Source organism: Nitrosomonas marina (assembly GCF_900110145.1).
Taxonomy (GTDB): Bacteria; Pseudomonadota; Gammaproteobacteria; order Burkholderiales; family Nitrosomonadaceae; genus Nitrosomonas; species Nitrosomonas marina.
The window spans coordinates 57,672-115,342 of the sequence record NZ_FOCP01000005.1; the positions used below are offsets into that span (position 1 = coordinate 57,672).

At 46.2% G+C, this 57,671-nt stretch carries 49 protein-coding genes, 1 other RNA gene, 1 pseudogene and 1 riboswitch (2 of these 52 cut by a window edge); of the genes and pseudogenes, 23 read left to right on the forward strand and 28 right to left on the reverse strand.

What is annotated here, in order from left to right; translation table 11 throughout:
* Positions 1-5,034, forward strand: the 3' portion of a protein-coding gene (locus BMX44_RS04875) for a FimL-related protein (protein ID WP_177167673.1). It extends 96 nt beyond the left edge of the window; 5,034 of the gene's 5,130 nt are visible here — the last part of the coding sequence; the start codon falls outside the window, past its left edge; the stop codon is at positions 5,032-5,034.
* 8 nt (positions 5,035-5,042) lie between these two features.
* On the opposite strand, the gene mutL is transcribed toward BMX44_RS04875, so the two are convergent.
* Positions 5,043-6,848 carry a DNA mismatch repair endonuclease MutL gene (gene mutL, locus BMX44_RS04880; RefSeq protein ID WP_090628815.1) on the reverse strand — a complete coding sequence of 602 codons (1,806 nt, stop codon included), beginning with the start codon at positions 6,846-6,848 and terminating at the stop codon, positions 5,043-5,045.
* A 79-nt stretch (positions 6,849-6,927) separates the two neighbouring features.
* On the opposite strand from mutL, the gene rpiA reads away from it, so the two are divergent.
* Together rpiA and phoU are read left to right on the forward strand one after the other, a co-directional pair.
* Positions 6,928-7,590 carry a ribose-5-phosphate isomerase RpiA gene (gene rpiA, locus BMX44_RS04885; RefSeq protein WP_090628819.1) on the forward strand — a complete coding sequence of 221 codons (663 nt, stop codon included), beginning with the start codon at positions 6,928-6,930 and terminating at the stop codon, positions 7,588-7,590.
* 51 nt (positions 7,591-7,641) lie between these two features.
* Positions 7,642-8,346: a phosphate signaling complex protein PhoU gene (phoU, locus tag BMX44_RS04890; protein ID WP_090628821.1), complete on the forward strand. Its 705-nt coding sequence runs from the start codon at positions 7,642-7,644 to the stop codon at positions 8,344-8,346.
* Positions 8,347-8,375: 29 nt separating this feature from the next.
* Here the strand turns inward: phoU and BMX44_RS04895 are convergent, their stop codons facing one another.
* The 6 genes from BMX44_RS04895 to BMX44_RS04920 all read right to left on the reverse strand — a co-directional run bounded on the left by BMX44_RS04895 (position 8,376) and on the right by BMX44_RS04920 (position 14,879).
* Positions 8,376-8,807: a type IV pilin protein gene (locus BMX44_RS04895; RefSeq protein WP_090628824.1), complete on the reverse strand. Its 432-nt coding sequence runs from the start codon at positions 8,805-8,807 to the stop codon at positions 8,376-8,378.
* Between the two features lie 140 nt (positions 8,808-8,947).
* Positions 8,948-12,469: a pilus assembly protein gene (locus BMX44_RS04900; RefSeq protein ID WP_245738837.1), complete on the reverse strand. Its 3,522-nt coding sequence runs from the start codon at positions 12,467-12,469 to the stop codon at positions 8,948-8,950.
* Between the two features lie 52 nt (positions 12,470-12,521).
* The gene (locus BMX44_RS04905; protein ID WP_090628827.1) at positions 12,522-13,112 is read right to left on the reverse strand and encodes a pilus assembly PilX family protein; all 591 of its coding nucleotides are present in this window, start codon (positions 13,110-13,112) and stop codon (positions 12,522-12,524) included.
* Positions 13,109-13,867, reverse strand: coding sequence for a PilW family protein (locus tag BMX44_RS04910; protein WP_090628829.1), 759 nt, complete (start codon positions 13,865-13,867; stop codon positions 13,109-13,111). Before BMX44_RS04910 ends, BMX44_RS04905 begins: the two co-directional genes overlap by 4 nt.
* On the reverse strand, positions 13,864-14,361 hold the full coding sequence (pilV, locus tag BMX44_RS04915; RefSeq protein WP_090628832.1) for a type IV pilus modification protein PilV: 498 nt from the start codon (positions 14,359-14,361) through the stop codon (positions 13,864-13,866). Before pilV ends, BMX44_RS04910 begins: the two co-directional genes overlap by 4 nt.
* A complete protein-coding gene (locus BMX44_RS04920; RefSeq protein WP_090628836.1) occupies positions 14,355-14,879 on the reverse strand; it encodes a GspH/FimT family pseudopilin in 525 nt (174 codons plus the stop codon). Before BMX44_RS04920 ends, pilV begins: the two co-directional genes overlap by 7 nt.
* Positions 14,880-15,077: 198 nt before the next feature.
* Between BMX44_RS04920 and thiO the strand changes: the two genes are divergently transcribed.
* Complete coding sequence (thiO, locus tag BMX44_RS04925) at positions 15,078-16,172, forward strand: glycine oxidase ThiO (RefSeq protein ID WP_090629130.1); 1,095 nt, start codon at positions 15,078-15,080, stop codon at positions 16,170-16,172.
* A 168-nt stretch (positions 16,173-16,340) separates the two neighbouring features.
* On the opposite strand, the gene BMX44_RS04930 is transcribed toward thiO, so the two are convergent.
* Positions 16,341-17,480 (reverse strand): Do family serine endopeptidase, encoded by a 1,140-nt coding sequence (locus BMX44_RS04930; RefSeq protein WP_090628839.1) that lies wholly within the window; start codon positions 17,478-17,480, stop codon positions 16,341-16,343.
* Between the two features lie 79 nt (positions 17,481-17,559).
* Here BMX44_RS04930 and BMX44_RS04935 point away from each other — a divergent pair, with 79 nt between their 5' ends.
* Positions 17,560-18,306 (forward strand): Nif3-like dinuclear metal center hexameric protein, encoded by a 747-nt coding sequence (locus BMX44_RS04935; RefSeq protein ID WP_090628842.1) that lies wholly within the window; start codon positions 17,560-17,562, stop codon positions 18,304-18,306.
* Positions 18,307-18,514: 208 nt separating this feature from the next.
* Positions 18,515-19,714, forward strand: a complete 1,200-nt coding sequence (mltA, locus tag BMX44_RS04940; protein ID WP_090628845.1) for a murein transglycosylase A — start codon at positions 18,515-18,517, stop codon at positions 19,712-19,714.
* 6 nt (positions 19,715-19,720) lie between these two features.
* Here the strand turns inward: mltA and BMX44_RS04945 are convergent, their stop codons facing one another.
* Positions 19,721-21,064, reverse strand: coding sequence for a hypothetical protein (locus tag BMX44_RS04945; protein ID WP_143056887.1), 1,344 nt, complete (start codon positions 21,062-21,064; stop codon positions 19,721-19,723).
* A 335-nt stretch (positions 21,065-21,399) separates the two neighbouring features.
* Here BMX44_RS04945 and BMX44_RS04950 point away from each other — a divergent pair, with 335 nt between their 5' ends.
* From BMX44_RS04950 to BMX44_RS04970, 5 genes are all read left to right on the forward strand, one after another.
* Positions 21,400-21,834, forward strand: coding sequence for a hypothetical protein (locus BMX44_RS04950; RefSeq protein WP_090628851.1), 435 nt, complete (start codon positions 21,400-21,402; stop codon positions 21,832-21,834).
* A gap of 111 nt (positions 21,835-21,945) precedes the next feature.
* Positions 21,946-22,236 carry a PepSY domain-containing protein gene (locus BMX44_RS04955; RefSeq protein ID WP_090628855.1) on the forward strand — a complete coding sequence of 97 codons (291 nt, stop codon included), beginning with the start codon at positions 21,946-21,948 and terminating at the stop codon, positions 22,234-22,236.
* A gap of 42 nt (positions 22,237-22,278) precedes the next feature.
* The gene (locus BMX44_RS04960) at positions 22,279-22,965 is read left to right on the forward strand and encodes a response regulator transcription factor (RefSeq protein WP_090628857.1); all 687 of its coding nucleotides are present in this window, start codon (positions 22,279-22,281) and stop codon (positions 22,963-22,965) included.
* Positions 22,962-24,296, forward strand: coding sequence for an ATP-binding protein (locus BMX44_RS04965; RefSeq protein WP_090628860.1), 1,335 nt, complete (start codon positions 22,962-22,964; stop codon positions 24,294-24,296). The genes BMX44_RS04960 and BMX44_RS04965 overlap by 4 nt, the downstream gene beginning before the upstream one ends.
* A gap of 180 nt (positions 24,297-24,476) precedes the next feature.
* Positions 24,477-27,905, forward strand: a complete 3,429-nt coding sequence (locus BMX44_RS04970) for a mechanosensitive ion channel domain-containing protein (protein WP_177167674.1) — start codon at positions 24,477-24,479, stop codon at positions 27,903-27,905.
* Positions 27,906-27,981: 76 nt separating this feature from the next.
* On the opposite strand, the gene asnB is transcribed toward BMX44_RS04970, so the two are convergent.
* The 4 genes from asnB to BMX44_RS04990 all read right to left on the reverse strand — a co-directional run bounded on the left by asnB (position 27,982) and on the right by BMX44_RS04990 (position 32,966).
* Positions 27,982-29,943, reverse strand: coding sequence for an asparagine synthase (glutamine-hydrolyzing) (gene asnB, locus BMX44_RS04975; protein ID WP_090628866.1), 1,962 nt, complete (start codon positions 29,941-29,943; stop codon positions 27,982-27,984).
* 54 nt (positions 29,944-29,997) lie between these two features.
* Positions 29,998-31,089: an aspartate/ornithine carbamoyltransferase family protein gene (locus tag BMX44_RS04980; protein WP_090628869.1), complete on the reverse strand. Its 1,092-nt coding sequence runs from the start codon at positions 31,087-31,089 to the stop codon at positions 29,998-30,000.
* Between the two features lie 112 nt (positions 31,090-31,201).
* On the reverse strand, positions 31,202-32,629 hold the full coding sequence (locus BMX44_RS04985) for a sodium:solute symporter family protein (RefSeq protein WP_090628872.1): 1,428 nt from the start codon (positions 32,627-32,629) through the stop codon (positions 31,202-31,204).
* Positions 32,619-32,966, reverse strand: a complete 348-nt coding sequence (locus BMX44_RS04990) for a hypothetical protein (protein ID WP_143056889.1) — start codon at positions 32,964-32,966, stop codon at positions 32,619-32,621. The genes BMX44_RS04985 and BMX44_RS04990 overlap by 11 nt, the downstream gene beginning before the upstream one ends.
* A gap of 540 nt (positions 32,967-33,506) precedes the next feature.
* Between BMX44_RS04990 and BMX44_RS04995 the strand changes: the two genes are divergently transcribed.
* Positions 33,507-34,517 (forward strand): isoaspartyl peptidase/L-asparaginase family protein, encoded by a 1,011-nt coding sequence (locus tag BMX44_RS04995; RefSeq protein ID WP_090628877.1) that lies wholly within the window; start codon positions 33,507-33,509, stop codon positions 34,515-34,517.
* On the opposite strand, the gene BMX44_RS05000 is transcribed toward BMX44_RS04995, so the two are convergent.
* The 4 genes from BMX44_RS05000 to BMX44_RS05015 all read right to left on the reverse strand — a co-directional run bounded on the left by BMX44_RS05000 (position 34,509) and on the right by BMX44_RS05015 (position 38,033).
* On the reverse strand, positions 34,509-35,219 hold the full coding sequence (locus BMX44_RS05000; RefSeq protein ID WP_090628880.1) for a glutathione S-transferase family protein: 711 nt from the start codon (positions 35,217-35,219) through the stop codon (positions 34,509-34,511). The two genes, BMX44_RS04995 and BMX44_RS05000, sit on opposite strands and share 9 nt — an antisense overlap.
* A gap of 256 nt (positions 35,220-35,475) precedes the next feature.
* Positions 35,476-35,774: RNase P RNA component class A (rnpB, locus tag BMX44_RS05005), an RNA gene on the reverse strand.
* A gap of 158 nt (positions 35,775-35,932) precedes the next feature.
* Positions 35,933-37,243 (reverse strand): TolC family outer membrane protein, encoded by a 1,311-nt coding sequence (locus BMX44_RS05010; protein ID WP_090628883.1) that lies wholly within the window; start codon positions 37,241-37,243, stop codon positions 35,933-35,935.
* A gap of 112 nt (positions 37,244-37,355) precedes the next feature.
* Positions 37,356-38,033 (reverse strand): protein-L-isoaspartate O-methyltransferase family protein, encoded by a 678-nt coding sequence (locus BMX44_RS05015; RefSeq protein ID WP_090628886.1) that lies wholly within the window; start codon positions 38,031-38,033, stop codon positions 37,356-37,358.
* A gap of 60 nt (positions 38,034-38,093) precedes the next feature.
* A riboswitch (TPP riboswitch) is annotated at positions 38,094-38,199 on the forward strand.
* Between the two features lie 32 nt (positions 38,200-38,231).
* On the opposite strand from BMX44_RS05015, the gene thiC reads away from it, so the two are divergent.
* The gene (gene thiC, locus BMX44_RS05020) at positions 38,232-40,127 is read left to right on the forward strand and encodes a phosphomethylpyrimidine synthase ThiC (protein WP_090628889.1); all 1,896 of its coding nucleotides are present in this window, start codon (positions 38,232-38,234) and stop codon (positions 40,125-40,127) included.
* A gap of 16 nt (positions 40,128-40,143) precedes the next feature.
* A complete protein-coding gene (locus BMX44_RS05025; protein WP_090628892.1) occupies positions 40,144-40,971 on the forward strand; it encodes an undecaprenyl-diphosphate phosphatase in 828 nt (275 codons plus the stop codon).
* A gap of 142 nt (positions 40,972-41,113) precedes the next feature.
* Here BMX44_RS05025 and BMX44_RS16495 read toward each other — a convergent pair whose 3' ends face one another.
* Positions 41,114-41,476 carry a DnaJ-like cysteine-rich domain-containing protein gene (locus tag BMX44_RS16495; RefSeq protein ID WP_143056890.1) on the reverse strand — a complete coding sequence of 121 codons (363 nt, stop codon included), beginning with the start codon at positions 41,474-41,476 and terminating at the stop codon, positions 41,114-41,116.
* Between the two features lie 183 nt (positions 41,477-41,659).
* On the opposite strand from BMX44_RS16495, the gene BMX44_RS05030 reads away from it, so the two are divergent.
* From BMX44_RS05030 to BMX44_RS05050, 5 genes are read left to right on the forward strand one after another with little or no spacing between them, the layout of a single operon-like run.
* A complete protein-coding gene (locus BMX44_RS05030) occupies positions 41,660-42,067 on the forward strand; it encodes a transposase (RefSeq protein WP_090628894.1) in 408 nt (135 codons plus the stop codon).
* 53 nt (positions 42,068-42,120) lie between these two features.
* Positions 42,121-42,351, forward strand: coding sequence for a transposase (locus BMX44_RS05035; RefSeq protein ID WP_090628897.1), 231 nt, complete (start codon positions 42,121-42,123; stop codon positions 42,349-42,351).
* A gap of 21 nt (positions 42,352-42,372) precedes the next feature.
* A complete protein-coding gene (locus BMX44_RS05040; protein WP_090628899.1) occupies positions 42,373-42,669 on the forward strand; it encodes a transposase in 297 nt (98 codons plus the stop codon).
* Between the two features lie 24 nt (positions 42,670-42,693).
* Positions 42,694-42,891 (forward strand): hypothetical protein, encoded by a 198-nt coding sequence (locus BMX44_RS05045; RefSeq protein WP_090628902.1) that lies wholly within the window; start codon positions 42,694-42,696, stop codon positions 42,889-42,891.
* A gap of 33 nt (positions 42,892-42,924) precedes the next feature.
* Positions 42,925-43,944, forward strand: coding sequence for a PEP-CTERM sorting domain-containing protein (locus BMX44_RS05050; protein ID WP_090628904.1), 1,020 nt, complete (start codon positions 42,925-42,927; stop codon positions 43,942-43,944).
* Positions 43,945-44,322: 378 nt separating this feature from the next.
* Here the strand turns inward: BMX44_RS05050 and BMX44_RS17530 are convergent.
* Positions 44,323-44,469: pseudogene (locus BMX44_RS17530) on the reverse strand (IS3 family transposase); the annotation flags it as partial.
* 216 nt (positions 44,470-44,685) lie between these two features.
* Positions 44,686-44,967 carry a transposase gene (locus BMX44_RS05065; RefSeq protein ID WP_177167675.1) on the reverse strand — a complete coding sequence of 94 codons (282 nt, stop codon included), beginning with the start codon at positions 44,965-44,967 and terminating at the stop codon, positions 44,686-44,688.
* A gap of 437 nt (positions 44,968-45,404) precedes the next feature.
* Between BMX44_RS05065 and BMX44_RS05070 the strand changes: the two genes are divergently transcribed.
* Positions 45,405-46,073 carry a PEP-CTERM sorting domain-containing protein gene (locus BMX44_RS05070; protein ID WP_090628917.1) on the forward strand — a complete coding sequence of 223 codons (669 nt, stop codon included), beginning with the start codon at positions 45,405-45,407 and terminating at the stop codon, positions 46,071-46,073.
* A 262-nt stretch (positions 46,074-46,335) separates the two neighbouring features.
* Here BMX44_RS05070 and BMX44_RS05075 read toward each other — a convergent pair whose 3' ends face one another.
* Entirely contained in the window at positions 46,336-48,681 is a 2,346-nt protein-coding gene (locus tag BMX44_RS05075; RefSeq protein ID WP_090628920.1) for an SLC13 family permease, read from the reverse strand.
* A 132-nt stretch (positions 48,682-48,813) separates the two neighbouring features.
* Positions 48,814-49,614: a DNRLRE domain-containing protein gene (locus BMX44_RS05080; RefSeq protein ID WP_090628923.1), complete on the reverse strand. Its 801-nt coding sequence runs from the start codon at positions 49,612-49,614 to the stop codon at positions 48,814-48,816.
* 422 nt (positions 49,615-50,036) lie between these two features.
* On the opposite strand from BMX44_RS05080, the gene BMX44_RS05085 reads away from it, so the two are divergent.
* The 3 genes from BMX44_RS05085 (at position 50,037) to BMX44_RS05095 (ending at position 52,548) form a co-directional block, all read left to right on the forward strand.
* Positions 50,037-50,531, forward strand: a complete 495-nt coding sequence (locus BMX44_RS05085) for a YbhB/YbcL family Raf kinase inhibitor-like protein (protein ID WP_090628925.1) — start codon at positions 50,037-50,039, stop codon at positions 50,529-50,531.
* Positions 50,476-51,462: a diacylglycerol/lipid kinase family protein gene (locus BMX44_RS05090; RefSeq protein ID WP_090628929.1), complete on the forward strand. Its 987-nt coding sequence runs from the start codon at positions 50,476-50,478 to the stop codon at positions 51,460-51,462. The genes BMX44_RS05085 and BMX44_RS05090 overlap by 56 nt, the downstream gene beginning before the upstream one ends.
* Before the next feature lie 249 nt (positions 51,463-51,711).
* Positions 51,712-52,548, forward strand: a complete 837-nt coding sequence (locus BMX44_RS05095; RefSeq protein ID WP_090628932.1) for a metallophosphoesterase family protein — start codon at positions 51,712-51,714, stop codon at positions 52,546-52,548.
* Positions 52,549-52,698: 150 nt separating this feature from the next.
* On the opposite strand, the gene BMX44_RS05100 is transcribed toward BMX44_RS05095, so the two are convergent.
* The 6 genes from BMX44_RS05100 to BMX44_RS05125 form a co-directional block, all read right to left on the reverse strand.
* Complete coding sequence (locus tag BMX44_RS05100; protein WP_090628935.1) at positions 52,699-53,199, reverse strand: hypothetical protein; 501 nt, start codon at positions 53,197-53,199, stop codon at positions 52,699-52,701.
* A 276-nt stretch (positions 53,200-53,475) separates the two neighbouring features.
* On the reverse strand, positions 53,476-54,015 hold the full coding sequence (locus BMX44_RS05105; RefSeq protein ID WP_177167676.1) for a histidine phosphatase family protein: 540 nt from the start codon (positions 54,013-54,015) through the stop codon (positions 53,476-53,478).
* Positions 54,016-54,084: 69 nt separating this feature from the next.
* Complete coding sequence (gene sucD, locus BMX44_RS05110; protein WP_090628941.1) at positions 54,085-54,972, reverse strand: succinate--CoA ligase subunit alpha; 888 nt, start codon at positions 54,970-54,972, stop codon at positions 54,085-54,087.
* 9 nt (positions 54,973-54,981) lie between these two features.
* Positions 54,982-56,163, reverse strand: coding sequence for a malate--CoA ligase subunit beta (locus tag BMX44_RS05115; protein ID WP_090628943.1), 1,182 nt, complete (start codon positions 56,161-56,163; stop codon positions 54,982-54,984).
* 137 nt (positions 56,164-56,300) lie between these two features.
* A complete protein-coding gene (locus BMX44_RS05120) occupies positions 56,301-57,248 on the reverse strand; it encodes an HpcH/HpaI aldolase/citrate lyase family protein (RefSeq protein WP_090629132.1) in 948 nt (315 codons plus the stop codon).
* A gap of 257 nt (positions 57,249-57,505) precedes the next feature.
* Positions 57,506-57,671: the 3' end of an ADP-ribosylglycohydrolase family protein gene (locus BMX44_RS05125; protein WP_090628947.1), read on the reverse strand. It continues 803 nt past the right edge of the window; 166 of the gene's 969 nt are visible here — the last part of the coding sequence; the start codon falls outside the window, past its right edge; its stop codon occupies positions 57,506-57,508.

The window sequence follows — 57,671 nt, forward strand, 5'->3', positions numbered from 1 at the left end:
CGGAATCCGGGGGACGCGGAACTGATTGAAACTTGCCGCACCTACATTAATCAGCTGGACAGCCTGTTTCAGGTACTCGAGCTAAAGAGCATAACTGTCATTACCGGTAAAATCGAGCTACTACTTGACGAATTGATGACGCAGCAAAGTGATGCCGTTCTGACATGCACTGACGCAATCAATCGGGCTATCAATGCGATTCTTGATTATCTGAACCATCTGATCGATGGCTCGACAGGATACCCGTTGCGACTTTTTCCAGCTTATCGGGATTTAATGTATCTCACTGGAAATCAGCAGGTATCAGAGCTGGATTTATTTTTCCCTTTTCTGAGATCAGACCCGCCCTTAAAATCTATCGTTAATGAAAGCAATTCCCAGCAACTTAAATTACTGGCCAAACGCGCCCGTACGGAATACCAAATGGGGCTGGTACAGTGGCTAAAAAACCCTTCGGCGACTGAAAATCTTGAAAAAATGCATCACGCGCTTACAGAAGTAGAGCAACTACCCGGGCCTGCAGAACAGCGTATCTTCTGGTGGGTAGCAGCCGGTTTTCTGGAAGGCCTTTTATCTCAGGAGTCAGACATCGAACTATCGAGCCGGAAGCTATGCGGTAATATTGAAAAAATACTGCGCCATAGAGCAGACGGCTCCTATCAAGATACGTCCCAACTGATACGTGAATTACTTTACCACCTGGCCAGATACCAACCCTTGCAGGCAAGCGAACAAGTTGAAGCAATACGCAGAGCTTTTTCGCTGCCATCAATCACAGCTTACGAGGCGATTGAACCAGACCGCCTGGCTTTACAACATGACAGTTTGTGTAAAACCAGGGAAACGCTCAAGCAAACCAATGAAGACTGGCAGGCATTTTGCTCTGGCAAGCAGATCGATTTAACGTCATTCCTGGAAAATATTGCACACGTACGCGAACTGTCGAGGCACCTTCAGTACCTGCCGATACAAAAGCTGACCGAAGCCATAGACCATGCCGCGCGCACTTTGCAGAATAAGCAGTTGTATTCAACGACTACAAATGAGCAAGCTACGATGGAAATCTCAACCGCGCTCCTGCATCTTGAAAGTATCCTTGAAAACTTTAATGTGCTGCCAAACGATCTGTCGGCACAGATTGAGTCAATCTCTGCTCGTCTGAAAACCGCGACCGCCGGTGATGAGCCCGAGGCCGGACTGTCTGCCGCTTCCTCAAGTGAAACCCTGAATCCGGCCCAAAAAAGACAATTACAGGAACAAACCGTGCAGGAAGTGCTCGCCAATCTACAACAGATCGAAAAGGAAGTGGAACAGTTTTTTTTATCACCCACAGAACGCGAAGCATTACCGACTGTTTTAACCCTATTTAATCAGACTGCTGGCGTACTCGACATGCTGGAATTGAAGCGTGCTCATCATTTATTGAATCTGTGCCTCAACCAGACAAAAAGAATGCTGGCTGACGATTATGTAATGACGCGCCATGACCAGAACCTGCTGGTCGATGGATTAAGCAGTTTAAGTTTCTTTCTGGAAGCATACAAGAACAATCCCGAAGCGAACCATAGAGTTATTGATTCTGCCATTGCGGTTTTTGAAAATACTGCTCGTCAGAAGTCTGACACATCATTTATTGCTGATGAATCAACTAACGAACCCGAACCTGAAGAAACTGATATCGAGGAAATAGAGGTAGCCGAACACGCACACCCCGAACCTGAAAGCAAAACTGATTCCGGCGTGGATCCTGAATTACTGGATATCTTTCTTGAAGAGGCGGATGAAATTCTGGCCGAAATCGCCGAAAGTACCCGCAATTGCCAATCGGACAAATCGGACCTGAAGTCACTTGCCACCATCCGCCGTGGCTTTCATACCATGAAAGGCAGCGGTCGAATGGTCAAACTGGATTTCCTGAGCGATGCGGCCTGGACGTTGGAAAAAACGTTGAATTACTGGCTCAATGAAAAAAAACAGATTACAGACGATTTGATTCATTTGATACAAATTGCGCATCAATCATTCACCCATTGGTGTAACAGCCTTAAAACGACAGGCAAAGCGGAGATTCAATCAGATCAACTGCAGGAACTGATCAGTCGCCTGAGCACTGACGAAGAAAAAACACACCGCCTCGAACAGGATTCTGCAGACAACTCTTTAATGGGTGACGACGTGACACAGGATACAGTTACTATTGGCGGCATTTCGATTCCTGCTGATCTTTTTGAAGTATTTACCATTGAATCGAAACAGCACCTGACGACTCTTGAAAGAGAATTGAAAATACTGCTGAACACCCATCCGGCAGCAATCAATCAACCGTTTTTACTGGCTATACATACCCTGGGAAGCACTTCACGCGCTATAAAGCTGGATTTTGTAGCCGACCTTTGCGGAACATTCGAGAACTGGCTGACACGGTTGATGGAAGCAGGTGCGCATGTGCAGGAATCCGATACGCATTTGATACAAAACTGTATTCAACAAATCAGCGAACTGCTCAAAAAAGTCCTGCAACAACAGTTTCCGAATGATGCTGATCTGCAGCTTGCGCAGTTTTTAATACATGAAATTGCAAACCACCAGACAAGAAGCAGCGAAGCTACCGCAGTAAATTGTTCCGGACCTGTCAATTTGAATGAATACAGGCTCAAAAAAGCACCGCCCGCAAACTATGCTGAAACGGAATCAAACCGGCATGTCGATGCACCCCAGGAAATTGCTGAAAATATACATGATGATGTCAGTACAGAATTGATGCAGACTTTTCTGGAGGAAGCAAAAGACATCATTCCTCAAATCAGTACAAAACTGCGCGCGTGGCGCATTTTGCCGCAGGATGAGGGAATTCGTATCAGTCTTCTCAGATTACTGCACACATTGAAAGGAAGTGCGCATATGATAGGCGCACTGCAGCTTGGCGAATTGATTCATGCAACAGAAGAAGAAGTGGAGCAGGCATTCAACAGCCCGGTTGTCTCAGGTCATGCTATCGAAACTGTTGAATATCAATTCGACCAGATCTGTGAAACTATTGAACGTTTGCAATCAAAGGGAAAGGCCGAACAGACACCAGAGATCACCAACACGGCAACAGTTGCTGATACCGGTGCTGAATCACCGAAGGTAAATGAGATATCGGCGCCGGAAATTTCTTCCACCAAGGAGCACTTAATTTCATCTGAAACAAAATATGAAGATGCATACCAACCCATCAATGTTTTGCGTGTAAAGGCCGAGGTAATAGATCGTTTGGTAAATGATTCCGGGGAAGCCAGCATTTTTCGCAGTAAAATCGAAACGCAGCTAAATCATTTCAAGCAATCGCTTCAGGATCTGACTGAAAGTATAGATCGTTTGCATGGACAGCTTCGTGAAATCGAAATTCAGGCAGAGACACAAATGGCTTCACGAACCGTGCATCAACACAACAACGATCAGTCCTTTGATCCGCTTGAACTTGATCGCTTCACACGTCTACAAGAGCTGACCCGGCTCATGGCTGAAAGTATCGATGACGTCATGACTGTGCAGAAAAATCTCAAAACCGCACATGTTGCTGCAGTTGAGGCAGTGGCACAGCAGGCAGACGTCAACCATCAGCTGCAACAGGAATTGATACGTATACGCACTGTGCCATTTGGGCGTATTTCGGAACGTTACTATCGCGTTCTCAGAAAAGCAGCAAGTGATCTTGGCAAAAAGGCCTGCTTGCAAATCCGGGGCGAAGCAACCGAGATTGACCGCAGTGTTTTAGAAAAAATCAGTGCATCTCTTGAACATATTTTGCGTAATGCGGTTGCACACGGTATTGAGAAAAGCGACCAGCGCATTTTATCCGGCAAACCAGAAACCGGACAGATTGTGATGAATCTACAACAGAGCAACAACGAAATCGTCATTACGATTCGCGACGATGGTTGTGGACTCGATCTGGAAAATATCCGTAAAGCAGCGATTAAGCAAGGTCTGATTAACGAAAATGAATTACTGGAAGATGATCAGATTGCGGCGTTAATTTTTGCCCCGGGACTGACAACACAGGATCATGCAACGGACAATGCCGGTCGCGGTGTGGGAATGGATATCGTCCAAAATGATATTTCCGAACTGGGCGGTCATATCTCGGTCAGCTCAGAAAAAAACAGAGAAACTGTATTTCATATCCAGTTGCCATTAATGCTTGCGGTAACACAAGCAATAATTGTTTCATCGGGTAATCAGGTATACGCAATACCGGAAACGGTAGTTGAGCAGGTACAGGAAATAAGTGCCGATGCAATGCAGAAAGCATACCAGGATAGACAGATACATTATGATGGAAATATTTATCCATTTTCCTACTTTTCATTTTATCTGGGTTACCTGGACAATAAACCCGAAACAAAAAAATATAATCACGTCCTGTTACTGCGCAGCGGTGATTTGCGGCTTGCCATTCATATTGATACCTTAATTGGCAACCGGGAAGTCATTGTTAAAAAGGCCGGCTCCCAGATTTTACATGCACCGGGAGTAGAAGGCGTCACTGTAACCGGCGAAGGCAAGCCTGCGCTGATTCTAAATCCACTTAAATTGCTGAACCGTGAAGACGTACAGCTGATTTTACAAACGCCTGCTTCTGAAATTATTGGCCGCGCAGCTGATAAGAGCAAGTCTGCGGCAACTGTCCTGGTTGTCGATGACTCACTGACAGTGCGTAAAGTAACCAGCCGACTTCTCGAACGAGAAGGCTACAATGTTTTAACCGCCAAGCATGGCCTTGAAGCCATTGAAACGATTACACAAATGAAGCCAGACATTATTCTGGTTGATCTTGAAATGCCTAAAATGAACGGTTTCGAATTCATCGAAAGAATGCGTGAAAATGCCGATACCGCACAGATACCTATTATTGTCATTACATCACGGACTGCTGACAAACACCGTAAAATGGCGCTAGATCTGGGTGCCAATGAATTCCTGGGGAAACCATATAAGGATGGCGAGCTGTTAAGTCACATCCTGCAATATGTACCGAATAATTCATGAACGGTTCTTTACTTTCCACGCATAAACAATTTATCCAGACCTGCCATGCTGATTTCGTACCAGGTCGGCCTGCCGTGATTGCATTGATCGGCACGATCCGTTGCTTCCATTTCACGCAATAATGCATTCATTTCTGCAATAGTCAGCGTTCTGTTAGCTCGTATCGCAGTATGACAAGACATTGTAGCCAGGATTTCGTTACGTCCAGCCGCTAACACCCGATCACTTCCGTATTCTCTTATTTCACGCAATATATCCTGGGTCAATTTCACAATATCGGCCTGTTGCAGGATCGCTGGTACCGATCGTACAGCCAGCGTTGTAGGACCAAGAATAGCAAGCTCAAACCCTATCTGCTCAAATAGCATCAGATTTTCTTCGGCGAAAACAACATCGCTTCGATCTGCATGAAATGTCACAGGAATCAAAAGTGCCTGCGTGGACCACGATTGACTATCCATTGCCGCCTTCAATTTTTCATACAAAATCCGTTCGTGCGCTGCGTGCATGTCGACAACAACCAAACCATTATTATTCTGTGCAAGAATATACACGCCATGCAACTGACCCAGCGCAAAACCAAGCGGTGGAAAGTCAGGCATATTTTCCGCTAATGCGTTATCTGCTATCAGTACATCAGATCTACGATTTGCTTGCGCTCCTGTGTCAGTAGCTGCCATAGTATTCGGATACGCATCCTCAATATCAAACAACGACTGATATAACTCTGTCGGCTGCTCGACGCCATATTTTTTCGGTGGGCGACCAGGATAATGCGGGATTGATTCAGAACCCGCGTTCGTAACCAGTTCCGGATGCATCTCTTTTGAAGGTCTGGCCAGTGATTTATGAACGGCATGAAAAATAAATTGATGCAATGCGCGTGGATCGCGAAATTTTATTTCGGATTTCGCCGGATGAACGTTGACATCCACTTCTGACGGATTCATTTCCAGAAACAGAACGAAGGCAGGATAACGATCCAAATGGAGCACATCTCTGTAAGCCTCCCTGATCGCATGAGCAATCAGTCTGTCACGAATGAATCTATGATTCACAAAGAAGTATTGTGTGTCACGTGATGCACGTGAGTACGCAGGCAAAGCAACAACACCGTGCAACCTTATATCGGCGGCCTGCTCATTGATACAAGCAACCGATTGGATAAAATCTTCGCCCAGCACAGCTTCGATTCGCTGCGATATATCAGTAATCGAGTAATGGTGTCGCAGTTTTCCATTATGCTCCAGAGTAAATTCAACATCAGGCTGCACCAAAGCCATCCGTTTCAGTACATCCTCACAATGCGTATACTCAGTTGTGTCTGTTTTCAGAAATTTTCTTCTTGCCGGAATGTTCGCATAGAAATCATGCGCTTCCACAACCGTGCCTTTGCTTAGTGCCGCTGGTCTCGGTTGTGTAACCGATCCGCAGCTGGCCTGTACCTGCCACGCATGATTTTGATCGTCTGTCTGACTGGTCAATATTAAATTTGAAATGGCCGATATACTGGCAAGCGCTTCACCGCGGAATCCTAAACTTGTAATCTTGTGCAGATCGTCCAGAGAACTGATTTTGCTTGTACTATGTCGTGTCAGGGCAGAGATCAGCTCATCTTTGGCAATGCCCGCACCATTATCAGTAATACGCATCTGCTTTATACCGCCCTGCAAAAGCTGTATATCAACACGGGTTGCACTGGCGTCTATACTATTTTCTAAAATTTCCTTGAGGGCCGAAGCTGGACGCTCGACGACCTCGCCAGCAGCAATCTGGTTTATCAACAGTTCAGGTAAGGGTTTTATAGCTGCCATAAAATTGTACAATTGCAAAACATAAACATTATAATGATCTAGATGATTTATTTTAATTTCAGTTGATGATAATAAACAAATGACTCAGGATGAACAGAAACGTGCCGTAGCGGCAGCTGCTATTGAACATATTTCAATCGGCAGTATCATTGGCGTAGGAACAGGATCAACAGCAAATTATTTTATTGACGAACTGGCAAAAGTAAAGCACAAAATAGACGGGGCTGTAGCCAGCTCCGATGCAACGGCAAAACGGCTCCAGTCGCATGGTATAGAAGTGATTGATCTGAATAATGTAGATGATCTTCCTGTATATATCGATGGCGCGGATGAAATAACCCCTCATCTTCATATGATCAAAGGAGGTGGCGGTGCACTTACACGCGAAAAAATTGTCTCAGCTGTGGCAAGAAAATTTGTATGCATTACGGACCAATCCAAGCTTGTCGATGTTCTGGGTAATTTCCCGCTTCCCATCGAAGTCATTCCGATGGCACGCAGCTATGTTGCCCGGGAGATTCTGTCATTGGGGGGGCAGCCGGCGCTTCGGCAGGGTTTTATTACGGATAACGGCAATGTCATTCTTGATATACACGGTTTGCAGATTTTAAATCCTGTTGAAATGGAATCCACCCTCAATCAAATAACTGGTATTGTAACGAATGGTCTTTTTGCCCGTCGTGCAGCAGATATTTTATTGCTTGGCACTGATGAAGGTGTTAAAACCATGCATACTGAGTAACCTACTGTAACAATTGCCTTTTTTGTTCAAACTCAACAAAGGTGTTCCACAATGAATAAAGAACATATTTCCAAACAATTTGATGCTGATCTTGAAGAAGCACGAACGCGTGTTTTACAAATGGGCGGTTTTGTAGAGGAACAAATTGAGCGCGCTATTGAGGCACTGACCACAGGCAACGAAGAACTGATTGATCAGGTTATCGAATATGATCACCGCGTCAATGCGATGGAGGTATCCATTGATGAGATCTGCAGCCAGATTATAGTTCGCAGGCAACCAACTGCGGTCGATTTACGAATGATTGTCATGATCATCAAAACCATCACCGATCTTGAACGCATCGGTGATGAAGCACAAAAAATAGCGCGCATGGCACGATTGATATACTCCAATGATCGTTTGCAGATACCGCGCTTTACGGAAATCAAGCATGTCGCCAGCATCGCCATGGATATGGTAAAAAAGGCCCTCGATTCTTTTGCGCGACTGGACCCGAATTCTGCCTCAAAAATTGTGCGGCAGGATGAGTTTGTAGACGAAGAATTTCGCTCTATTATGCGTCAGTTGATTACTTTCATGATGGAGGATCCTCGCAAGATATCCACCTCAATCGAAATATTATTTATAGCAAAGGCGATTGAGCGCATTGGTGATCATGCAAAAAACATGTCCGAATATGTAGTATACATGGTGAAAGGTAAGGACGTTCGCCATGTTTCAGTGGAAGAAATGGAAAAAGAAATACGTAAATAAAAACTCATTTAAGTGGACAGAACAGTCTCTCATCGATTCCAGCAAGTAGCAACATCTGCGCCCGCACCTTGTAGTCCGGTATTTGTCAATGTTAGTGTTCCACAGAAATCACCGGCCATCGAACCGACAGGTACAGCTTGTAATGTAAACGTATTGTTTGCAACAGCTTGAATTGAAACCTGATATTGCATATTCCCCGTTCTGGGAGACTGTGCTAAAGGTATGACAACCGCATTTCCGGCAAGATCCTGGTCGTAGCGATTGTTTTCAGTATAAAACTGTTCCATGAACTGAGCGTTCTCATAAAGAACTGCTTTTGCCACGCCACGATTCGTATCCCTGACATAATTCTGATAGGAAGGCAGGGCAACGGCCGCAATTATGCCAATAATTGCTACGGCTACAAGTAACTCAAGCAATGTAAAACCATATGAACCACTTTTTTTTCTATTGAATTTCATTTCTACCATCCTTTTGTTACTTTGTTGATACGAAATCTGGCAACCGCTACATATTGACAGCAAACTACCCAATTAAATACCACTCACTCTTGTTGAAACAATGAACGATATTTTTACGTACACACATATCTTTTACAAGATTATTGAATCAGTTCGCGCCAGGTAATTCTGCCGCGAAGCCCCGCCAATCCTTTCGTTGCAGGAGTCTTGATTAATGTACCATCAGCCCTCGAAGAAACCAATACGTCCTCAAGTGCCCCCCGGATTCTTGTTACACCTCCTACAGAAAAACCAATCTCAACCCCTGCTGACAATCCATCATCAAAACCTATACGATTATTTCTATTAATATCGAATGCAGGAAATGACAGCATTCCGCCTGTTAAAAAATCAACTGTATTTACAAATCCCCTGCCACCAAAATCACAGGGAGAAGCTGAGGGGATTATCGTAGTAAAGGTAAACAGACCATCTTCAAGCGCGGGAATACCAGTCAATCGCTCGCCACTGATTGGTAAATCAAAATACCACCCTTTTACTGATGCAGAATAATCTACAGGATGTTGTGAGGCAATCCGCACGGAGGCATCTGTGATTACTTGCTGCACCAGGTCGCCAACTGTTATTGTTGCAGAAGTGTTGTGATCCCAGACACCATAGATACTCTGTGTATCGGTGTTAGTCGTATCACCTGTTTCCAGATATTTGCCTGTCCCAAACAGCACTAATTGGCCTCCATCAGGATGCAAGCTGATAACCGGAGGCGCAATCACCGGTTTTTGTGTACCTGATACAAACAGAGGCAGACCGCCAATCGCAACATTCCAGCTTGAGGCTGAAGCCGAACTTACATCAAATTTCCATAAATTACCCTTGATATCACCTGCGTAAACTACATCAATCAAACCGTTTCCATCCGAGTCAAATGGAATCGGTGTCGAGAGACCGTTATTTGGCCCTGTATCAGCGACAAGCTTGATATAGTCAGTACCTACAGTCCAATTACCATCCTCGCCGCCCGATATAAACAGTATGTACAAAACGGCCTTGCCATTGTCGCTATTGTAACCATTGCCGACGATAACTGCCCACTTGCCGTTTTCCATTTTTGCAATCTGTTTGGCCTGGCCGGTAAATGCATTCACTGGCGGATAGTTATAGCTATAGCCCACATCCGCATCATCTGCATCCGAAAATTCCCATAAAAGCAGGCTTGCCGCGTTGGCCGTTGTAAATGCTGGGGCAGAGCCTGAAACTCCTGACGGATTGGTAACATCAAGTGCAAAATAACCTTTACCGCCGCCATTCAGAGCACCGACCAATACACTTTTCCAGCTTGGTGATGAACCTGTATATGCGTCGCCAACCATCGGGGAACCATCGACAAAATAACGATGATTGGCTTGATATTCTTTGTCGGTCAGTCTGCTTAAATTGGCATATACCATACTTGGAATATACGTAATGATCTCCTTACCGGCATCAGCAGCTGAACAGCCCGAAGTTATACCAGGCAAGCAGGCATTAAAACCATGCAGAATACCATCATTTGACCCAACATAAACAACCGGTAAACGATCCTGATATGTCGAATGAAACGCAGCATACCCCGGATGGTCCACATCAGAATAACCAGCGCGCGGTTTTCCTACATAAAAAGGCCCTGAATTCACAATATCACCAAGCTTGCTGGTTGTGCGATTACGGAATTTATTGACCGTTGTTGCACTGGCACAATCGAATGTCCCTCCCGCACCTTCATGATTACCGCTTCCTCTCAAAAAAGCGACTCTTTCAGGACCGCAATTATCAGTCACACCCGCTGCGTTTTTGTCCAAGTAACCTTTCTGGGCAGTTGTCAGATTTGTATATTCAAATACAACACCATCTGAGCTGCCTTTTGTAATCACAACACGCGATGTCGGATTAATGGATGCAGCGGCAAGCGAGACCGAGCCGGCTTCCCACTCTGTAGCACCCAGATTACCGGCTGCATCAATCGGAATTGATAAAAGCTGTCCGCTCCAGTCACCACTGTTGAATTTTGCTTGATAAATCCGCCCGTTCGTCATCAGGGAATTCGAGTTGGCCGCCACGGCTGATGCCGAACCTGTTCGCGCAATAATGGTTGATAATGTATTGGATAAAGCGCTGGCGAAAACATTGGGATCTGCTGCACTGAAAAACTCTCCTCGACTATTGACAGCAGCATGCCAGAGATCGTCAATCTTTGCAGGCGTTTCATTATTGCCCGTTGGATCAGGCCATGTCTCCGAACCCGTTGGCAATTCACTCAAGGCACCACTTACACCCAGGCCTACAGTAAACGTTACCATATGTTGCCAAAAAGCCGGGTCTGAGGTGTTTGTCGGCACATTATTATCCAGGTCCGGACGCAAATCATTTTTCCAGTAATACATAGCAATATCAGCAAGCGTATCACTGTAACCATCAGCAAAAGGAAGTTCCGGCGTATAGGTATAAGTCGGAGGGGTAGGCGGCGATGAATGGTTAGTAATGCTGGAACCTGCTGTATTATCGACATTGCCGACTCCTGGCGAAGGATCGTCAGTATCATGCCAGTAACCGTCGGTCATCAAAATATTATAGTTCTGGCGACATTCGTATTCTACGCCACCACTCGAACCAGGCGTTTCGCTCCATGGCCCTCGATTATCATTACGCTGATAATATTTTCCAACATATTCAACCGAATGTCGTAGTGGTGTGCCAGCAGCCCGGAGCGTATATCCATACAGGTTATCGAAAAAATCTGTCTTGTTTGCGCCGACAAACTGTCTGACCCCTTTAACAATAACCTTGGTCGAAACACCGTCAATTGACTCTGAATTTTTGTTAATAGCAGCAAAGCCTACGCGCATGGTATTGCCCTGTTCGGCGAAAGCCCTGCCAATACCGGCGCGTGCCAGCAGTATGCGAGATCGGTAATACGTATACCAATTGGCAAAGTTTTGAATCTCTTCATCGTAAGTACATGTGAATACGGCGGCACAATCCAGACGATTGGCCCCTCCAGCATATGTTGGTGTCGAGGACTTGATTTCAATCTGTGTATAACTGCTGGCGGAATTTACGTTGCCACCGTTATATTTAAAATACACGGCTGGATAAAAAATTTTCAATTCCCAATACGTTAAACCACCATTACTCTTCAACCAACGCGCAGTTTCTATGTTATTTAAGGTAAGGTTGCGACAGCCTTTTCCTAGAAGCATTGGATTGTGTGGCGCACAGGTAGGGTCTGCATTACTCATCAGCGATCCGTCATGATTGCTCCAGGGCAGGTAGTTTATTGTCGGATCATAGTAAATTTTGTTGACATAGCTGGAGCGCAAGGAAGCGGTGTATTTATTGGCCGGATCAAAATCTACTACATAGTTGGAATAATCGCTGCCGCCATAAACATCATTGGCTCGAGGAAACATATAACGAACGGATTGAATAATCAAATCCTGCGGCATGATTTCAAACTGCATCGATCCGGAATCATCCAGGGTAAACATCACATTCGGTGAGATATTTCCGCCCAGAAAAAGCGGGCCGTTTGATAATGGCGGCAATGCATATATTGGCTTTACAAAAGCCACCTGAGTACACACAAAAGCCATTAATAATATCGAACGTATTAGATTTTCAATCATGATCACGACACCCTATGTAAATTTCCAGTTGCTTTATATCCATGCGCAAGTCTTAGGGTCTGAAAATTTCCTGTAACTGCACTTCTGTTCCCTGTTTTGCACCCAGTGCCCGCGCGGTAATACGGTAGTAATAACGAACGCCATTACCTGGCGGTGTTTTTCTAATTCCTTCGATAATATATGTTGGCGCCGGCACACCTGCCGGCAGAGCCGGTGCAGTAAAATTGACACCGTCTACATTGAACACAGTTCCAGGAACATAGCTGATTGGGCAATCCGGCGTGCAGTACGTAACCCAGGCCGGATTTCCGGGATTTCCAGGCTCTCCGGGTGCTGATACACCTGCTCCGTAGTAGCATAGCCCGTTAGTGCAAACACTATCAAAACCAGTCACGCCATCAATGGGGTTTGGCGTATTTGTCGTCGGATCATTATCACGGATATGTTGCTCGGCATATCGCAGTGTCATTTCGGCAGCCTGAAGAGCGAGATTCCGGTCTCGCAGGTTACCGCTCATTCGTTCTTCCATGCCGGCTGTCCGCATCGCTGTAGTTCCGAACAGTGTAAGTACTACTAAAAAAATCAGACCTGTCGCAAAAGTTGCGCCGGTTTGTCTATTGGGCAATGAGTAAAACGATATCATGGCAGTAAATTGATGCGGTTCCGTAAATTGAATGTGGCAGTAAACGCGCGCCTTAATCGACCATCTGCAGGAACAGCAGCCAATGCGCCGCTACAGTCCCGGTAATTATTTCCGACAGAGGCAATGTTGTTCTGGTCTGAGCGCACGAGTACACAAACCCGCGCTGTGACTACCTGATCCCAATCAGCTGGGGTATCAACATACTGGTTTGCCGATTGATCACCAGCAGTGTCAATACCGTAAAGTATTTGAAGATCTTCTATGTTTTCGGCCAGCACAGTACCCGAAGGGGGAGCGGCAGGCACAGCTGGAGCTGGATCAATTTCGCCATCGCACCTTAATTGCGCGTTGGCCACGTCTACATTAAAGTAATTCTGGATAATATTGTCAGCAGCCGCAACCTGCGTGCCCTCGCAATCATTGTCGCCAATAGCGCCATCGTATTGCACAGTCAATGTATCTGGAACACCGCCGCCTCCATCAACACCGTTTATAGGCACGCCCGAGAAGGCCACTTTAAATCCTGCGAACGGAATATCAGCATGCCCCGCCTGTTTAATGCTTCGACCAATAATCTCGAGCGCAAAACGGCCGCTCTCCTGAATACGGGCATTTTCTTCCTGTCCGCGAAATGTCTGGCTGCTGCTTACAAACACGGTACCAATAGCCAGCAGTATCACCAGGCCGAGCGTTAAAGCAATCATCATCTCAACCAGAGTGAAACCACCTTGTCTAGATTTTTCAACGTGCATCATGGCGAGAACCTGGTTAGGAAACAACGTGTTTCAGGGGATACAACTCCTTGGCATCCACCACCTCTGTCTTTCTCTGTCCACATAATGGTAATGACATACCCGTTCACCAAATCGCCAGACACTGTTCCCTGACCATTTGGCAACAGATTGCCATTGGCCACATTCCACTGAGCATGGTCATACACGGCCATTTGGTCAGCATCACATTCAGCTGCAGTGCAATCATTACTGGCTGGAATATTTGTTGTCAGATCATTGTAAGAACCATTCCTTACGCCTGACAGATTGGCGCGCATACGGTCCGCGATATCATGCGTTTGATGAATTGCAACCGAGCGAAAATGCGCTGTGGCATTGCTCTTCATACCCGTCATTATCAAGCCGGCCATACCAAGCAAACCAAACGAAAGAACCAGTACAGTAATCAGTACCTCCAGCATACTGAAACCACGAACATGGTGCATGTGCAATCCACAGTTTTGATGACCTAACATACTGCTGATCCTTTCTCCGTACGGACACGTCCCTGGTTATTCAAAATCACAGCTCTGGAGTGAGCGGAGCCGCGACTGTCGCATAAAGAAAACGTACTATTAAAACCCATGGAAAAACCGTTCGCTGAAAATGTCACCCGCAAATCACCACCACCTGTCTGAAGTGTATTTCCACCCGTAAATGCGGCTGCTACCTGGATAACTTCTTCACCAGCATCAACCACCCCGTCTCCATTTGTATCCGCAAAGACAATCCATCCGTTCGACCAAACAGTTCCGCCTGTACAGGCGGTACCACTGGTACTCGGACAAATTGTGGCAGGGCTGTTTCGTTTTATCGCTTCACTTTTTGTCAGCATCATTGACGATAAAATGCTGTTGCTTTGCGCAGTTATTCTGCTTTCCTGCACAAATTCCTGGTAATTTGGAGCCGCCACAGCCAGTAAAATACCTGCTACACTTAAAGTAACGACCAACTCTATGAGAGTAAATCCTTTGTCGATTGCTAAATTATTCACTTTTTACTTCTGACAACGATCTCGAATTACTTTTTTTACGGTAGAAGTTAAGAATGACTTTAGCTTTTTTTGAATTCCACCAGTGCATCTGTACTCGCTTTTTTTAGGTACAAACCCCATCGCTGACTTCCGTTAATTCAGTGTTTGCCCACATGCATCCGTATTGTGATTCTCTTCAATGAAATCAATGGTATAAATATGAAACAGAATACAATTATTGTAGGGGCAGGTATCATTGGACTGGCAACTGCTGAGAAGATGCTTCGAGAGGGTTTTAAAGTATTACTTCTGGAACGGGGAAAGGTAGGAAAAGAGGCCTCATGGGCTGGCGGCGGTATATTATCGCCACTTATTCCATGGAATTACTCTGAAGCTGTTACACGATTAACACAATACAGTGCCAAAATTTATTCAGATTGGGCAGCTAAATTGCATGCATTCACAGGAACCGATCCAGAATACAACAAATGCGGAATGTTTATTTTACCGCCATACAACATCAAAACCGCGATGAACTGGTGTTCGGAATATGATATCAGAATGCAACTGTCGAATTTATCTCGACTTATACCCTCCGGAAACTTCGAAGCAATCAACCGTTGCGACCGGATACAACAGGTAATCCATCTACCCGATATTGCTCAAATTCGCAATCCGAAGCTGTTAAAGGCACTTCATCAACGCGTGATTCAGCTGGGAGGAGAAATTATTGAAAGTTGCAATGTACAGCATTTAATTGTCAAGCAAAACAGCGTGAAACAACTTCAGACTTCTTCCGGTCGGTTTGCCGCTGATTACTACATCATCGCTGCTGGCGCGTGGAGTACAAAGCTTCTGGGACAACATGCACACAACCTGGCCATCAAGCCCATTTGCGGTCAAATGCTGCTGTTTAAATTCCATGATCCGCCAATACCGGCCATTCTGGTTCAAAACAGTTCATATCTTGTCCCGCGTAAGGATGGCTATCTTCTGGTAGGGAGCACTTCGGAAGATAAAGGTTTTAACAAACAAATTACAGCTAACGCAAAAAAACAACTCATAGAAAAGGCGCTTACAATTTTACCTCAATTACACAAAATGCCGATCATACGCCAGTGGTCAGGGCTTCGCCCCGCATCGCCACAGAACATACCAACTATTGGTCAACATCCTGATTTAACCAATCTCTTTATCAATAGCGGGCATTTCAGATACGGCATGACAATGGCGCCAGCCAGCGCGGAAATTTTGACTAACACGATCATTGGCCTAACTCAACCAATTGACGTTAATCCCTATCAGGCTGGCTGAATAAATTATTCGCACGAATTTCGTCATGAAATTTAAATTTTCGGCTGCTTTGTCTTTGTTTATGCCAACCAGACCTTATATGGTTTCATAAGCCTTGCGTTTCTGTTGCGCAGCCGCGCCCTATAACCGCTCGATTCGCAACACCAGCAGCTGTCAGGAGCATCCAACTCACAGTTGCTCTGGCCGAACACCCACTTTAATTTGAATATTCTTTTTCTTATTGCTGCGGATTATCGTTACTGTAACGGTTTCTCCCGGCGGAAGTGCGGCAACCTTGTTGAGCAACTCAGAAGAATTTTCTACGGGCTCGCCTTCTATAGCAATCATAATATCGCCAGGCTTAATGCCGGCTTTGTCTGAAGGCCCGTCTTTAAGAACGCTTGCAATCAATGCACCCGTCACGCTATCCAAATTAAACGAATCAGCCAGTTCCTTGTTCATATCCTGCATACTGACGCCAAGCCAGCCACGAATAACACGACCAGACTGAATAATCTGTTCCATGATCTCTTTTGCAATATGAATCGGAATAGCAAAACCGATACCCAGAGACCCACCCGATCGAGAATAAATGGCTGTATTGATACCAATCAGGTTACCATCAGTATCCGTTAACGCCCCACCTGAATTACCAGGATTAATTGCAGCATCTGTTTGAATAAAATCCTCAAAGGTGTTAATGCCTACTTTTGTACGGCCCAGTGCACCTATGATACCCATGGTGACGCTCTGACCGACGCCAAACGGATTACCGACAGCCAGTACGACATCGCCCACTTTGGCCTGCTCTGACTGACCAAAGGTAATTGTTGGCATATCCTGCAATTCGATTTTCAAGACTGCAAGATCGGTTTCCGGATCAGAGCCGATGACAGCCGCTTCTATCTTGCGTCCGTCAGGCAATGCCACTTCAACTTCATCCGCAGCCTCTATAACATGATGATTGGTTAAAATATAACCATTCGAACTGACAATAACACCCGATCCGAGATTGGATCTGCGTCGCAATCGGGGTTCAAGCTGCTCGCCAAAGAACCGCTGAAAAATTGGATCGTTTAACAACGGATGCGGTGTTTCCTTTACCGCCTGCCGGGTAAAAATATTTACTACGGATGGCATCGCCCGGCTGGCTGCTTCATAATAGCTGTCAGGCCTGGATTCAATGTAGCTAGACGTTGTTTCCTTGATCGTTACCAGTTCTCCACGTGGTGTCCAGGGTAACAATTCAGGGCGCAACGTAGAAACTACAAAAAAAATTGCCAATAGAATTGTTGCAGTTTGTGCAAAAATCAACCAAAGCCTGTACATATATACTGACCACTCCAAGATAAAATAATCGCTTTTTATCGCGATTCGTAATTTAGTGCAACTACACAGGACAAAACGCATGCATCGAAACGAGCTCGAACAATACGTAAATCAATTACTGGAAATACCCCGTTTCAAGGATTATTGTCCAAACGGCCTGCAAGTAGAAGGCCGTGCGAATATACATACAATAGTAACGGGCGTGACAGCATCGCGCGCATTACTGGAAGCTGCTGTGCCACATCGCGCAGATGCCATTCTTGTGCATCACGGTTATTTCTGGCGCGGAGAGAACGCATGCATTACCGGAATGAAAGCCCGTCGGCTTGAATTGCTGTTAACAAATAAAATCAATTTATTTGCCTATCATTTGCCACTGGATTACCACACCGAGCTGGGTAACAATGCACAACTGGCAAAACGGCTGGAGTTTATCGAAACCGGCCGGTTTGGCGAACAAGATATTGTTGTGCATGGAAAACTTGCCGAACCTATGCTTCTGCGCGCGCTCGGTGAAAAAATCTCACGGGTTCTGAAACGGAAACCGCTTGTTATCGGCAACCCTGAGCAGAATATCCAACGTATCGCCTGGTGCACAGGTGCGGCTCAGGGTTACATTGATGCAGCAATTGCACAAAATGTCGATGCCTACCTGACTGGTGAAATCTCTGAACAAACAGTACACGCCGCGCGTGAATCCGGCGTGGCATTAATTGCTGCTGGGCACCATGCTACCGAACGTTATGGTATACAGGCGCTTGGCGAGCATTTGTCAACAAAATTCGGCTTTGAGCACCGGTTTATCGATATTGACAATCCTGTTTGATTCTCTCTGGCTTTACATAAGCACGAGTATTCATTCATCTTTGTCTTTTTTCTTTTTCTTTGAAAACATCGTCCACCAGATAATAAAAACAAACAGACCCAGCGCCACAGCCGCCTCTACCAACAATAGCCACCAATTGTTTTCCATATAAATAATTTCAAGCTTGCTGTATAGTTAATATTTAAATTGTAACTCTAACCAATCTTTGATGAAAAACCAATCCTGTTTTTCAATTATCTTAATATTGCTTGTACTGCTCGCCGGTTGCACAAGTAAAATCACTGAATCGCCCGGAACAGTCAAACAGACCGGCAAACCTGAAATAAATCAACCAGATGAAACGCGTCCATCAACGTATGTTGCAGCGCACTGGTCAAACCTGCCGGGCTGGTATGAAGACGATCTCTATTCAGCATGGCAGGCTTTTAAACAAAGCTGTTCCGTTTTAAGACATCAGCTTATTTGGCAGGAAGTCTGTATCGCTGCGTCGAACATGCAGGCAACAGATAGCAAAAGCCTGCGAATCTTTTTTGAGAAACAATTCACACCCTATCAGGTTATCGCCAGTAACGGCAGTAAGGAAGGGCTGGTTACAGGTTATTATGAACCGTTACTGCACGGCAGTCGCCAACCGTCGGAATATTATCGCTATCCAGTATATGGCGCACCGGATGAATTGCTGACAATAGATCTTGGCTCGCTTTACCCCGAGCTCAAAGATTTACGGCTACGCGGCCGTCTTGATGGCCGCAGGGTTGTACCCTACTACAGTCGTGCAGAAATCATGAGCGACCCAACTATTTTGGAAGGTCACGAATTATTTTGGGTGAATGATGAAATCGAACTGTTTTTCCTGCAAATTCAGGGTTCGGGAAGAATACTGCTTGAATCGGGCGAAATTGTGAAAGTCGGTTTTGCCGACCAGAATGGTTATCCTTACAACTCAATCGGTCGAATTTTGGTACAGCAGGGCGAGTTGCCTATGGAAAAAGCTTCCATGCAGGGTATCAAGCAGTGGGGACAGCTGAATCCGGACAAATTGCCTTCGTTACTTCAGCAGAATGCGCGGTTTATTTTTTTTCGAGAACTGCCTGAAGATTTGAGTGGTCCTGTTGGTGCGCTCGGTGTTCCACTAACTGCAGGCCGCAGTATTGCAATTGACCCTCAATCGATTCCACAAGGCGCGCCTGTGTTCCTTGCAACAACATGGCCAAACACCGACAGACCGCTCAATCGTCTAATGGTAGCTCAGGATACCGGCAACGCAATCAAAGGCGGTATCCGCGTGGATTTTTTCTGGGGGCATGGTCCAGAGGCAGCCAGTCAGGCCGGTAGAATGAAGCAACAGGGCAGTATATGGGTGTTAATGCCAAACAACCATACAGTCCCGCAACTTGCACAACAATAAAATCTGTCAATGCGCATTATTGGTGGTGGATTGTAAAGAATTTTGTACCGATTTATCTTGAACAGCCTGCTCGGGCTTTTTTCTGGGCAAGTGAGCAGGCAATTTGAGCTTTGCCAATTTTAAAAGCGGACCGCCACGAAGTTTAATAGCGTCTTTCAGGGTATCATTATTCCCCTCTTTAATACTGAGATACAGTTGCAGATAATCGTTCTTCTCGGTATTTTCATAACCATCAGGTGGTGCCCCCGGATTATACAAACCGAAAGACAGCGACATATCCGCAGTCAAAAAGACAAGATCGTCTGCGAGCTGTACCTCGGCATACTCAAGATGTTTGGGATCAACATAAACCACCACCTGCTGCTCCAGCGTTAGATTAATTTCATCCTTGCGGTGACCTGCAAAAGACAACTCAACCTCCATCAGTTCATCATCGGTGACCATTTCAGCGTCTTGATCGACTTCACTAATAACCTGGGAATTCGGAACCACTTCGGAAATCACTTCATTCATGAAATTTTCCTGTTCTTTTTCCACATTTTTCAATGCATCGATTTGTTCATCAACTGTTTTTCCAGAGTCATACAATTCATGAATCGCCATAATGGTTTTCTGGCCCGCCCCAGGTATATCAATTTCATCATCGAGAAAGCCCAGAATCGGATCATAATCCAGCTCAACTTCCAAGGGATAAGGCACATCATCGTTTGTATTGACTTCACCCTGCATAAACAATGTGACCACAATTCTCCTGTCGCTATATGGATCAAGCTGCATTCCGAGTGGCACTGGCCTCAAAATAATATGCCCAGTACTTTTCAGGTGCACATCAAGTGTCACCAGCCATCTGTCTTCAAAAGGAACTATTGAGGCATCCAGATTATTGGAAAGCCAGTCCGGTATCAAATCGAAAAATTTCAGCACGCCAGTGGCTCTTATTTCCTGACGATTATCTTCGCCGACTTCATCGCCTACAAGAATTTCTGTTTCAAAAAATTCATGGTCATCATCCTCGATCGGTACATCCACATCTGGATCAGGTCTTTCTCCGGTTCCGAGCGCTTTAGCAACCATCCGGGATACAGCCTCAATGTTAAAAACATCGTTCAATATCTTGGGAATACTGCCATTATCAGGGATCGGGACGCACAAGATACTCGATCTACTGTGTGTATCAGCTCGTACCTGCTCTAGCCTTCGATGAAAATAATTATTCAAATATATGTATTCCGACGAAAATCCCTGATTCTCAAACTCCGAGAGACAATGGTTAATTTCGTACTTACGATATATCGCTCGTGATTCCAATCGTTGAGAAAAATATTCGTTTATTGAATCTACTTCACTCATATGAAAATAGCTGTGGTATGAATCATCACTGGCAGAATAGTTGAATCATTGTACAACGAAATGAATTTTTAATTATATTCCACCAGCCATTCATTCGCCCTGAAAACCCAAACCTCTTTTCTGATGATCTGCAATAAAATTGCATAAGTTCGACTGACTTTGTTTGAATGTATGAAATTAATGAAAAAGTAATAAAACAACCTCAAACTCAAAAAACCCGTAATTGATGGGATTGATACATTTCGCGGTATTCAGTCTGTATTCATGTTTGACTGTATATAGTTCAACCGTCTGACGCATGTTTGAAACATTTATAAACTAAATGGAGGGTTCCAATGAAAACCAGAACGGTAACACCTGTCAACTTAGTACTTACAATGCTGCTGGGGCTGGTATTGGCGATACCCGCTGCGGTCGAAGCGGGAAGGGGCCATCACCGGTTTGGTCATACGCACCACCATCACCATTATTATAACCATGGCCACGGGCACTCACACAAACACCATCGACATTACAAGAAGCGACACTACAAACGCCATCATTACAATCGTCATAATCCATATTATGGCGGCGGCTATAACAGAATTTACAGTCCGCCGCAGCAATACTACAACAGGCCGTATTACAATCGGCCTTATTACAATACCCGCCCTGGATATAATTATGGTTCAAACGTTATCAGCTATCCACCAGCAGCGGGGTATGCCTACCCACCTCAAGTAATGCTAGGCGTTAATACCGGAAATGCAAGCTTTATGTTACGCTATTGAACTCATGCACCTGCGGGGAACTCACCATTTTCCTCGCAGGCGAATTGCCTGATTCAATGCATAAACGGTACGCACTAGCCAGTATCGTTTAGCCAATAAAGCTGCTGACTTATGAATATACTGCAAAAATTTCTTTTGACCGCATTCTTATTCGCATTTTTTCCAATATCCGCCACAAGCAGTGAGCGCCATGAATCGATTAATGCGAATAATCCTGAAAACCGGCATACAGAAATCTCACAACGCCAGGCGATAACAATTGCACAACAACATATCAAAGGCCGCGTACTGGATATCCGACGCAACGAAAACGTATATCGCGTCAAAATTCTCAGTGATCAGGGCTCTATTCATATCATTCAGGTCAGTGTAAGTGATGGAACAATCAAATCTGGCCACTAGCCTCCGGCGTATCAGATAATCAGTTCGGATTGTGTAACGGTCATGCGTATCCTGGTCATTGAAGATGAAATAAAGCTGCAGACACAGATTCGTCAGAAACTTGAATCCGCAGGGTATATGGTCGATACATGCAGTGACGGCAGGGAAGGCTTGTATATTGCCAATGAATACCCGCTGGATGCTGCAATTATCGACCTGGGCCTGCCGGGCATATCTGGATTGGAAGTCATTAAAACACTGCGGGAACAGGGTAGCGTCTTGCCAATTTTGATTTTGACCGCACGAGACAGCTGGCAGGACAAAGTACAGGGACTTGAGCTAGGCGCCGATGATTACTTAACCAAACCATTTCAGATAGAAGAGTTACAGGCACGGTTAAAAGCATTGCTACGCCGTGCAACCGGCATTCCATCCACTTCTTTGAAATGCGGCCCGATTGTGCTTGATGTTTCAGCTCAACTGGTAACCGTCAATAATTGCAAGATAGATCTGACATCATTCGAATACCGTATGCTGGAACTGTTAATTCGGCATCAAGGCGAAGTGTTATCAAAACGAGTCTTAACGGATTACCTGTATCCACATGATGAAGACAGAGACAGTAATGTGCTGGAAGTAATGGTGGGCCGGTTACGGCGGAAACTGGACCCAACAGGTAAATTGAACCCTATTGAAACGCTGCGTGGACGAGGATACCGTTTTACCATAGCTTGTGATAGATCATCATGATGTCGCTTAATAAGCGTATCCTATTCAGTGCGACTGGTGTTTTGCTGGTTTTTATTGTGGGCATAGCACTGGCACTGGATCGCGCGTTTTATGACAGTGCCCGCCTGGGAGTTCAGGACAGAATGTTAGCCAGACTGCTCATGCTAATGGGAGATGCCGAAGTAGATGATGACGGCAAACTGGAAATGCCTACCAATCTGCTAGACACCGAATTCAGCCGCCCCAATGCGAACACCTATGGATTTATTGTGAATCATACCGAAAAAGTTGTGTGGCAATCGACTTCGGCATTGAACAAAAAACTACCCGAACTTCGACTCCTGGAAAAAGGCAGCAAAGATTTCAGTCAAATTGTCATCAGTGGTGAATCTTTTTTCCTTTATCGTTTTGGAGTTGCCTGGACAACCGAGACCGGCAGCTATCCGTTAACTTTTAATGTAATTACTGACACAGCACTTTTTGATGCACAAATCGAGCGTTACCGGGAAGATCTCTGGGGATGGCTGAGTGTCATGGCTGTGCTACTCCTGGTTACACAAATGCTGGTACTGCGCTGGGGCTTGCAACCCATGCGCCAGGTGTCGATAGAGCTGTCGGCTATTGAATCGGGTAAACAGGAGAATGTCGTAGGTAACTATCCGAGTGAATTAAAATTGCTAACTGATAGTATAAATTCGTTAATCAATCATGAGCGCAAGCAGCAAAAACGTTATCGTAATGCACTTGCTGATCTGGCGCACAGTCTCAAAACACCTTTAGCCATCCTGCATAATGCAGCAACAGTCCAGCAAAACAAGCCTGAGGAAAAAACCGTTCGAGAACAAATCGAGCGTATGGACAATATTATCCAATATCAATTGCGACGGGCAGCAACTGCAGGAAGTTCGCCGGGGATGCGCCCAGTTTATCTGCTCCCGGTTGCAGATCGTATTATAAAAACCGTCTGCAAGGCGCACCACGATAAGAATCCTGAAATTACTATCGCCATTGATAATACAATCAACTTACGCATTGACGAAGGTGACTTGATGGAATTGCTTGGCAATCTCATTGACAACGCTTTTAAGTGGTGCGACCGACAGATTGTTTTGTCAGCCGAACGCCACCAGAAACAAATCGTCATTCAGGTAAAGGACGATGGTCCAGGAATTCCACAACATGAAATCACCAGGATTCTTGAACGCGGCGTGCGTGCGGATCAATCTATTCCGGGACATGGCATCGGACTTGCGATTGTTAAAGATATCATTCAGGTCTACGGTGGCGATTTGTCAATTGAGCAAAACCCACCCAGAGGTGCTTGCATCACAATTTACCTGGATGTCAAATAAGTTTATATTGCACATTTTTTATTCAAAGTGTAGCTTGTATCAGCGCACCTGCTTTTCGACACGTAGATTTTGAATACCGCTTCGATTTTTTCACCGCTCCAACGCAGAACTCGCAAATGCCATATACTGGACTTGCCATACGCCATGTGTCTGCTGTTTATTTTCTTCCTGTACAGCACGATGTCTGCTGCCAGCAATGGTAGTTCTTACACAGACATTGAAACGACACTAAAAAAGAAACAGGATCATTTCAGTCATACACTGAAAGATGTTGAAGCGCGAATTACAACTTTAAAAAAAATAGACTCGTTAAATTCTCAACAGCAGTCTGAGCTATCTTCATTAAGTCAGGCTCATGATTTTTTACATAAAAGCATCGAGTCGTCAAATCGTGCATTAAATTATGTCAACGCTGTCAAGAATACCCCTCAACAACTAAGAACCCTGGAACGAGCCCTGGATGCACCACTGCAAAAAGAGGAATTAAATACTGATAATATAGACCTGAAGCAGCCGCTGGAAAAACTTGAATTACAGTTCGAATCTGTTAGAAAAATTCTGGCGGATGCCCGGAAAAAGCGAACAGAAATCGAGCAGGAAATTATCCGGCGTGCTGAACGACAACCCAAAATCGAAGAAGAAATCAAATTAGCACGCAGCCGGATTGAAGCGTTGAAACAAAAAACAGCAGCCGTTTCCGATCCTGCAGCAGAACATCTCAGCGACACTCAGAAAACTGTGCAAGGTTTGGAAATCGATTTTCTGCAGCAGCTGATACAAGAGCTTGAACTCGAAGATCGCAGTTACAATCAGCAGCGGGAATTGTTGCGCGCACAACGGCATGTTGCAGAACGTGATGTGTTGATTGCAGAGCGCAATTTTAATGTATTTGAAGAAATCATGAACCGTCGGCGGGCCGAAGCGGCCGAACATGCTAAACAGATAGCTGATACCGCAAGCGAAGCTGCCGATACTGCTCATCCACTGGTGCGCGAAATTCTGGATGAAAACAGACAACTTGCATCAGAACTGGCGAGCATCACGGCAAATAGTGCATTATTAAGCGAAGAAAAAAAACGTATCGATCTTGCATTAACAGCAACACAACGTAACTATGACCGGATCCGGGAAAAAATAAACCAGACTGGTCTGACAAATGCTATCGGGTTAAAACTGCGCAATGATCGTAAACAGCTTCCCGATATTGATGCTCATGAAAAAAAAATCGAAACGTACAGCATGGAAATCAATCAGGTACAGCTGCGGCGGATTGAGCTTGAAGATCGCCTGCTTGAATTGATTGATCTTGATTTTGAAGCTACCCGGCTTATTGAAAATACCAAAATCGAGCTTTCCGGGCCTGATCGCAACCGACTGCAAAAAGCTGTATATCAAGCACTGGACAGTCAAAAAGATGATTATCTGGATGAACTGATCAACGCTTATGACGTATATTTCGAAACGAACCTTTATCCGATTCTGGAGCACGAACTCAAATTTATTGATTTAATCAGAGAATATAAAGCGTTTATCGATACCCGCATTCTCTGGATCCAGAGCGCCCCGATAATACAACTGCAAGATATTCAGCGTTTGGGTGCAGCTGCGACCTGGCTGTTCAGTCCTACATCCTGGCTGCAAACAGCGTCGCTTGTAATCAATGATGTCGAAAAAAATTTTCTGGTTATACTGCCGTTTCTTCTTTTGGCCATAGCGTTGCTGTTAATGCAACGTTTATTAAAAACGAAATTATCTGCACTTGGACGCTATGTCACCAAACTCAGTAAAGCCCGGTTTACCGATACGCTTTGGGCCGTTGTTGTAACAGTACTGATGGCGCTTGCGTGGCCGTCGCTGATTTTTCTGATCGCCTGGCGCATCCAGCAAATCGAAACTGATTCCACTTTTGCTGTTGCCATTGGCAGCGGCCTTGCGGCGCTGGCGTATCTGTTATTTTCCGGTCTGCTGTTGAGTCATTTGTGCCGAAAGGAAGGACTTGGTGAGTTACATTTTCGCTGGAAACATGAAAGTATGGCGTTAACCAGACAGCAGCTTTCCTGGTTTCTTCCCGCTACTTTACCGCTGGTCTTTGTGTTTGTCGTGACACAGGAACAGCCGACGGAAGCACATCATGATTCTCTGGGGCGGCTTGTTTTTTTCATTCTGATGGCGACGACAACTGTACTGGTTTATCGTTTGATGCACCCTGAAAAGGGATTGCTGAAAAATTATCTGGATAAAAATGCCGAAGGCTGGATCAGCAGACTGGCCGGCGTATGGTTTCCGAGTCTGCTGATTACACCCTTTGTGCTAACCATCATCGCAGCTGCAGGCTATATGTACACAGCCGGACAATTATCGCTGCTGATTATCAATTCGCTATTGCTGGTTTTTGCGGTGATTATTGCCAAAGCTTTGCTGATACGCTGGTTAAATATTGAACAGCGTAAGCTGGCGATCGAGCAATGGCGCAAAAAATTTGCTGCGCAGGCTGAACAGTCGCAATCTGATGATGTCTCCAAAGCTACCGACACAAGCGATCAAATCAATGTTGAGGAAGATGGCCTGGATGTCAATGCCATCAGCACGCAGACCATGAAGCTGCTTAATACAGCGTACTGGTTCACGATTATCATAGGAATTGCACTGATTTGGGCGCAGGTTTTACCGGCTTTCAACATTCTGAACGATGTGGTCCTGTGGAATACAGAAGTCACTCAAACAGAGGGGGGCAGTGAAACAACGAATCTGGTGCCGATAACTTTGGCCAGCATACTGCTGGCGATTGTTATTTTCATGATGACGTTTTTTATCAGCAACAATATACCCGGATTGCTGGAAATTGTCATATTGCAGCGTTTGCCATTTACACCAAGCGGCCGCTATGCAATCTCCTCCATTGTTCGCTACATTATCATTATCGTAGGTTTTGCCATGACATTCAGTGCGCTCGGCATTGGCTGGTCAAAAGTGCAGTGGCTTGCAGCAGCGGTAACGGTTGGACTTGGCTTTGGATTGCAAGAGATTTTCGCCAATTTTGTTTCGGGTCTGATCATTCTGTTTGAGCGTCCGGTACGTGTCGGTGATGTGGTGACACTCGGTAATATCAGCGGCAAAGTTTCGCGCATTCAAATGCGCGCGACCACGGTCATTGACTGGGACAGAAAGGAACTGATAATTCCCAACAAGGAATTTGTGACCGGGCAGGTTATCAACTGGTCCTTGTCTGACTCCATTTTGCGGATTCTCATTCCTGTCGGCATCGTATACGGCTCTGACACAAAGCTCGCCAACGATATTTTGTTATCTATCGCACAAGATCATCCGCATGTACTCAAAGACCCTGAGCCCAGTGCACGCTTTGTGGCTTTCGGTGACAGTTCATTGAATTTCGAACTTAGAATCTTTATACCAGAGCCCGATCTGCTGCTGGAAACGCGGCATGATCTGCTTATGGAAATCGACCAACGTTTCCGTGAGGCGGCAATCGAAATCGCCTTCCCGCACCAGGATATTCATATCAGAAGCCTGCCTGAAGAAATCACCATCGTCTCACGATCAGATACTGCAGGTGCCCGCCCAACTCAGAAGCCATTGAAACAGGGATGATCTGGTTTCTGGTTATTCCGAATACATAGACAATGGCTGTATCAACCAGAAAAAGCCGATTTTCCGCGTTATGCTATCAGACCAGGCACTCTTCAGTGGCAGGCCGGCTCATAAAGATATCATTCATGGCATGCAATGCAATCGCATGATTGAGAATGATGTCTTTTCGCGTTTTCAATGTATGATCCTCGGAATTATCCTGGTTTTTGTATAGATTTTTTATGGCTTGTTGATTAAAGATACCGGCTTGCATAACTCGCTCTGGCGATAGATATTTATCGATTAGACCCTGAATGGCTTGTGTTTTATTTTGATCTGTATGAGCAGGCGGTGCCATGAATGCAAATTTCTCGCGATTGTACAGTACCTCGGGCAACAGATGTTTCATTGCTTCGCGCAATACCCATTTTTCTACGCCATTGCGTATGCGCACATGTGGAGGCAGATCAGCGGCCAGTTCCGTGACATGATGATCGAGAAATGCCGGACGAGATTCCAGCGAGTTGGCCATATCAACGCGATCACCGCCCCAGTTCAGGATCTGGCCTTCGAGCATGGTTTTGATCCAGCTGTACTGCGCTTTATCAAGCGGATGCCGCCCATCGAGTTTCGATTTATCCAGACTGTAAGCAATAGCACCTATTGGGTCATATTCCCCTAATAGGTCAAGAAATGTGTCTGACAACAATGGTTTGACCTGCTCCAGCACCAGCATCCAGGGCTGAATCCATGAAGGTGTGAATCCCATGACTTCCTCGAATGCAGGATGTGAGACAGTTTTTTCTGCCAGTACAGAGCCACTGAAAACCCGATTGCTGGCTTGCAACAGCGCTTCCATTGTTTCAGTCTGATAAGCGGGATCATGAATAAACATGTCGCGTTTGAAGGCGGCATATCCGCCAAAAAATTCATCGGCGCCTTCGCCGGTGATAACAACTTTAAATTGATTGTCGGTAACATGCTTGCTCATCAGCATTTTGGCAATACCAAGCGTGTTATAAAAAGTACGCTCTGAATACCATATCGCTTTTTCAAAATTCTTACCATACAGGTCGGATGCTGAAACACGTAAAATATCCTGATCTGCATTACATTTTTCTGCCATTTCGGTTGCGATAGAGGCTTCATCATAGCGTTCATCATCAAAACTGATTGTAAATGCCTTAACAGGTGATTGCTGAATGGATGATGCCATGCCCAAAATTGAGCAGCTATCAATGCCACCCGAGAGATAGCAGGCAACCGGCACATCAGCCTCCAGACGCAACGCTACGGATTCAATCAGTGTTTCTCGCACCGCCTCTATATGCTGCTGATCGCTGCGCACAGCATGCTCACCGTTTAACGGAAATTCAGCATCCCAATAACATTTTTCAGTGACTGAAATACGGTCACCAACTTTACCGATGATCAGCATGTGCCCGGGTTTTAAGGCATGGATATTTTCAAACAGCGAATCGCCTGGTACCATGACCTGCATCATCTGGTGCAATTGCACCTTTTTTGAAATATCGCTGGGAACATGCGGGTGGGCAAGGAGTGATTTGATTTCCGAGCCGTAGTAAACGGACTCGCCCGTTATATGATAAAAGAGCGGGCGAATACCAAACCGGTCACGCACCAGAATCAGTTGCTGGTTTTTTGCATCAAACAAGGCAAAGGCAAATTCACCACGCAAATGATCCACAAATGATAATCCGTATTTGCGATAAAGTTTCAGCGCTATTTCACTGTCTGATTTGGTAGAAAAACTGAATCCTTCTGCCGTCAACAATCCACGAATACGTTTGTAATCGTAAAATTCTCCATTAGCGGTAAGTGTCAATTGGGCTTGCGAATCATGTATCGGCTGCTCTCCAGAATTCAGATCAATAATCGACAAGCGTGTGTGCGCCATGGCAATGCCATCTTTTGTATCGAAATGAAACCCGCGCCCATCCGGGCCACGATGCAGCAGCTGTGCGGCCATTTGATGGATATACTTGTCATTATTCTTATCAAATCTGAATGGGCTCCATACACCGGCTATACCACACATAAGTTATACCTCTGTTTATTTATTATTCAAATGATTTTCTGGCTCTGTAATTTTCTATTCGATCAAATGATCGGGAAGCACCTGCTCAAGACGGCCAAAAATAATCAATAACAGTGCCTGACGAATAAAAACCGCACCATCCGCCTGATTAAAATAAAGATTGTGTCGGGTATGATCCAGACTGACATCAAGCTCATCTTTTCGTGCCAGAGGATGTAAAACCACAGCATCTTTTTTAAGTCTGGAATCTTTATCCAATTTAAACCGGGATCCCAGAGTTCGATATCCATCACCCAGAAAGGCGATCGAATTCATATAAATGACATCAAGTTCACCGACTACTTCCTGCAAATCATTTTGGATGTCGATAGGTATCGGACTAGAATCACAGAATGACTGTACTTCAACTCCCAAAGGATCAGCCATCTCAGAGACGATGGTAATCTGGCTGATGTTGTGTCTGAACAATAACGCCAGTATCAAAAAACTCTTCACGGTTCGCATACTTCCAGGCGTACCGACAATACCGAGGTGCAGCTGTTCTTCAGAAGCTGCGCCGAGCATGAGATCCGGTTTCCATTTCAGCAGCGCATACCAGTCAGCGAGTGCCTGGGTTGGGTGTTCGTCTGAACCATTTCCACCATTGATGATGGGAATGCGCAAATATTCGCTTAATTCCTGGATTGCCTTTTGCTGGGTATGACGTATGACTACAATATCGGCATAACTGTTAAACATTTGTCCAATATCCAGCAGCTTTTCACCTTTTGCCTCACCTGTTAAAGCGGCTTCCGCGACACTTAGCGTTTTTCCACCAAGACGCAACATAGCACTCTCAAAAGAAAGCCGTGTTCGAGTACTGGCCTCGAAAAATGCTGTTGCCATAATCTTGTCGTTTAACACTTCATCGGCGCTGATTTTTTTCAGCTGCAGATAAGCAGCAACTTTAGCCAGTTCTCTCAGCATTTCTGTATCGAAAAGATCGGCGGAAAGAATGGATCTATATGTCAATCCCTTGAGTTTCTGCAAACAAATTTTGGGCTGAAACTTGATTAAGCCTTCTGGTTCAGGGCAAAGCCCGATCAGATTTGTTTTCAGTTCGCTTTGAACAATATGCTCTACTTTTGCTGCGGTTTTAATTACCATATATTACCCTTTCTCCATTCTTTCAGTAGCATAATAATCAGAATGACGCCTGTAACGGCACACCATCCCAGTGCGCCATATACCAGATATGCAAGAAATTCAGTTGAAAACATCACGCCTGCTGTTCTTTTAACCGATGCCAGTCATAGCTATCCGGATAGCAATAGGCAAAGAAAATAACACACGCCATGGACGCAACAGCGCTTACCAGCGTAGCGATATACCAGCCAATCTGAAAGTAGGCCAGTAACCCAAGCGCGCTCCCAAGTAACATGCCGCAAATCGCGCCGCTAGATGTTGCGTGTTTCCAATACAATCCGGTAATAATCGGCCAGATCATGCTGCCAACAAGCGGACCAGCAAAAAAAAGAACCGTTGCTAGTGTTCCAATACGTGGTAGACAAACTAACCATGCAACAAGGCCCAGCAAAAGCGTTACTATTTGCGCAGCTTTTTTTAATTGCTCGCTACTGGCCTTTGGATAAACTATCTTGCGGTAAATGTCCTCTGTAATCAGATCGGAAGTTGCGGCCAGCAAGCTATCGATACTGGATGCCAGGGAACAAAAAACAACAATAAATATTGCAACAGCACCAGCCGTGCCCAGCACATTAGCAACAACCAGCGGCCCCACCATATCTGCGCTGGGTACTGCAACATTCAGCGCACCGGATGCCAAAGCGATAAATCCGGCAGCAACCGGTATGGGCAACCAGATAAATCCGGCTATAAGAAATGCTTTTTGGCCCACACCTTCTCGAAAAGCAAATGCCCTGCTCCACCAGATATTGTTATGAAACACTTCACCCAATCCGAACAGCAGATTATTAAAGACAACCATGATCGCAACCGGAAACATGATATTCAGCAGCATCGGTTTTTCGGCTGCAAGATTGGTGTGAATTGTTTCTATGCTGACATGATTCAGAACTGCAAACCCAACAATTACAATACCCGCCAGAATGATCAGACTTTGTATAAAATCAGTGCCAATGACGGCATATAGACCGCCCCGCATAGTATAGATGACGCATACCAGCAGTAGAATGCTCATTCCATACTCATAGGGAATTCCGGACAAGGCATTCAGCAGGATGCCGCCTGCCATTGCCATGCTGACCAGCCAGGCCAGACTGTAAAACAGCGTAAACAGCAGAAAAATACCCCATGCTTTCTTGCCGTAGCGCAGACGAATAAAATCACCGGAGGTATAACCATGTGGCATTAGCGCGCGTATCCGTTTTGCCATCGGGGCAAAAAGAAACAGCCCAAAAGCAGCTGTACTGTATGCAAGCATGCCCCAAATACCCATCTGCAGCGCAAATTGCGGTGCCAGCATGGTTGTATTCGATGTGATCCAGGTAGCCACTGCTGTTGCAGATGCCAGCGTCAGACCAACATTGCGTCCCGCCAGTGCATGCTGCTCAAACTGCTTGTTCTTGCGTCCCCAGTAAGTGCCTAATGCTATCCATATTACGCTTATAATAACCAGCAAAAACCAGCCGAGCGAAGGGGACAAAAAAATTGCATCATGATTCATCTGCTGCTCCCCTGAAGATAACCCAGGCAACACTCAGAAAAACAAGCGCACCAGCGATAAACAATAACCAGACTCTGGCAAGTGAATAATGGGCAACATCCAGCCTCACTGTATCTGACCATGTGCCAGGTTGTTTCTGATGAGCACGAATACGATAGTAATAGGTGCCGTCCGCCAGACCCGAGAGCATGAATGAGCTGTTTTTTCCTTTATATAACGTGATCGGATTGTCGAAACTGTATCGAGCGGCCTGCTGCAACTCGACAGGTGTTAGCTCCTTATTTTGCCAGTTGAGCAGCATATAACCGGTATTGTTTGTTATATGCCTGTCATTCATAAACACGACAGCAGCGGCCTGTCCTGTACAGCTTTGCCAAAACAGAAATACAGCGATAAATAAACCAAAAGATATGCTTTTCTTTTTTAAATCTACTTTCGTTTGAAATAGATGCATTAATCTGTAAAAATCTGTTGCATAGTATAAAAAAGTGAAGTGGATAAAACCTGGGTTCATCAGATTGAACGCTAACCGCCCCAACCCTTTGTTATGAATGCGTCATTTTGAATCCGGATACCAAAAAAACTGTTATTCAGTAATCTGTTCCGGAAGTTATTGAATCAGAAATTTTTTGTTTTTTGAATTGATTCTGCATAAACTAGCAGAATCATTTGATGAAATTTATTGACACTGTTACCGCTCTTAAGTTCTATATTGTAACCCAAAACAGCATATATAAAAAACGCTACAGTTTTACTCACCCGGCGCACTGTTGCTATTCACTTGAGTTCATATTTAAAGCGTTTACATTGATATAATGAGCCACCATGCATAAAAGTCTGGCTGGCCGACTAAAAATTACCGACTTTGCAATAATTAATGACCTTAACAAATAACCGGCCTAAAAATAACGCACCATTACGTTTAGTAATCCATGGCGGCGCAGGTGCTGTTCAAAGAGATAAACTAAAACCGGAACGCGAGCACACATTCATGAAGATACTGACACAATCACTGCGTGCAGGTCATGCCGTACTCGCTGCAGGAGGTAGCAGTATTGATGCTGTGGTCGCGGCGATTGTAATCATGGAAGACTCACCTGTATTCAACGCAGGCAAAGGCGCAGTATTCAGTCACGAAGGTTATAATGAACTGGATGCATCAATCATGGATGGCGCTACGCATATGGCTGGCGCAGTCGCGGCAGTTACCACAATTCGTAACCCGATTCGCGCCGCGCTAGCGGTCATGATGCACAGCAGACATGTTCTGTTGATAGGGCGTGGAGCGGAAAAATTTGCGTCCGAACAGGCGCTTGAAACCGTTGAACCATCATTTTTCTATTCCCAGCGCCGCTGGGATCAACTCCAAAAAGCCATCGCGAAAGAACGTATCGCACTTGATCATGACCTGGAAACAGATAGCTGGGAAGAAAACAATAATAAACATGGGACAGTCGGTGCCGTAGCACTGGATTGCCACGGCAATCTTGCTGCCGGAACATCGACTGGAGGATTGACAAACAAGCGATTCGGACGTGTCGGCGACACACCCATTATTGGAGCTGGCACATACGCGGACAATCGTTCAGTCGCGGTATCTGCAACTGGTACTGGAGAGATGTTTATCCGTACCGTAGCCGCATTCAATACCGCAGCGCGGGTCAAGCTGCAAAACATGCCTGTAACAGAAGCGGCTGACCATACGCTGGCTGAAATAGCAACTATCGGTGGGGAAGGAGGATTAATTGTGCTGAACGCGCAGGGTGATTACACGATGCGCTTTAATACAAGCGGCATGTTTCGCGGCGTCATTGGCAACGATGGTGTCGCGTATACAGGTGTTTTCTCTGGCGCCGAATCGCTGGCGGCTTACGATGCATCAGACTGATTGCAGATCAGGATAGTAGTTCTGACTGATCCGCGCAACGAAGTCTTTAAGATTATTCTTTGCCGAACCATGTTCCTTGAGCGGCGATTCGATGGGGCAACCGATAATATTGACCAGCATGCCGAAAGCGCTGGCGTCCAGCACAGTTGGCTTATCGCCTAAAAAATAAGGTTTGTTACCCAGAAAACCGGACAGCGCGTCAATGTCCTGCTTGCCCATAGTAAAGATTTCTTCTGCCTGATGACCACCTATTCCCTGGGCGATGATCCGGTTCCTTATTTTTCTTCGTGTATGCCAGGCTGCAAAATAACGAATCAATGACGGTAGTTTGCCAAAAATCGCATCGCGGTTAACATGCCAATTTTCATCGGTATACTGCCATCGGGAATAAAACGCACACCAGAACAAATGATCCTCAAGCAAATGCTGCATCGCTAGAGAAACACTGCGCTGCATGTTGTCCAATGAACCGTCCAGATCGTTATAAACGGATTTCAAGTACATTAATATAAAATGTGAATCTGCTATGATTTTTCCATCGTCATCAATATAAGGCAGCTTTCCTTTGGGCGCATCAGCCGGCAGTGCGGAAATTATTTCATAATCAATTCCCGCCATGCGCATGTAAGTTTCCACTTTACAGCAAAACGGACTCAAATTGGGAATACCCCAGGTACGTTCGAACTGATAGAGCCTGATCATAAGTTTTCCTTTTTCAAAGGAGCTCCATAATTGATTTGCACAATACATGCTGATGCAAGAATTTACTCCGCTTTCTTGTCTATTTCAAGTAATATAGGATGCGTCCTTAGTGGAATGAATTTCATGCATTTTTAAAGGATATTCAAATCCTGGAAAGGCCTGTTACACATTTAGGCCGCCTTTCCTGTGGCGACAGGGAGAATACAACCACAGGAAAAATCGTGAATCACACTGAAAACGTATTAATAATACGTAGCAGGAAAGCTGGCCGATAAGCCGGATTCTGTCGTGGACAGTCATTCATCTAGATGCATGATTACCCATGCATTCAAGCAACCTACCCGCAGGCTCCGCGAGCAACCTCATCGCCTGCCTATTTGGTTTTGCTCCGGATGGAGGTTACCGCGTTTCACCGTAACTCAATACGCTCGTCTCTGTGGCCCTATTCCTCGCCTCACGGCGGTCGGCTGTTAGCCGACATCCCGCTCTATGGAGTCCGGACTTTCCTCTTCCCGCTGATTTGAAACAGCGGACAGCGACTGTCTGGCCAGCTTTGGCGGCATTTTATCATTATTCAGACTACCGCGAATCATTTCACTGAACGAATTGTTTTTATACCAATAAACGCATAACTTACAGCCGTAAGTGCGCATTTGTATCGATATCTTAAGCGACGACTGTTTGTAGTCGATAGTAATGCTGTTCTAAACAGGCTAGTTGCCTTGAAGCATTGTATTTATCTGCTGAAGCACTTCCTCATCGAGCTCACCCGCTTCAGCACTCAGCCGCAATCTTGACATCAGATAACCGTGATAGGCTTTTGCAAGGTCGCGCCGCGCTGAATAGAACTGTTGTTGTGCGTTCAGTACGTCCACTTCTGTTCGAACACCGACCTCCTGCCCGAGCATGGTGGAATCAAGTTGTGTCTGGCTAGAGACAAGCGCCTGTTTCAACGCCTTGACCTGAGCAATTCCGTTGGTAACATTGAGGTATTGCTGGCGGACCTGCAGCATCATGTCGCGACGGGTATTTTCCAGATCGTGCTGTGCTTTTTCCTGGTTGGCGATCGCTTCACGAACCCGTGACTGTGTACCGAATCCCTGAAACAGCGGCAAATTCAGTTGCAACCCGATTGACTTAGAAGTCAGATCGATACCGCGGCCGGTTATCGCGCCGCCCACGCCGGTCTGATCACTGTACTGAGCAACGAGATCGACCGTCGGATAATGTTGCGCCCAGGCTTTTTTGACTTCCTTGTTAGCCAGGTCGTATGCAGCCTGCTGGATTTTTATCATGTAATTCTGTGCTTCGGCAGCCGCGACCCATTCATCCATACTGATATATGGCAAGCTAAGCAGCTCGGTCGATATTTCATGCGCACTGGCAAGCTGTCCAGGGAAACGGTTAATAATGCTTTGCAATGCACGCTTGCTGATTTCAAGTGCGTTACGGGCAGCAATTTCCTGTGACAGGGTCAAATCAAAACGTGCCTGTGCTTCGTTGGTATCGACAATGGTTGCGACGCCGACTTCAAAATTGCGCTGGGCCTGTTCGAGCTGCTTGAGTATAGCTGTCTTTTGCGCTTCAGCGACTTCAACGTCGGTTTGTGCGTCAAGCACATTGAAATACGCCTGGGCGACACGCAGGATTAAATCCTGTGCCGCGAGAACAAATTGCGATTCGGCCTGCGACACCTGGGTTTTGGATTGCGAATAAATAATGAAATTTTCAAAACGGATAAGTGGCTGCGTCGCCGAAATAACAATTCCACGGTTCTGGATCGTGACCGGAGGGCCCAGCGTAGTATCGACTTCCTGTGTCTGACGCGTTGCCGATAAATTGACACTGGGCAGCAACCCTGCCCGTCCCTGGGCTATTTTTTCCTGTGCCGCCTGATAATCTGCGCGAGCGGACTGATATTGCGCGTCTTTTTCCAATGCCTCCTGATAAATTTCCATCAGATTAGCAGCCCACGACGCCGAACTGCTGGCTGCGCCAATAAGAAAAATCAGTAAAAATAACATTATACGTAACATACCTGTTGTCAAAACCAGCAACCTGTTTGCAAAGAATTAATAGAAGTGGATATTGTGATGTTCCGTAAAACGTGTAATGACTGAAACTGATATGCGGGTATCAAAAGGTAAACCTGCTTGCCTGTTCCGCATTGATCAGTGCGGCCGTGCTGGTTTCGAATAACGTATTAACTGTAAATTCTCCTGGTGCTATACAAGTAATCAGTTTTGCTTCCATAATCGGGTCCTCCCCGATGATGGCAAACAGGCGACCGCCCGTATTCAGGCTGTTTTTGAAACTGTCAGGCAATACCGGCGTGGAAGCTGTAATTACAATGACATCGTAGGGTTCGTGTTTGGACCAGCCGTGTGCAGCATCACCCTGTTCAATCGTCACATTGGTGATACTATGCGCCCTCAAATTCGCCACAGCCATCTGTTTCAGCTCCGGGATAATTTCAACGCTATATACATGGTTGCCAAGTTGCGCCAGTAGTGCCGCCATATAACCGCTGCCAGTACCAACTTCGAGAATTTTGTCCGTTTTATTAATATGCAGTTCCTGTAAAATACGTGCTTCCATTTTTGGTGCGAGCATGACCTGCCCATGGCCCAGCGGAATTTCCATATCGACAAAGGCCGCGTGACGATAAGCAGTCGGCACAAATTCTTCTCGACGCACTTTATACAATAAATCAAGAACTTCATCATCCAGGACAGACCAAGGGCGGATTTGCTGGACGACCATGTTATAACGTGAATGTTCTAGAGGCTGTTCAGGATTCAATTCAATGTTCATATGTTTTCTTTTTAAAAAAATAATATACTTGCAATTATTTCATATTTCTATTAGCTTCACAGCATCAGCTAGGGGTCCATTTCCTGAACACAGGAAATATTGGTGAGAAAGTCCCTTATTACCTGACGCGGATAATGCCGCCGTAGGGAAGCTGGAGCCCGTCCTCCCGCTCTTTATGGCATTTTAAGGAGCATCTTAATGAGTATTACAGTTCTAAATCAAAAAAATTTTTCCAGTGCCACGGCCACTGTCGACGAAGCTGCCGTGAAACCGTTGCCGAACTCCCGCAAAATCTATGTGCAGGGCCCGCGCCCTGATATACAGGTACCCATGCGCGAAATCCGGCAGACTGAAACCATGGCCAGCAGTGGCGCCGAGAAAAACCCGCCGATCTGGGTTTACGATACGTCCGGCCCGTATACCGATCCGGCTGCCCGGATTGATATTCGTTCCGGACTGCCGGCGCTGCGTGATCGCTGGATCGAGGAGCGCGGCGATACCGAATTCCTGCACGGACTCAGTTCGTCCTATGGCCGCGCACGATTGCAGGACCCCAAGCTGGCCGATATGCGGTTTGACCTGCAACGCCAGCCGCGTCGTGCCAAGGCGCAAAAGAATGTAACACAAATGCACTATGCACGGCAGGGTATTATTACACCAGAAATGGAATTTATCGCTATACGCGAGAACCAGCGACACGAAGCTTTCAGTGCCGAGAATCATCATCTGTTGACGCAGCAGCACGCCGGACAACATTTTGGTGCGATTTTACCCAGGAAAATCACACCTGAATTCGTGCGTGATGAAGTGGCCCGCGGCCGTGCCATCATTCCGGCAAATATTAACCATCCGGAATCGGAACCGATGATCATCGGACGAAATTTTCTGGTAAAAATCAACGCCAATATCGGTAATTCGGCCCTTGGTTCCAGCATACAGGAAGAAGTCGAGAAAATGACCTGGGCGATCCGCTGGGGTGGAGATACCGTGATGGATTTATCCACTGGAAAAAACATCCATGAAACACGTGAATGGATTATCCGCAACAGTCCGGTGCCGATCGGCACGGTTCCGATTTATCAGGCGTTGGAGAAAGTCGACGGCAAGGCGGAAGAACTGACCTGGGAGATATTCCGCGACACCTTGATTGAACAGGCCGAGCAGGGTGTTGATTACTTCACTATCCATGCTGGCGTCCGCCTCGCCTATGTGCCGATGACCGCAAAGCGTATGACAGGTATCGTCTCGCGCGGCGGCTCAATCATGGCGAAATGGTGCCTTGCACATCACGAGGAAAGCTTTCTGTACACACACTTCGAGGAAATTTGCGAAATCATGAAAGCGTATGATGTCAGCTTTTCACTGGGTGACGGCCTTCGCCCGGGTTCGATATACGACGCTAACGACGAGGCGCAGTTTGCCGAATTGAAAACTCTCGGTGAATTAACCAAAGTTGCCTGGAAGCATGATGTACAGACCATGATCGAAGGTCCCGGTCATGTCCCGATGCACCTGATCAAGGAGAATATGGACCTGCAGCTGGAGCATTGCGATGAAGCGCCTTTTTATACCCTTGGACCATTGACGACCGATATCGCACCGGGTTACGACCATATCACCTCGGCCATCGGTGCTGCGATGATCGGCTGGTACGGTACTGCAATGCTGTGTTATGTCACACCGAAAGAGCATCTCGGCCTGCCGGACAAAGATGACGTCAAGGATGGCATTATCACCTATAAAATCGCCGCGCATGCCGCCGATCTCGCCAAGGGTCATCCGGGTGCGCAGATTCGTGACAACGCGCTGTCCAAAGCGCGCTTTGAATTCCGCTGGGAAGACCAGTTCAATCTGAGTCTCGATCCCGATAAAGCAATGCAGTTTCATGACGAGACCCTGCCGCAGGAAGGCGCCAAAGTCGCGCATTTCTGCTCGATGTGCGGGCCGCATTTCTGTTCGATGAAAATCACGCAGGACGTGCGTGATTATGCTGCCAGGCAGGGCGTCAGCGAAGATGAAGCAATCAAACAGGGTATGGATGAAAAGGCCGCAGAATTTAAAAAAGCGGGCGCAGAAATTTACAACAAATTATAAATAACCTGGGGCCCGCATGGATCCGGTCTTACTGTTTAAAGCGTTAATCCTCGGAATTGTTGAGGGGTTAACAGAATTTTTGCCGGTTTCATCTACCGGCCATTTAATCCTTGTCGGTGATTTACTGGATTTTAATGAGGACCGCGAAAAGGTTTTCATGATCGCAATCCAACTCGGCGCGATTCTGGCAGTCTGCTGGGAATACCGCCGAAAAATCGCTGATGTCATATCAGGCATAGGCTCGGAGAAATCGGCGCAGCGTTTTGTGTTGAATCTGCTCATCGCGTTCATGCCTGCGGCCGTGCTGGGCCTGCTGTTTATCGACATCATCAAACAGTATCTGTTTAACCCGTTGTCCGTGGCCACAGCGCTGGTAGTCGGCGGCATTGTGATTTTATGGGCAGAGCGGCGCGATCACCAGATTGAAGTCGAGCAAATCGACAACATGGACTGGAAACATGCGCTCAAAGTCGGCTGTGCACAATGCCTGGCGCTGATTCCAGGTACTTCCCGCTCTGGCGCAACAATCATCGGCGGCCTGCTGTTCGGACTGTCGCGCAAACTAGCTGCAGAATTCTCCTTTTTCCTGGCCATTCCCGTCATGTTCGCCGCGACGTTCTACGATGTCTATAAAAACCGCGCCATCCTGGAATTTAACGATGTAGGCATGTTTTCCATCGGTTTCATCGCTGCATTTTTCAGTGCTTTGATCGCTGTACGCGGTTTACTACGCTTTATCAGCAATCACGATTTCACGGTATTTGCATATTACCGGATCGTTTTTGGGTGCATCATATTGCTGACGGCTTATACAGGGGTTGTGGGTTGGTCGGAGTTTGGGTGAATTTAATGCAACAGTGGATAGTATGTTAATCGTGTATCTTGTAGTACTCTGATAAAAAACAAATACAGGCACACACAAATTCATGGTACTAGGTTCTATCACGTTCCATTGCGTTACAAAACTTCTGTAAACGCGTCGGGCACTATCGGTATCCTTTTCCACTGCAACCACGACATTTAACATATCCTGATTCGTTGCAAATGGGGCAACGCTCGCGGGTATTCGGTCGTTGGTTATAAAACCAACCGCGCCCATCGCACTGTACACATTTACGCTTTCCTGTACCACCACATGCTGTGCAAGCTGCAGTATTTACCCGTGTATCCTTTGACGACTCCACACTGCTGGAGGTACGTCGCAAGGATTCCAATTCAGCGCTCATCCTGCGCTCCCGTTCATAAAGTTCTCGGTACCGGTCTGTAATCTCGCGCAATTCCTCTTCAACTATCCTTCTTGCTTCTTCAACGGTAATATTCTTATTGCCCTTTGCGTCCTTGTTCGCCATTACCAACCTCCAATGCCATCCAGTTGAATATGGCAAAAAGTTATGCAATATCATAGCATTAATCCTTGATTGCCCATTAGAAAAATTTCCTATGGAAACCAATAGAATACGTTGTTAAAAATATGACTATTTCACTAAATTGTGATTGTTTGATTGAGCGTGATTTTTTTACAGGCGAGACTCATGGGTCTTGAGTTTCGATTTATTGACAAAGAGTTCACTGCGTGGGCTGGAATGGGGTTGATGAAGCGGATGCATGACCGTATTGATTTTAGTTCTGCTTTGGAAGCTTGCGAATTACCACGTCAGAAGAGTAATCGCCGTTATTCGCCGAATCAGTTGATAGTGCAATTCATGGTATCGGTATGGTGTGGCGCGAACCGATTCGAACATTCAGAGGTTACCCGCCATGATCCTGTGCTTCAGAAATTGTTTGGATTTGATCGCATGGTGAACTTCAAAGCGATCACGCGACTGTTCCGGAAGTTCGATCAGGCAACTACGACGCCGGTATCTGGCCGTTTGTATCGCTGGTTTTTGGGCAACCTTAATATCGATCATTTAATGCCGGATCTGGACTCGACAGTGTGACACGTTATGAACGGCAAGAAGGCTAGCCGGGGCGTAATTCACACCATCCGTTGATGGCATTTGTTGCGGATGCGCGCATCATAGCGAATCTATGGTTGCACCCTGGTAACAGCCATAATGCCAATAACGCGTTAGCCTTTTTGGATGACAGCCTGGACAGGCTGGGCGGCAAACGGGTGGCATTACTTCGGGCTGACAGCGGTTTTAGCGGCCAGGCCTTTCTAAATGACCTGGATCGGCGCGATATGCATTATCTGATTGCATTGTGGCTGAATCAACCTTAACAAAGCGCATTGATTACTGAGATGGATCAGCCAGTTGCAGCACTCCGGCGTTCATATCGAAGTCGTGTTGATTGTGCGAATCACATCAAGAAACTGAAATATGACTTTGGCGGAGATTGCTTCAATCTCAAAGATTTCCGGGCAACCGAAGCAGCTTTGCTAACGGTTATGCAGGCCTACAACCTGATGGGTTTATTCCGTCCGGGTGTGCAGAGAAATGATGCTGTCTCGGGAAAACCCAACGTACGGCAAACACGCAAAATACTGCGGTACAAACTGTTTGCCAGAGCAGGTTACATTACAAAAGACGGCCGCTAAAAGATTAGCGGACTGGCTGTTGCCATGCGTCAACGTGAATGGTTTGACGGGCTATGGGATAAATCTAAAATGAGAATCGAAAAAAAATCAGGCTGCAAGGCACCCGATAATCGTTTGCATGTCGATGTTTTTTACATTCCTATTGATGGTTTATTAGTATTAGAGCTCAATTTTCCTACAGATCAGCATGTTATTTTAGATGGCATATATATTGCTATATAAACATATGTCAATAACATTTCTGCAGGAGGATATATGAGAAACAAGCTTTTCATGGCTATTTTTCTACTTTTAGTTTCTATTGGAATACACGGCAAAGCGTTTGCAATAGCTTTTGGTACTGATTTTGCCGGAAAATATACAGACCTGGACCTTGGTTCCGTACCAGGTCTACCCACTTCATATGGGGGACTTACTTTCAAGCCCGGTGATCCAAACACTATTTGGATAGGCGGCAACGCAAACACAGCTAACGGGCGAATTTACGAAATTGGTGTAACGCGTAATGCGACTAATCACATAACAGGATTTTCTGGCACTGCGACCTCAATAGGGAATGTAGGTGAATACAATGACGGAGGCGTAACAGTTGGACCTGGCGGTGTATTGTTTACATCCCGTTGGCCGGTCAATGAACTCGGGCAAACCAAACCTGGAGACACGGACGAGAGTAAAATTATTGACTTAGCTGCACTAGGTGTAGCAGGTTCCCACGCCGCCATTAATTTTGTACCTGCTGGATTTGATGGGGCGGGTCAGATGAAACTTGTTTCTTGGTCTGGAGGGCAATGGTACACAGGTAATTTTAGCCAAGATGGCTCCGGTACCTTTGATTTACTCTCTGTAACGCAAGAGACTACTATTGGTGGTGGCCCTGAAGGTTTTGTTTATATTGACGGAATTAATTTAGGTTTTACAGTTGACAGCTTACTGGTTGCGGAATGGTCAGCAGGCAATGTTGCAGCTTATGCTATCGATAGCAATGGAGATCCAATCGTATCATCTCGTAGAGATTTCATTACTGGACTTTCAGGTGCTGAAGGTGCTGCAATTGATCCGCTAACCGGTGATTTTCTGTTTTCGACTTTTGGCGGAGGTAATCATGTAGTAGCAATACAAGGTTTTGTTCCCCCACCGCCACCACCCAATCCTGGGGTTGTTCCCGAGCCAGCTACGTTACTCTTGTTATGTATTGGTCTTGCAGGCGTAATATTTCGCGTTAAGAGGGACCGGTCTTCATCCCGCCTCTTTTATCAGCGCGCCGAGGCGAGTTAATACTTTTATAAAGCGCTTAATGATCTGGCCAAGCAGCATATGCAGCTACTTGGCCGTTGATGGCCTCACGCCATGAAATTCCGACCAAACCCGGCGTCAGGTCTTGCAATGCAACATTTTTTTTACCTGTTTTGTCTTCTTATTGTTTTTACAGTGCACGGCGTGAATGCATGAGCATTTACGCCTGCAGGTGCAACCTGAATGACGCTAATGTGGTAAAAACTGATGCAGCAATGCTGCAAAGGCATCTGCTCAATCAAAGCAATACATTTGACTGGCATGCTATCAAAGATAGTGGGCTCCAATTTTTGGACAGGTGGCTTAGGAGTTACCCACCCAACAATCAACCCGTTTTTGGCAGTTTGATGGACTCATAATAGACCACACCTGATTGGCTCGGTTGATATTCAGGTTTCGCAACAGATATGGATAAATCTTGTGGTACGGATGTGCCTTCGAAATCTTTGGGCCGGGATGAATCGCCTGTATGCCCATGAGACGCATGAGGCGTTGTACATATTTTCGACCTGTTTCGTACCAATGCATCGACAATACGTCGCGAACCAAGAAAAGGTTTATCCATGTGAATCCGGTCAATCAGGCGCATTACTACCTGGTCTTCTTCGGATGCTTGTTGTGGTTGATAGTAACTACTCGATCTTGCCACCTTCAATAATTCACAACGGCGTGTCCTGGGCAGCTGATGTGCTTTCTGAACCATATCTTTTCTCCGTGCCCGATCTAGCGACCGAGCACTTTGGATAAAAAATCATTCTCCATGGTCAACTGACCAATTTTCGCTTGTAAAGATTGAATTTCGGATTCCCTGTCCGGCGTCAGCCCCTTGCCTGATGCAAATACTTCGCTGCTCTGTTCAATCAATTGTTTCTTCCACTTCACGATAAGATTACTGTTGATGCCATACTGCTGAGACAGCTCAGTCAGCGTCTTATCGCCTTTAATCGCCGCCAGTGCTACTTTCGATTTGAATTCCGGTGAATGATTTCTGCGTTTCTTGCTCATTTTCTGTATCCCTCTTTTATGATGGAAAATAATCATACAGAAAATAACTCCTTAACTTACCCTTTCAGGTGTCCAAGTAACAGGGTCCACTTCTTAGTGGATTAATTCTGCTAAATGTTCATCTTCCCAAGTCATCCGATCAAACATAACCATTGAATCCAAGATACTTCCATAATATATAGGAAATAAAGATAATATTAATGCACAGATTTGACCCTTACCTCCCTGGTATTTTCGGGGGGATTACCGGTGAGTAAAATTTCATATTGAAACATTTTTGTCGAAATTTTTTACACTTGTGTGGGCTTCAACCATATTGTTTTTACCGATAATAAATATTTTGTTTTTTATCAGTGAGTTGAAGTGCGATGGAATGAATTTTGCTTTATTATTAAATATCACCATTATCATTATTGACCACGAAGGAGGCGCTTGTTATGTTTACCCTGCAGAAAATGATTCGCAAGGCTTTTTCTATCGTTATACCCACGGTATTATTTTTTTCAGTTTCTGTTCATGCCAGCATTATCAGCGTCACGGAAACTGGCGGCCCCAGCAGCATGGGTACCAATGCTGCTGTCATAGGTGCACCTGCGAATGCACTGGACGACATTGTTTTCAATACGGGCATGCAAGGGTTTAATGAAGCGCAAGGTGTTTTCACCAGTATCGCACACGGCATAGATGGCGGCGGGACGGTGTCCGCCGGTTCATATGTCAATAGCCATATGATTTTCCTCAATTCTCAGGGAACCGCGTTGCTGACTCATACCGGTGTGCAATGGACTTTTGATGGCAATATTATCGGCGTAATGTCAGACTCTGGAGGCTTGCTCGAAGCAGCTTCCACAGCTGAACTTGGCAATCCTCTGACCAATTACACCGCCACTTTCGGCGGCAGCGGACCAGCAGCGCCATTCCCTGCTCGCGGAATGGAAGGTGGCGACAGCTATTCCGTCAGCGGCAACACGATTACAGTCAACATGAGAGTCACCGAACCCGGCGACTGGATTCGCGTTATCACAGTCCCTGAGCCAGGCATGCTTGCGCTGATGGGCCTTGCACTTGTGGCATTCGGACTAACGCGGCGAAGCGCAAAGCTATAAACATGTAACTACTGTAATGAAGAACATAGATTCCAAAACACGTACGGCTTTATTATGCTAATACGTGTTTTGTGATCTACACTACGTCGTCAAACCACTTAGTTTTCCTGCTTTCCAGTAAAGTATCCTGCCATCAATTCCGCTGTTGAATTCTATATCAGTTATTTTCACAGTTTCACAGACCTCGCAATGGTTCGGTATCCATCACGCTGCAAACAAACGAAAACAGGTTTTACAGCGCACCTTGTAAAGGTGTTAATTGCTACAGTGGCCAGAATATCGGCAACAATAGAGCTGTCACTGTAAAAACCACGAGTGTCAGCGGAATACCGAGTTTCAGATAATCCGTAAATCGATACCCGCCAGGGCCCATTATCAGCGTGTTAGCTGGATGCGAGACAGGGCTGGCAAGGCTGGTCGCAGCGATGGCGACTGTCATCATAACTGTGTGCGGCGAAATACCGAGTTCCCCGCTAATTGTCAACGCAATTGGCGCCATGATCAATACCAGCGCTACAGCAGGCAGAACCAGTGCTCCCAGTGCGGTAACAACGTATAATCCGACAATCACAGGCCAAGGCCCCCAGGAACCGAATAAATGCAATACACCATTGGCCACGTATGCTGCGGCACCGCTTTGCTGCATCGCAGCGCCCAGGGGCAGCATACCGGCAATCAGAAAAATAGCGCGCCAGTCAATTGCGCGGTGAGCTTGCTCTATGCTAAGACAGCCGGTAATAATCATTAATGTCGCAGCTGCCACTGCCGCTGTATAAATGGGCATAAACCCGGTGAGCACCGATACAATAACCATCAGCATCAAAGTCGCAGCCAGTGGCGCCCTGCGAGTATCTATCGGTTCGGTATAAACAGGATTGAGAAGAATCAGGTCCTCATAATCATTGAGTCTGGCAAGATTGGCTTTTGGACCCAAAAAAAGCAAACCATCACCCGGCTCAAGTTTCATGGTGCCCAGGCCTGTGCGGTATGGACGACCGCCACGCCAGATAGCGGCTACCTTTATCTGATACCGCTCGTCAAACTGCAGCTCTTCCACCTGCTTTCCAACAAGCTTCCCGTGTGGATGCAACGTAGCTTCAATCAGATCAAGTTCGCCCTGTTCGAACACGCTCAGATACGGTGATACATCATGCAATCGCTCCAGTTGCTGCAAACCACGCAACACATCCAGATCGGATTCTCTTCCCTGAATTAACAACAGGTCGCCTGCCTGTATATATTCTTCTGAAGCGGGCGACTCTAACACTTCGCCTTTACGAAACAACGCCAGTAAACGAAAGTCGAATGCATCTCCAAGCCTGTTTTCTGCAAGCGTGGTTCCGATCAGAGGGGCTTCATCAGGTACATGCAGGACAAACAATCGTTCATCAAGTTGGTATTTCTCATGCATATCAGCATATGTAACCGGTTTTATTTGTGTAAACGCCGCTGCTTCACCTAGTTTTTCCAGTGCTTGCGGTGAGCCCTGTACCAGTAAGCGATCCCCGGCGGCAATCACCATTTCGGCAAGACGTGTTCGGCGAATCAGATTTTCCCGCCGGATTGCCATTACATTGACTCCGAAACGTTCGCGAAAAATACGATGACGCAACGGTTCGCCAATCAATGGCGCATTCTCGGCCACCACCAGTTCACTGAGTTGAACGTTGGCCAGCAAACGTTCATATAATACGGGCGCTTCCCGCTCAATCGTAAGCGTACTCCAGCTGCGCAGCTGCTCGAAGCGATCGAATCTGCCTTGTGCGAGTAAAATGTCTCCCGATCGCAATACGGTACCCGGCCTTGGCAGTACAATAGGCCGGTCTGCACGCGTAACGGCAATAATCATTAACTCGGCAACAGATGCAAGGCCGGATTCGGCGATTGTCTTGCCGGCCAGAATCGAGTCTGCAAACACCCGTAACGCAAAAATACGCTCCTGCAGTCCATACTCGGCACGCAAATCACGTTGACTTCGCGCGGTGCGCAACGTATCAGCTTTCGGTAACAAATGGCGTCCCGCCAGCGCGACAAAAATGGTTCCGGCAAGCAGTATGGGAACACCGATAAATGCAAAATCGAAAAAGCGAAAACTTTCTTCACCGGCTTCCTGCAGTGCAATGCTGGCCAGCAGGTTCGGCGGCGTGCCAATAAGCGTCATCAGACCACCTAGCAGCGTTCCATAGGCCAGTGGCATCAGAAGTCGCGACGGTGCTACACCGGTCCGCCGTGCAACATCGACGACCACCGGCAACATTAATGCCGCCACCCCTATGTTATTCATGAATGCCGACAGCACACCCGCGACAATCATGAAAATCACAATCATGCGCACCTCGCTATGTCCAGCCACCCGCAATACCTGTCGACCGATCTGATCCGCAATGCCAACACGTGCGAGACCTTCGCTAACAACAAACATCGCCCAAACAGTGATTACCGCCGGATTACTGAAACCGCTGATTGCCTCTGCTGGAGATACCAAACCCAGTATTGCCAGGCTGGACATTACTATTAATGCCACAACATCCACACGCACCCATTCAGTAATGAACAGAACCAGGCAAATAAACAGAATAGTTAATACCAGTATGCCTTCCAGTGCCATGCGCTCAACCCCTCTGCAATATTGTGGTTAATTATAATGAGAAATGCTCAGGAGTTGCAGAAGCACTGGCTAATTTGCATTCAGTGCATAAGTAGCACAGTTGTGCTGATTTTTTACTTACAACGCGAAATACTAGCCCGGTACTGCCAGGGTAACAACCAGCTCGAAACGGCTGATACCAAGATCACAGAAATAACCGCCTTCATCCGTTGCATTGTAAAATTCAAGAACGCGTGCGTTGTCTGGTGTAATGACAAAACCATAATTCGACCGAACACCGCGCACCCACTCACTGACGGTGTTGGTCACATCCAATTGTCGCCAACTGCTTCTTAACGTATCGAATGGCCCGGAATCCGGGCGGGATGGCGTGGAAGAAATCGGCAGGCGAGCACCGCTCGGCAAACCGGCCCTGAAAATACCGGCGTCCCAGGATTCAGTTGCTTGTCCCAGCTGCATGACGGTACATTGTTCGCGGTTGCCGCGCGATCGTGGCGGATCGAACGGACCAAAATCACCATAAACATTGAGCTCTGCAGACAAAACCGCTGCACCCGGCGGAAATGCCGACAAATCAAATTTGACTGCGGTCTGGTAAGTTTCGAAAATCCGTAAATGACAGGATTCTCCGCGGGTAACCGCCACTTCATAACCGGTCAGATTGTTTATATCGAAATCCGGCCTGGTGCTGTCATACTGACGCACAAATTCATCCCAGAGATATAACCGCGTTCCGCGGCGGTCAAGATGAAAAGGAGAACAGATCCCAAACGTATCATGATGATTCTCGATGAAAATGCTGGCTGTTCTCTCCGCTTCGAGCGTCAATGTCTGTTCGTTCAATGGCCGCAAATTTGCACATCCATAAACCATTGTAATTAAAAGAATAATCAGTAAATAATGGCTAAGCAGGCAATGTTTCAGTCGTTGCATATTACTGTCCTCCGATTAATTCCCACAACAATACAATAATCTATTCTGCCGTTATCATACTGTATTCAGTAACTACTGATTTATAATCCTGTCGAGAACGGTTTCGTAAGCACCGACTATGTGCAGCAGTAAGAAAGAAAAGGTTAAAACTACAAGAACAGCAAAACCCTGTTGTCACATTGGTTTAAGAAGCTGCTGTGTTGGTAAATAAGTGAAAATTTTCATCAACTATTATAATTTCTTACAACTGCCGGTGCCTGATTATCATACGCAGCAAAGTCCGGGAAATACGTAACGACATGCTAAAAAAATTTGCTTTTTTTTGAGAAAATTTTATACAGTTAATTTTGCCAGTAAAATAAGCATCTGCATCTTGCACATGTAACCGGTACAACGCATACAACGGCAAATAGAGGGAAACAATGACTACTGTCGCATTAACCGTGTTTACACTGCTGTCCACGTCCTTTTCACATATAGGTCAGATGCCTGTCAGACTGACTTGCGACGGCGATAATATCTCACCGGCGCTGCTTTGGACTGGTATTCCTGAAGGGACTAAAAGTCTGGTATTGATTGTTGATGACCCTGATGCACCCGATCCGGAGGCTCCTAAAATGACGTGGGTACACTGGACGCTTTATAATATCCCGCCGGATAGTGAGGGCCTGCCGGAAGGAATTTCTATAGAAAACCTGCCGGGTGGAACACTTCAAGGACTAAATGACTGGAAACGTCCCGGCTACGGTGGTCCATGCCCGCCAATCGGCACCCACCGCTATTTTCATAAGTTATATGCACTAAACACAGTTTTACCGGATTTGAACCACCCGACCAAGGCCGAGCTCGAAGCGGCCATGCATGACCATATCATCGCCCAGGCAACGCTTATCGGTCATTATCGCCGCAACCCGTAACTGTTTACCGGCAAAAATCATTATGACAGCAGAACCCTTACTAATTCTTGTCAACCGAAAGGCAGGTACAGCAAAAAAAATGGGACATACGCGTTTGCTCGAGACGCTGGAGAGGGTTAATAGATCTGTTCAACTGCACTGGCTTGATCCTGCAGATCTGTCAGCTTATATTCAACAGTTGGTCGACGATGGTAATATTAATGAACTTGCTGTCGGCGGTGGAGATGGAACAATCAACCACACCATCCAGCACTTGGTCGGCACGAATATTGTGCTGTTTCCTCTGCCTCTGGGTACGATGAATCATTTTGTCAAGGATCTGGATCTCCCCGTGCGTCTGGAGGAATTTCTACCACTATTGAATAGCAATCGACGAAGCCGGCAGATAGACGTTGGTTGCGTGAATAGCCAGTATTTTCTGAATAATGTTTCCCTTGGGATGTATCCCCGTGTCGTAAGATATCGCGGTGTTGTACGATTTTCACAGCGATTCCCAAAATTGATTGCCACAGCTTACGCTTTGACTAAAGTGTTGCTGCGCCATCAATCCAGGCGCTCATTTACCTGGCGCACAGACAAGGGCGACGATATCAGCTCTCCCGTCTTTCTGATTGCGAATAATCGCTACAAATTTGATATAACTTCATTGGTTCACCGTGAACGACTGGACGAAGGACACCTGATGATCATAGCGCCCACTGACGTCAGATTGCCAACTTTGCTGGAAGCAATATTGTATGCCTGGACGGACCGTGTTGAATACGCCAGCCGCCTCGACGTCCGCGCGGTAAAAGACATTATCATCAACGTAGATTCGGATTCAACCCATGCGGTTATCGATGGAGAGTTGACCCGGCTGGACACCCCCATAAAACTCCATCTAAAAAAAGCGGCGCTGCGCGTAGTAGATTCACTGGATACAGACAATTAGGCGGATTTTACACCCGGCTCTCGATACTAACCGAGAGCTTATTAATCCTCACTATTTTGTTAGAAAATCAAGACATGCTATTTAAACGGGTCTCGACTTGGAGCCGATTGAACGCCATGCGGCTATAAATGTTCCAGCCTATGTGCTATAAACATGACACTGAAATTAACCTTGGTTAAAGGCAAGGGATTCAGCCATCCTCGAATGAGACACAAATGTAAACAGATTGACGCATCTTTCTGAGAATCGATGACAAAAATTCTTCATTTATCAGATCTGCATTTTGGAAAGCATTTTTTACCCGCAGTGAGTCAGGTTGTTTTGGCGCAGATTAAGGCGTTGTCGCCCGACGTCATCGTAATCAGCGGGGACCTTACGCATCGCGCCAAGCCAGATGAATTTGCAGCAGCACAGCAATTTCTGCGATGCCTGCCACCAACGCCTCGTGTTGTCGTTCCCGGAAATCATGACATACCGCTTTACCGCATCTGGGAACGCATGCTGAGTCCGTATGCACTATACCAGCACTATATCGCCGATACACTGGATTCCCGATTGAATGTTAAGGATGCAATTATCGTTGGTCTGGATTCTACCGCACCGTACCGGGCCATCAAGAACGGCCGGTTAAACCGGAAACAGTTGCAATTCTGTGAACAGACCTTCACAGAAGCATCAGAAAATCAATTCAAGGTGGTTGTCATGCATCACCATCTGGTTCCGGCGCCAACATTTGAACGTACGCGACCAATGCCGCAAGCAAAGCGTACACTGGAGGCATTCACGCGTATGCGAGTCGATTTAGTACTGGCAGGACATCTGCATCGCGCCTATGTAGGCCACTCACTTGACGTCTATGCTGGAGAAAATCGTGACCACGGTATCATTATTGTTCAATGCGGCACGACAACTTCCTGCCGGGGTCGCGGTCTCGAGCGGGAAAAAAACTCCTTTAATCTGATTACGCTCTCAGCCACGACCATTCTCGTCGAACATTATCATTATCACGAGCACGACGCTGTATTTGAACCTGTAAGCCAGCATAGCTTCAAACGCTGGTCATCAGACAGTTCTATCACAGTCTAACTGCCACAAACAAGGACAGTCTCCATCGTCTGCCTGTTGAATATCAACCTGCCCGTTTTGAATTCTGGTATCACGCATGCCACAACTTTTGTAATAAACCGCCGGCATTCAGCCGGCGGCACCTCTACTTATAGAGCTGCTACTCAGGAATTATTTGTACTGCTGCTGCGCATCCAGTTCTTCCAATGCCTTGTCAAACCCCTCCAGGTCGAATTCACTTTGTAGGTTGCGCAGTGCCTTCATGTATTCATTGACGCGATATTTTTGACTCAATTCCTTCACTTGTTCCGCCAAATATGGGTCCAGTATTTCAAGAATACTCAAATCCCAAGGTGGGCAACTCAAACATACCGGTGGTACAGGCCAGCGGGGTTTCCATTCAGGAATAATCAGCTCCGGCAGTCGTACTAGAACAGGAACACAGCTAGATGCATTAAGAATGGTAAAGCCTGACGCGATATAATCGCTGATGACATCACTTTTTCGGATTTCACAAGCATGGAAAGAGGGTGCCGTGATATTGGTCTGGTCGACCACGCCAGCTTTCTCGGCTGTCACAATCGCACTGTACAAAGCAGAACCGGCCGTCGCATTATGCATATATAACATAATCAGCAAGCCAAAAATACCTTTTATCGTCGCATATTTCATGACTGACTCCTTTTGTCTTAGTAACCATGGAATATCCGGCAGAATTATCGAATAAAGAAACCCATTACCTGCCGGACTGATTACTAATCTAGCCAATCCATACTCAATGATCTGTGGTAAATCTCACATAACTTTTGCAATTATGACGGTTCGCGTAAACCAGGAATAAAAAAATTGTGTGTAAGAAGCCAAGCTAAATGAGCCCGTTCAGCTAAATAATGGAACAGAATATATTGCACGGATGCTTTGCTGACAATGTAACTGTCTCGAAATCTTTCATTTGACGAATTCAAAATGCCTGATTTCACAATTGCCCACATGAATATCCCTGAGCTTTTGGTCTTCTATACCACCTTCAAAATAAGCGATAAAAACACGTAATGTTTCTTCATGCGCGACGATCAGCAGCGCTTTATCCCGCTGGGTTCTCAGCCATTCTAAAAACTTTAAAACGCGATTTTTATGATCCAGCAGGGATTCGCCTCCATTTACCCGCTTTTGCAAAGGATCGTCAGCAATTGCCTTAAAATAATCCGATACTGGCCGGCTATCAAAACCCGAGCGAATATCATTCAGACCATCATGCGTTACGATAGGCGCGTCATGATAACGATTTACAATCTCTGCAGTTTGACGTGTACGGGGAAGCGGCGATACGATTATGCGATCAAGTACGATGCTACGAAGCGCCAGCGCAGCCGATTGCGCCTGCGCTATACCTTGCGGGGTCAAAAAAACCTTCTGGCAGGGATCATCGTTACAGAGGCCCAGGTCGTTGAAGTTAGTGCGTCCGTGACGCATGCAATAGATATCCAAGCTTTACCTGAAGCGGGGATCCGACAAGAACGAATACCCCACCAAAACTACACAATACAAAACGAACAATTACAGTTTAGCCATTACCTCGGCAACTGTTTGTCCCATAAGAGAAGGCGTAGGGCATATGGTGACGCCTAATTCCTTGAGGATGGCTACTTTCTCGGCCGCACTTTCGCCTGCAGAAGAAATGATTGCCCCTGCATGGCCCATACGGCGCCCTTCCGGCGCAGTCAGTCCTGCAATATACGCTACCAGAGGTTTGGTCATGTTCTCTTTAAAGAAAATACCGGCATCCACTTCCATCGGGCCACCGATTTCACCAATCATGAGAGCAACCTTGGTTTCAGGATCCTTTTCCAGTTTTTCCAACACATCCAGATGCGAGCTGCCAATAATCGGATCGCCGCCAATACCGACAGAAGTAGAAATACCGATTCCGAGTAAACGCATCTGATCGGCGGCTTCATATCCTAAAGTGCCTGATCGCCCCACAACGCCGACATTTCCGCGTGTATAAATATGCCCCGGCATGATCCCCAGCATGGAGCGGCCGGGACTGATTGTTCCTGCGCAATTCGGGCCTGTCAGCATCATACGTTCTTTTCTGGGAAACCGGCGCAGGAAATTCTTAACAGTCATCATATCCTGAGTAGGAATGCCATCAGTTATTGCAACGCAGTAACGTATACCGGCATCCGCTGCTTCCATGATGGAATCCGCTGCAAAAGCCGGCGGTACAAATACGATACTTGCTTCAGCGCCGACCTGTTGTACCGCCTCCTTGACGGTATTAAATACCGGCAAACCCAGATGCGTCTGGCCGCCTTTACCAGGCGTCACGCCACCGACGACATTGGAACCATATTCAATCATTTCCTGGGCATGAAATGTGCCGATTTTTCCAGTAAAACCCTGAACTATAATGCGTGTATTTTCGTCTATTAATATCGTCAATTTGTGCTCCTAGCTTTCTTGTGCAACTACCTGGTTGCGCGCTGCCACTACTTTTTCAGCCGCTTCCGCCAGAGTATCTGCTGTAATGATTTTTAACCCGCTGTCAGCAATAATCCTGCGCCCTTCTTCAACGTTTGTGCCGGATAAGCGCACGACCAATGGTACTTGCATGCCAATATTTTTAACCGCCTGGACAACGCCTTCGGCAATCCAGTCACAGCGATTAATACCGGCGAATATATTTACCAGCATGGCTTTAACGTTTTGATCCGCCAGAACCAAACGAAAAGCCTTTTCGGTTCTTTCGGCAGAAGCACCGCCGCCGACATCCAGAAAATTAGCCGGTTCGCCACCAGCGAGCTTGATCATGTCCATGGTGGCCATGGCCAGACCTGCACCGTTAATCATGCAACCGATATCACCATCAAGGCCTACATAACTTAAACCGACCTCCGCAGCCGCAACTTCTCGCGAATCAACCTGCGAGTTATCACGTAGTTCAGCGATTTTATGCCGTCGGAATAATGCATTTTCATCGAACGCCATTTTGGCGTCGAGTGCAATGATTTCATTATTGCTTGAAACTACCAGAGGATTGATTTCCAGAATATTTGCATCAAGATCACGTAATGCACGATAACAGCCCTTGATTGTTTTAACCGCATGATTTAAAAGCGATGAATCCAAACCCAGAGCAAACGCCATTTTTCTCGCCTGAAAATCCTGTAAGCCAACCGCTGGCTCAATGTATATTTTCACAATAGCTTCCGGATGTTCTTTTGCCAGCGCTTCGATTTCCATTCCGCCTTGCGCCGAGCCGACCATAATGACACGCTCTGTACTACGGTCGATCAGAAACGACAAGTAGACTTCCTTGGCGATTTTGGTGCCGGCTTCAATGTACACCCGCGAGCACAATTTACCGGCTGGCCCGCTTTGGTGGGTAACAAGGGTTTTACCCAGTAATTCTTCGGCCGCCGTCTCCACTTCATTATGTGTCTTGCAGACTTTGATACCCCCTGCTTTGCCACGGGCGCCCGAATGTATTTGTGCTTTCACGACCCAGACATCGCCCTCAATTTCTCGTGCACGTTGTGCGGCTTCCTCAACACTATAGGCGATACCGCCTTCAGCAATTTTGACGCCGTAACCTGCTAATATTTCTTTTGCTTGATATTCATGAATATTCAATTCAATTTCCTCGTCAATCGCATATGATTATTGATGGCTTAACAATGATTGATACCGGCTTTAGCTTTATTAAATAACCAGTATGTTTGTTATAACACCTAGTGAAAAGGCCGCTTGACGCGGCCTTTCAGTATAAGCTATTTTTTTGCGGCTATCGCTTCAGCAATTCTCACCACATTGCTGGCCATTCTTTCCGATGCTGCATCAATCAGACGGCCATCCAGTGCTGCGGCACCTTTGCCCTGTGCAGCCGCATCCTTCAATGCTGCAAGAATACGCTTGGCTTTTTCGACCTCTGCTTCGGGTGGTGTAAAGACTTCGTTCGCCAATGCTATCTGAGTTGGATGAATCGCCCACTTCCCTTCACAGCCCAAAGCGGCCGCACGACGAGCCGCAAGTTTATAGCCCTCGGGGTCCTTGATGTCGCCAAATGGTCCATCTATAGGTCGCAGACCGTAAGCCCGGCAGGCCACGGTCATGCGGCTAATGGCAAAATGCCATTGATCCCCGGGGTAATCCGGATTTAATCCGCCGATATTCGTAGTGCGGGCACGGTTACTTGCCGCATAATCCGCAACTCCAAAATGGAGTGCTTCCAGTCTGCCCCTGGATCCATTGCATGCAATATCCTCAACATTGGCCATGCCCAAAGCAGTTTCGATCAACGCTTCCAGACCAATACGGTTTTTCAGGCCTTGCTGCATTTCAAGCTGGCTGACCATCGCTTCTACCATATATACATCAGCATAAACACCAACCTTTGGAATTAAAAGCGTATTGATTTTGTCACCGGCCTGTTCAACCAGATCAACCACATCGCGCACCATAAACTGTGTATCCAACCCGTTAATTCGGACGGACACTGTGACACCATGCCCTTTCCAATCCAGATCATTAATTGCCTGAATGACGTTTTTACGCGCCTGCAGCTTATCATCCGGCGCAACTGCATCTTCAAGATCAAGAAAAACAAAATCCACGCCGCTTTTTAGTGCTTTTTCAAACATCTCCGGGCTTGAACCTGGAACAGCCAATTCGCAGCGTTGAACCCGTTGAGTTTTTGTTTCATATAGCGTGTGACTCATCCTTACTCCCTGATTATTTTCTGAATAATTATACTGATCGATCATCCCGTGAGACTTTATGTTCTGCAACTGAATATTGCCTATTGACATCTCCAATCTTCACCACGGTTAACGATAAATCTTCAATTATAACACTCGTTGCTTATGTGATTCTAAAAATGAAGGTTTACCGCCCTAGTTTCTTTGGAAAAGTTTCATTCTGGGGCATATTCAACACGTTCTATGCAGATGCTTCAGCAGAACTTGAAGAATATTGACTAGAGGCGCGCGCAGGCCTCTGCGGCTATAGAAAGTTTATTGTATTTTGCCAGCCAGGATAACGGAATTGCACTATCTCCATCGCACTGCATCGTCGCCTGAGCAGCTGAAACAGCACCAAGCACAATTGCTCGCCCACAGCTATCACCGCCCGCTCTAATATTT

Bases quoted from the DNA above. Each gene is read 5' to 3' on its own strand.
- mutL (WP_090628815.1), bottom strand. From the start codon at position 6,848: ATGGCAGCTATAAAACCCTTACCTGAACTGTTGATAAACCAGATTGCT.
- rpiA (WP_090628819.1), top strand. From the start codon at position 6,928: ATGACTCAGGATGAACAGAAACGTGCCGTAGCGGCAGCTGCTATTGAA.
- phoU (WP_090628821.1), top strand. From the start codon at position 7,642: ATGAATAAAGAACATATTTCCAAACAATTTGATGCTGATCTTGAAGAA.
- BMX44_RS04895 (WP_090628824.1), bottom strand. From the start codon at position 8,807: ATGAAATTCAATAGAAAAAAAAGTGGTTCATATGGTTTTACATTGCTT.
- BMX44_RS04900 (WP_245738837.1), bottom strand. From the start codon at position 12,469: ATGATTGAAAATCTAATACGTTCGATATTATTAATGGCTTTTGTGTGT.
- BMX44_RS04905 (WP_090628827.1), bottom strand. From the start codon at position 13,112: ATGATATCGTTTTACTCATTGCCCAATAGACAAACCGGCGCAACTTTT.
- BMX44_RS04910 (WP_090628829.1), bottom strand. From the start codon at position 13,867: ATGATGCACGTTGAAAAATCTAGACAAGGTGGTTTCACTCTGGTTGAG.
- pilV (WP_090628832.1), bottom strand. From the start codon at position 14,361: ATGTTAGGTCATCAAAACTGTGGATTGCACATGCACCATGTTCGTGGT.
- thiO (WP_090629130.1), top strand. From the start codon at position 15,078: ATGAAACAGAATACAATTATTGTAGGGGCAGGTATCATTGGACTGGCA.
- BMX44_RS04930 (WP_090628839.1), bottom strand. From the start codon at position 17,480: ATGTACAGGCTTTGGTTGATTTTTGCACAAACTGCAACAATTCTATTG.
- BMX44_RS04935 (WP_090628842.1), top strand. From the start codon at position 17,560: ATGCATCGAAACGAGCTCGAACAATACGTAAATCAATTACTGGAAATA.
- mltA (WP_090628845.1), top strand. From the start codon at position 18,515: ATGAAAAACCAATCCTGTTTTTCAATTATCTTAATATTGCTTGTACTG.
- BMX44_RS04945 (WP_143056887.1), bottom strand. From the start codon at position 21,064: ATGAGTGAAGTAGATTCAATAAACGAATATTTTTCTCAACGATTGGAA.
- BMX44_RS04950 (WP_090628851.1), top strand. From the start codon at position 21,400: ATGAAAACCAGAACGGTAACACCTGTCAACTTAGTACTTACAATGCTG.
- BMX44_RS04955 (WP_090628855.1), top strand. From the start codon at position 21,946: ATGAATATACTGCAAAAATTTCTTTTGACCGCATTCTTATTCGCATTT.
- BMX44_RS04960 (WP_090628857.1), top strand. From the start codon at position 22,279: ATGCGTATCCTGGTCATTGAAGATGAAATAAAGCTGCAGACACAGATT.
- BMX44_RS04965 (WP_090628860.1), top strand. From the start codon at position 22,962: ATGATGTCGCTTAATAAGCGTATCCTATTCAGTGCGACTGGTGTTTTG.
- BMX44_RS04970 (WP_177167674.1), top strand. From the start codon at position 24,477: ATGTCTGCTGCCAGCAATGGTAGTTCTTACACAGACATTGAAACGACA.
- asnB (WP_090628866.1), bottom strand. From the start codon at position 29,943: ATGTGTGGTATAGCCGGTGTATGGAGCCCATTCAGATTTGATAAGAAT.
- BMX44_RS04980 (WP_090628869.1), bottom strand. From the start codon at position 31,089: ATGGTAATTAAAACCGCAGCAAAAGTAGAGCATATTGTTCAAAGCGAA.
- BMX44_RS04985 (WP_090628872.1), bottom strand. From the start codon at position 32,629: ATGAATCATGATGCAATTTTTTTGTCCCCTTCGCTCGGCTGGTTTTTG.
- BMX44_RS04990 (WP_143056889.1), bottom strand. From the start codon at position 32,966: ATGAATGACAGGCATATAACAAACAATACCGGTTATATGCTGCTCAAC.
- BMX44_RS04995 (WP_090628877.1), top strand. From the start codon at position 33,507: ATGACCTTAACAAATAACCGGCCTAAAAATAACGCACCATTACGTTTA.
- BMX44_RS05000 (WP_090628880.1), bottom strand. From the start codon at position 35,219: ATGATCAGGCTCTATCAGTTCGAACGTACCTGGGGTATTCCCAATTTG.
- BMX44_RS05010 (WP_090628883.1), bottom strand. From the start codon at position 37,243: ATGTTATTTTTACTGATTTTTCTTATTGGCGCAGCCAGCAGTTCGGCG.
- BMX44_RS05015 (WP_090628886.1), bottom strand. From the start codon at position 38,033: ATGAACATTGAATTGAATCCTGAACAGCCTCTAGAACATTCACGTTAT.
- thiC (WP_090628889.1), top strand. From the start codon at position 38,232: ATGAGTATTACAGTTCTAAATCAAAAAAATTTTTCCAGTGCCACGGCC.
- BMX44_RS05025 (WP_090628892.1), top strand. From the start codon at position 40,144: ATGGATCCGGTCTTACTGTTTAAAGCGTTAATCCTCGGAATTGTTGAG.
- BMX44_RS16495 (WP_143056890.1), bottom strand. From the start codon at position 41,476: ATGGCGAACAAGGACGCAAAGGGCAATAAGAATATTACCGTTGAAGAA.
- BMX44_RS05030 (WP_090628894.1), top strand. From the start codon at position 41,660: ATGGGTCTTGAGTTTCGATTTATTGACAAAGAGTTCACTGCGTGGGCT.
- BMX44_RS05035 (WP_090628897.1), top strand. From the start codon at position 42,121: ATGGCATTTGTTGCGGATGCGCGCATCATAGCGAATCTATGGTTGCAC.
- BMX44_RS05040 (WP_090628899.1), top strand. From the start codon at position 42,373: ATGGATCAGCCAGTTGCAGCACTCCGGCGTTCATATCGAAGTCGTGTT.
- BMX44_RS05045 (WP_090628902.1), top strand. From the start codon at position 42,694: ATGCGTCAACGTGAATGGTTTGACGGGCTATGGGATAAATCTAAAATG.
- BMX44_RS05050 (WP_090628904.1), top strand. From the start codon at position 42,925: ATGAGAAACAAGCTTTTCATGGCTATTTTTCTACTTTTAGTTTCTATT.
- BMX44_RS05065 (WP_177167675.1), bottom strand. From the start codon at position 44,967: ATGAGCAAGAAACGCAGAAATCATTCACCGGAATTCAAATCGAAAGTA.
- BMX44_RS05070 (WP_090628917.1), top strand. From the start codon at position 45,405: ATGTTTACCCTGCAGAAAATGATTCGCAAGGCTTTTTCTATCGTTATA.
- BMX44_RS05075 (WP_090628920.1), bottom strand. From the start codon at position 48,681: ATGGCACTGGAAGGCATACTGGTATTAACTATTCTGTTTATTTGCCTG.
- BMX44_RS05080 (WP_090628923.1), bottom strand. From the start codon at position 49,614: ATGCAACGACTGAAACATTGCCTGCTTAGCCATTATTTACTGATTATT.
- BMX44_RS05085 (WP_090628925.1), top strand. From the start codon at position 50,037: ATGACTACTGTCGCATTAACCGTGTTTACACTGCTGTCCACGTCCTTT.
- BMX44_RS05090 (WP_090628929.1), top strand. From the start codon at position 50,476: ATGACCATATCATCGCCCAGGCAACGCTTATCGGTCATTATCGCCGCA.
- BMX44_RS05095 (WP_090628932.1), top strand. From the start codon at position 51,712: ATGACAAAAATTCTTCATTTATCAGATCTGCATTTTGGAAAGCATTTT.
- BMX44_RS05100 (WP_090628935.1), bottom strand. From the start codon at position 53,199: ATGAAATATGCGACGATAAAAGGTATTTTTGGCTTGCTGATTATGTTA.
- BMX44_RS05120 (WP_090629132.1), bottom strand. From the start codon at position 57,248: ATGAGTCACACGCTATATGAAACAAAAACTCAACGGGTTCAACGCTGC.